The 48,563-nt window shown below is 62.3% G+C and carries 49 protein-coding genes and 3 pseudogenes; 26 read left to right on the plus strand and 26 right to left on the minus strand.

All coding sequences use genetic code 11. From position 1 onward, the window contains the following. Positions 1-357: 357 nt before the first annotated feature. The 5 genes from RWJ89_RS32080 to RWJ89_RS32100 all read left to right on the plus strand — a co-directional run bounded on the left by RWJ89_RS32080 (position 358) and on the right by RWJ89_RS32100 (position 6,394). Positions 358-1,608 carry an MFS transporter gene (locus RWJ89_RS32080; protein ID WP_316031977.1) on the plus strand — a complete coding sequence of 417 codons (1,251 nt, stop codon included), beginning with the start codon at positions 358-360 and terminating at the stop codon, positions 1,606-1,608. 216 nt (positions 1,609-1,824) lie between these two features. Then, complete coding sequence (locus RWJ89_RS32085; protein WP_168284365.1) at positions 1,825-3,012, plus strand: GGDEF domain-containing protein; 1,188 nt, start codon at positions 1,825-1,827, stop codon at positions 3,010-3,012. 119 nt (positions 3,013-3,131) lie between these two features. Next, on the plus strand, positions 3,132-3,479 hold the full coding sequence (locus tag RWJ89_RS32090) for a DMT family protein (protein WP_003560330.1): 348 nt from the start codon (positions 3,132-3,134) through the stop codon (positions 3,477-3,479). 219 nt (positions 3,480-3,698) lie between these two features. Then, the gene (locus RWJ89_RS32095) at positions 3,699-5,210 is read left to right on the plus strand and encodes a DUF1800 domain-containing protein (RefSeq protein ID WP_221997946.1); all 1,512 of its coding nucleotides are present in this window, start codon (positions 3,699-3,701) and stop codon (positions 5,208-5,210) included. Positions 5,211-5,221: 11 nt separating this feature from the next. After that, positions 5,222-6,394 (plus strand): DUF1501 domain-containing protein, encoded by a 1,173-nt coding sequence (locus tag RWJ89_RS32100; RefSeq protein WP_316031978.1) that lies wholly within the window; start codon positions 5,222-5,224, stop codon positions 6,392-6,394. 164 nt (positions 6,395-6,558) lie between these two features. On the opposite strand, the gene RWJ89_RS32105 is transcribed toward RWJ89_RS32100, so the two are convergent. Next, positions 6,559-7,146 (minus strand): hypothetical protein, encoded by a 588-nt coding sequence (locus RWJ89_RS32105; protein ID WP_077978505.1) that lies wholly within the window; start codon positions 7,144-7,146, stop codon positions 6,559-6,561. Positions 7,147-7,165: 19 nt separating this feature from the next. After that, on the minus strand, positions 7,166-7,552 hold the full coding sequence (locus tag RWJ89_RS32110) for an acyl-CoA thioesterase (protein WP_003540707.1): 387 nt from the start codon (positions 7,550-7,552) through the stop codon (positions 7,166-7,168). A gap of 290 nt (positions 7,553-7,842) precedes the next feature. Here RWJ89_RS32110 and RWJ89_RS32115 point away from each other — a divergent pair, with 290 nt between their 5' ends. From RWJ89_RS32115 to RWJ89_RS32130, 4 genes are all read left to right on the plus strand, one after another. After that, entirely contained in the window at positions 7,843-9,663 is a 1,821-nt protein-coding gene (locus RWJ89_RS32115) for a methyl-accepting chemotaxis protein (RefSeq protein WP_077978503.1), read from the plus strand. 151 nt (positions 9,664-9,814) lie between these two features. Beyond that, the gene (locus tag RWJ89_RS32120; RefSeq protein WP_316031979.1) at positions 9,815-11,125 is read left to right on the plus strand and encodes an extensin-like domain-containing protein; all 1,311 of its coding nucleotides are present in this window, start codon (positions 9,815-9,817) and stop codon (positions 11,123-11,125) included. A 135-nt stretch (positions 11,126-11,260) separates the two neighbouring features. Next, a complete protein-coding gene (locus RWJ89_RS32125; protein ID WP_025394998.1) occupies positions 11,261-11,608 on the plus strand; it encodes a hypothetical protein in 348 nt (115 codons plus the stop codon). Between the two features lie 143 nt (positions 11,609-11,751). Continuing rightward, complete coding sequence (locus RWJ89_RS32130) at positions 11,752-12,117, plus strand: FAD-dependent oxidoreductase (protein ID WP_316031980.1); 366 nt, start codon at positions 11,752-11,754, stop codon at positions 12,115-12,117. 14 nt (positions 12,118-12,131) lie between these two features. Here RWJ89_RS32130 and RWJ89_RS32135 read toward each other — a convergent pair whose 3' ends face one another. Then, positions 12,132-13,526 carry a M20 family metallopeptidase gene (locus RWJ89_RS32135; protein WP_316031981.1) on the minus strand — a complete coding sequence of 465 codons (1,395 nt, stop codon included), beginning with the start codon at positions 13,524-13,526 and terminating at the stop codon, positions 12,132-12,134. A gap of 216 nt (positions 13,527-13,742) precedes the next feature. Between RWJ89_RS32135 and RWJ89_RS32140 the strand changes: the two genes are divergently transcribed. Next, positions 13,743-14,138: an Ohr family peroxiredoxin gene (locus tag RWJ89_RS32140; protein WP_025394996.1), complete on the plus strand. Its 396-nt coding sequence runs from the start codon at positions 13,743-13,745 to the stop codon at positions 14,136-14,138. 118 nt (positions 14,139-14,256) lie between these two features. Beyond that, on the plus strand, positions 14,257-15,348 hold the full coding sequence (locus tag RWJ89_RS32145) for a DUF3095 family protein (protein ID WP_131642556.1): 1,092 nt from the start codon (positions 14,257-14,259) through the stop codon (positions 15,346-15,348). Here RWJ89_RS32145 and RWJ89_RS32150 read toward each other — a convergent pair. The 3 genes from RWJ89_RS32150 to RWJ89_RS32160 form a co-directional block, all read right to left on the minus strand. Then, positions 15,345-15,761 (minus strand): NUDIX hydrolase, encoded by a 417-nt coding sequence (locus tag RWJ89_RS32150; RefSeq protein WP_316031982.1) that lies wholly within the window; start codon positions 15,759-15,761, stop codon positions 15,345-15,347. The two genes, RWJ89_RS32145 and RWJ89_RS32150, sit on opposite strands and share 4 nt — an antisense overlap. 32 nt (positions 15,762-15,793) lie before the next feature. Beyond that, the gene (locus RWJ89_RS32155; RefSeq protein WP_131663603.1) at positions 15,794-16,294 is read right to left on the minus strand and encodes a MarR family winged helix-turn-helix transcriptional regulator; all 501 of its coding nucleotides are present in this window, start codon (positions 16,292-16,294) and stop codon (positions 15,794-15,796) included. Positions 16,295-16,410: 116 nt separating this feature from the next. After that, on the minus strand, positions 16,411-17,466 hold the full coding sequence (locus RWJ89_RS32160; RefSeq protein ID WP_131663778.1) for a GlxA family transcriptional regulator: 1,056 nt from the start codon (positions 17,464-17,466) through the stop codon (positions 16,411-16,413). Positions 17,467-17,628: 162 nt separating this feature from the next. Here RWJ89_RS32160 and RWJ89_RS32165 point away from each other — a divergent pair. The 6 genes and pseudogenes from RWJ89_RS32165 (at position 17,629) to RWJ89_RS32190 (ending at position 23,150) form a co-directional block, all read left to right on the plus strand. Then, positions 17,629-18,506: pseudogene (locus tag RWJ89_RS32165) on the plus strand (ABC transporter substrate-binding protein). Between the two features lie 69 nt (positions 18,507-18,575). Further along, positions 18,576-19,328 (plus strand): amino acid ABC transporter ATP-binding protein, encoded by a 753-nt coding sequence (locus RWJ89_RS32170; RefSeq protein ID WP_131663601.1) that lies wholly within the window; start codon positions 18,576-18,578, stop codon positions 19,326-19,328. Between the two features lie 7 nt (positions 19,329-19,335). After that, positions 19,336-19,995: an amino acid ABC transporter permease gene (locus RWJ89_RS32175; protein ID WP_131663600.1), complete on the plus strand. Its 660-nt coding sequence runs from the start codon at positions 19,336-19,338 to the stop codon at positions 19,993-19,995. Further along, positions 19,992-20,654 carry an amino acid ABC transporter permease gene (locus tag RWJ89_RS32180; protein WP_131663599.1) on the plus strand — a complete coding sequence of 221 codons (663 nt, stop codon included), beginning with the start codon at positions 19,992-19,994 and terminating at the stop codon, positions 20,652-20,654. Before RWJ89_RS32175 ends, RWJ89_RS32180 begins: the two co-directional genes overlap by 4 nt. Before the next feature lie 23 nt (positions 20,655-20,677). Beyond that, positions 20,678-21,907, plus strand: coding sequence for an Atu1372/SO_1960 family protein (locus RWJ89_RS32185; protein ID WP_221943960.1), 1,230 nt, complete (start codon positions 20,678-20,680; stop codon positions 21,905-21,907). Position 21,908: 1 nt separating this feature from the next. After that, positions 21,909-23,150, plus strand: coding sequence for an FAD-dependent oxidoreductase (locus RWJ89_RS32190; protein ID WP_221943951.1), 1,242 nt, complete (start codon positions 21,909-21,911; stop codon positions 23,148-23,150). Between the two features lie 152 nt (positions 23,151-23,302). Here the strand turns inward: RWJ89_RS32190 and RWJ89_RS32195 are convergent, their stop codons facing one another. Beyond that, positions 23,303-24,073 carry a siderophore-interacting protein gene (locus tag RWJ89_RS32195; RefSeq protein ID WP_168284357.1) on the minus strand — a complete coding sequence of 257 codons (771 nt, stop codon included), beginning with the start codon at positions 24,071-24,073 and terminating at the stop codon, positions 23,303-23,305. Between the two features lie 263 nt (positions 24,074-24,336). On the opposite strand from RWJ89_RS32195, the pseudogene RWJ89_RS32200 reads away from it, so the two are divergent. Both RWJ89_RS32200 and RWJ89_RS32205 read left to right on the plus strand, forming a co-directional pair. Next, positions 24,337-24,953: pseudogene (locus RWJ89_RS32200) on the plus strand (O-methyltransferase). A gap of 114 nt (positions 24,954-25,067) precedes the next feature. Next, positions 25,068-25,463, plus strand: a complete 396-nt coding sequence (locus RWJ89_RS32205) for a hypothetical protein (RefSeq protein ID WP_003540671.1) — start codon at positions 25,068-25,070, stop codon at positions 25,461-25,463. Positions 25,464-25,468: 5 nt separating this feature from the next. Here RWJ89_RS32205 and RWJ89_RS32210 read toward each other — a convergent pair whose 3' ends face one another. Further along, a complete protein-coding gene (locus RWJ89_RS32210; protein ID WP_168284355.1) occupies positions 25,469-26,161 on the minus strand; it encodes a GntR family transcriptional regulator in 693 nt (230 codons plus the stop codon). Between the two features lie 367 nt (positions 26,162-26,528). On the opposite strand from RWJ89_RS32210, the gene RWJ89_RS32215 reads away from it, so the two are divergent. Beyond that, the gene (locus tag RWJ89_RS32215; RefSeq protein WP_168284354.1) at positions 26,529-27,311 is read left to right on the plus strand and encodes an alpha/beta fold hydrolase; all 783 of its coding nucleotides are present in this window, start codon (positions 26,529-26,531) and stop codon (positions 27,309-27,311) included. Positions 27,312-27,439: 128 nt separating this feature from the next. Here the strand turns inward: RWJ89_RS32215 and RWJ89_RS32220 are convergent, their stop codons facing one another. Continuing rightward, positions 27,440-27,922 (minus strand): methyltransferase family protein, encoded by a 483-nt coding sequence (locus RWJ89_RS32220; protein WP_168284353.1) that lies wholly within the window; start codon positions 27,920-27,922, stop codon positions 27,440-27,442. Between the two features lie 219 nt (positions 27,923-28,141). On the opposite strand from RWJ89_RS32220, the gene RWJ89_RS32225 reads away from it, so the two are divergent. Next, a complete protein-coding gene (locus RWJ89_RS32225; RefSeq protein ID WP_316031983.1) occupies positions 28,142-28,534 on the plus strand; it encodes a VOC family protein in 393 nt (130 codons plus the stop codon). 91 nt (positions 28,535-28,625) lie between these two features. Here RWJ89_RS32225 and RWJ89_RS32230 read toward each other — a convergent pair whose 3' ends face one another. The 3 genes and pseudogenes from RWJ89_RS32230 to RWJ89_RS32240 all read right to left on the minus strand — a co-directional run bounded on the left by RWJ89_RS32230 (position 28,626) and on the right by RWJ89_RS32240 (position 30,859). Beyond that, positions 28,626-29,972 carry an epoxide hydrolase family protein gene (locus tag RWJ89_RS32230; protein WP_316031984.1) on the minus strand — a complete coding sequence of 449 codons (1,347 nt, stop codon included), beginning with the start codon at positions 29,970-29,972 and terminating at the stop codon, positions 28,626-28,628. Further along, positions 29,969-30,178, minus strand: a pseudogene (locus RWJ89_RS32235) (cysteine hydrolase); the annotation flags it as partial. The pseudogene RWJ89_RS32235 and the gene RWJ89_RS32230, both read right to left, overlap by 4 nt. Positions 30,179-30,187: 9 nt before the next feature. Next, a complete protein-coding gene (locus tag RWJ89_RS32240) occupies positions 30,188-30,859 on the minus strand; it encodes a TetR/AcrR family transcriptional regulator (RefSeq protein ID WP_316031985.1) in 672 nt (223 codons plus the stop codon). A gap of 93 nt (positions 30,860-30,952) precedes the next feature. Here RWJ89_RS32240 and RWJ89_RS32245 point away from each other — a divergent pair, with 93 nt between their 5' ends. The 3 genes from RWJ89_RS32245 (at position 30,953) to RWJ89_RS32255 (ending at position 33,341) form a co-directional block, all read left to right on the plus strand. Further along, positions 30,953-31,573, plus strand: coding sequence for an NAD(P)H-dependent oxidoreductase (locus tag RWJ89_RS32245; protein WP_077978489.1), 621 nt, complete (start codon positions 30,953-30,955; stop codon positions 31,571-31,573). Positions 31,574-31,656: 83 nt separating this feature from the next. Beyond that, the gene (locus RWJ89_RS32250) at positions 31,657-32,616 is read left to right on the plus strand and encodes an acetylxylan esterase (RefSeq protein WP_077978488.1); all 960 of its coding nucleotides are present in this window, start codon (positions 31,657-31,659) and stop codon (positions 32,614-32,616) included. Then, entirely contained in the window at positions 32,613-33,341 is a 729-nt protein-coding gene (locus RWJ89_RS32255; RefSeq protein WP_168284350.1) for an esterase family protein, read from the plus strand. The genes RWJ89_RS32250 and RWJ89_RS32255 overlap by 4 nt, the downstream gene beginning before the upstream one ends. Positions 33,342-33,360: 19 nt before the next feature. Here RWJ89_RS32255 and RWJ89_RS32260 read toward each other — a convergent pair whose 3' ends face one another. From RWJ89_RS32260 to RWJ89_RS32325, 14 genes are all read right to left on the minus strand, one after another. After that, positions 33,361-34,353 carry a dihydroxyacetone kinase subunit DhaK gene (locus tag RWJ89_RS32260; RefSeq protein WP_168284349.1) on the minus strand — a complete coding sequence of 331 codons (993 nt, stop codon included), beginning with the start codon at positions 34,351-34,353 and terminating at the stop codon, positions 33,361-33,363. A gap of 52 nt (positions 34,354-34,405) precedes the next feature. Further along, a complete protein-coding gene (locus tag RWJ89_RS32265) occupies positions 34,406-34,813 on the minus strand; it encodes a hypothetical protein (RefSeq protein WP_020050423.1) in 408 nt (135 codons plus the stop codon). A 1-nt stretch (position 34,814) separates the two neighbouring features. Continuing rightward, positions 34,815-36,422, minus strand: a complete 1,608-nt coding sequence (locus tag RWJ89_RS32270) for a putative PEP-binding protein (RefSeq protein ID WP_131642546.1) — start codon at positions 36,420-36,422, stop codon at positions 34,815-34,817. Beyond that, a complete protein-coding gene (locus tag RWJ89_RS32275; RefSeq protein WP_018480882.1) occupies positions 36,406-36,750 on the minus strand; it encodes an HPr family phosphocarrier protein in 345 nt (114 codons plus the stop codon). The genes RWJ89_RS32270 and RWJ89_RS32275 overlap by 17 nt, the downstream gene beginning before the upstream one ends. Beyond that, positions 36,750-37,148, minus strand: a complete 399-nt coding sequence (gene dhaM / locus RWJ89_RS32280) for a dihydroxyacetone kinase phosphoryl donor subunit DhaM (protein WP_131642545.1) — start codon at positions 37,146-37,148, stop codon at positions 36,750-36,752. The genes RWJ89_RS32275 and dhaM overlap by 1 nt, the downstream gene beginning before the upstream one ends. Further along, positions 37,145-37,765, minus strand: a complete 621-nt coding sequence (gene dhaL, locus RWJ89_RS32285) for a dihydroxyacetone kinase subunit DhaL (protein WP_222012650.1) — start codon at positions 37,763-37,765, stop codon at positions 37,145-37,147. The genes dhaM and dhaL overlap by 4 nt, the downstream gene beginning before the upstream one ends. A gap of 46 nt (positions 37,766-37,811) precedes the next feature. Then, a complete protein-coding gene (locus tag RWJ89_RS32290; RefSeq protein WP_316031986.1) occupies positions 37,812-39,455 on the minus strand; it encodes a dihydroxyacetone kinase subunit DhaK in 1,644 nt (547 codons plus the stop codon). A 53-nt stretch (positions 39,456-39,508) separates the two neighbouring features. After that, a complete protein-coding gene (locus RWJ89_RS32295; RefSeq protein ID WP_316031987.1) occupies positions 39,509-40,516 on the minus strand; it encodes an ABC transporter ATP-binding protein in 1,008 nt (335 codons plus the stop codon). Next, positions 40,509-41,606, minus strand: a complete 1,098-nt coding sequence (locus tag RWJ89_RS32300; protein WP_316031988.1) for an ABC transporter ATP-binding protein — start codon at positions 41,604-41,606, stop codon at positions 40,509-40,511. Before RWJ89_RS32300 ends, RWJ89_RS32295 begins: the two co-directional genes overlap by 8 nt. A 3-nt stretch (positions 41,607-41,609) precedes the next feature. After that, positions 41,610-41,822 carry a hypothetical protein gene (locus RWJ89_RS32305; protein WP_183907375.1) on the minus strand — a complete coding sequence of 71 codons (213 nt, stop codon included), beginning with the start codon at positions 41,820-41,822 and terminating at the stop codon, positions 41,610-41,612. Beyond that, positions 41,819-42,772: a carbohydrate ABC transporter permease gene (locus tag RWJ89_RS32310; RefSeq protein ID WP_168284341.1), complete on the minus strand. Its 954-nt coding sequence runs from the start codon at positions 42,770-42,772 to the stop codon at positions 41,819-41,821. The genes RWJ89_RS32305 and RWJ89_RS32310 overlap by 4 nt, the downstream gene beginning before the upstream one ends. Then, entirely contained in the window at positions 42,769-43,737 is a 969-nt protein-coding gene (locus RWJ89_RS32315) for a carbohydrate ABC transporter permease (protein ID WP_077978478.1), read from the minus strand. Before RWJ89_RS32315 ends, RWJ89_RS32310 begins: the two co-directional genes overlap by 4 nt. A 123-nt stretch (positions 43,738-43,860) precedes the next feature. Next, entirely contained in the window at positions 43,861-45,186 is a 1,326-nt protein-coding gene (locus tag RWJ89_RS32320; RefSeq protein WP_221943922.1) for an ABC transporter substrate-binding protein, read from the minus strand. Between the two features lie 121 nt (positions 45,187-45,307). Next, entirely contained in the window at positions 45,308-45,670 is a 363-nt protein-coding gene (locus RWJ89_RS32325) for a hypothetical protein (RefSeq protein ID WP_316031989.1), read from the minus strand. An 86-nt stretch (positions 45,671-45,756) separates the two neighbouring features. On the opposite strand from RWJ89_RS32325, the gene RWJ89_RS32330 reads away from it, so the two are divergent. Together RWJ89_RS32330 and RWJ89_RS32335 are read left to right on the plus strand one after the other, a co-directional pair. Then, complete coding sequence (locus RWJ89_RS32330) at positions 45,757-47,202, plus strand: MFS transporter (RefSeq protein WP_316031990.1); 1,446 nt, start codon at positions 45,757-45,759, stop codon at positions 47,200-47,202. Positions 47,203-47,481: 279 nt separating this feature from the next. Beyond that, the gene (locus RWJ89_RS32335; RefSeq protein ID WP_168305266.1) at positions 47,482-48,546 is read left to right on the plus strand and encodes a sensor histidine kinase; all 1,065 of its coding nucleotides are present in this window, start codon (positions 47,482-47,484) and stop codon (positions 48,544-48,546) included. Positions 48,547-48,563 lie beyond the last annotated feature (17 nt).

The following is a 48,563-nucleotide window of genomic DNA, read 5'->3' on the forward strand; positions in this document are numbered from 1 at the left end:
GCCCTTCATTGCCCTTCGCTCGCGCTCCGTGCATTCGCGGCTTTGCCGCTCACCCCCTCATCGCCTCGCTGTCGCTCCGGCACTTCTCCCCGCTGGGGAGAAGAGGCAGGCAGCGCCCGCATCCGCCAACGTAAAAGGCAGGGTGCTGGAAGGTGGGACGTCTTCAATAGTGGCGCTTTAGGTGCCGCCCGATCACGGCAATCGTGATGGAACACGGGCAGCATTGCTGACGTTATTGCCCGCTGTCTCCGACTGCAAACGCTGCCGCAACAGCATCACTCGCCCGTTTCGGGCACCCCTTCCGACGGCATCCGGAATTGCCCGCCTCGCCGCCGCTTTCGGACGGAGGAATATCAGATGTCCGCTTTGGAAAGCCTGCGCCGGCTGACGCCGCAGCAGCGCAACACTGTCATCGCCAGCTATCTCGGCTGGACGCTCGACGCTTTCGATTTCTTCATTCTCGTCTTCGTTCTCAAATATATCGCCGAGGAATTCCATACCGACGTTCCCGCCGTCTCGGTGGCGATCTTCCTGACGCTTGCCATGCGGGCGCTCGGCGCGCTGGTCTTCGGGCTGGCGGCCGACCGCTACGGGCGGCGCATCACGCTGATGGCCGATGTGCTGCTCTATTCGATATTCGAATTTCTGACCGGCTTTTCCACCGGGCTCACCATGTTCCTTGTGCTCAGGGCGCTCTACGGCATCGCCATGGGCGGCGAATGGGGCGTCGGCGCCTCGCTGGTCATGGAGACGGTGCCGGAGCAGAGCCGCGGCATCGTTTCCGGCATCCTGCAGGCCGGCTATCCCTCGGGCTATCTGATCGCCTCGATCGTGTTCTTCCTGCTTTTTCCCGTCATCGGCTGGCGCGGCATGTTCTTTGTCGGCGCCGTGCCGGCTCTGCTGGTGCTCTACATCAGGCGCAACGTCGAGGAAAGTCCGGCCTTCCTGAAGCGGCAGGCCGAGGGGCGCCGGCCGTTCCTGACGGTCTTGCGCGAAAACATTCCGCTGTTCATCTGGGCGGTCCTCCTGATGACGGCGTTCAACTTCTTCAGCCATGGCACGCAGGATATCTACCCGACCTTCCTCGAGACCCAGCGCAACTATTCGAGCTATACGGTCGGCGCGATCGCCGTCGTCTACAATATCGGGGCGATCTGCGGCGGGCTGTTCTTCGGCGCACTGTCGCAGCGGATCGGCCGGAAGAAGGCAATCGTCATCGCCGCGCTGATCGCCGTGCCCGTCGCGCCGCTCTGGGCCTATGCGCCGGGGCCGGTGCTGCTCGCCATCGGCGCCTTCCTGATGCAGTTCTTCGTCCAGGGTGCCTGGGGCATCGTGCCGGTGCATCTGAACGAGCTGTCGCCGGACGAGGTGCGCGGCACATTCCCAGGTTTCGCCTACCAGCTCGGCAACCTGCTGGCGTCGGGCAATGCGACGCTGCAGGCAGGGCTCGCCGCCCGCTGGGACGGCGACTATGCCTATCCGCTCCTGATCGTTGCGGCAGTCGTGGCGCTCGTCGTCGCGGCCCTTGCCGGCTTCGGCTACGAGAAGAAGGATGTCCGCTTCGGTACGGAGGAGGCCGAGGAACCGCATGGCGCGATGCGAATCTAGCGCTGCCTGCGGCTATGAAGGCCGGCGGCTGACGTCGTCGGCCTTTCCTTCTGCCTGCCGCGCCATCTGCCCTTGAATGCTAAATTCCGGTGCAATTTCTGTACCCCGCCGGTTTCTTTTTTTTAAGGTCGTTGTCTTAAGTGTTTAGTCACGGGGACTAAACACTTGGCCTATTCCTCGCGTGGGTCATGTCTTGCGTCTCGCAGCGAGGAGCGTATGGGTTCGACGGATAATTTCGCCTTCCTCTTGCCAGCAATCATGCTGATTTTCGGCTGCACCTTTTTGGTGGTCAGGCGGCAGGGTTTGCGCGACGCCGGTTATTGGGCGGCGGCCTATTTCCTCGGCGTGGCGGCCTTCTCGATGCCGCTGCTTTCAGACCTCGTTTCGGATTCCATCCTGTCGCCGATCGCCGACGCGCTGTTCGTTTCAGCCTTCTACTTCTATAGCGGCGCGCTGCTCTTCCGCTTCGGGCGGCCGGGTTTCGTGCGGGGACGGCTGGTCTTCTGCGGTCTCTCCGTCGCGGCGACCAGCTATGCGGCCCTTGTCGCGGGGAACCTGCCGGCCGAGCTCGTCATCAACGATCTCTGCTGTTCCGTGCTGCTCGCCTTCGCCGTTGCCCTGAGCATCAGGCACGCCCGTCATCTTGCCGACAGGCTACTGCTTGTCATCGCCGGGCTGATCGTGCTCGATACGGTCGGTCGCAATATCATGCTGGTCTTCGTGATGCCCTCCTATGGCGGCACGGCCGAAGGGTTCCTCTCGTCGAATTATGATTTCATGATGCAGGCGACCGCGTCGATCCTGTCGCTGCTCTTCGGGCTTTCGGCGCTCGGCGCGGTCGCGCTCGACCTCATCGCGCGTTATCGCGACGCCGCCGATCACGATCCGCTGACGGGCCTTCTCAACAGGCGCGGCTTCGACCGGGTGGTTGCCGATCGGGCGACCGGAGCGAAGGCTGCGACCGGCGCCGTCATCATCTGCGACATCGACGATTTCAAGCGGGTGAACGACAGGTTCGGCCATGCTTGCGGTGACCTGGTCATCCGCGGCCTTGCCGAGCAGCTTTCGGCGCGGCTGCCCAAGGGTGCTTTTGCGGCGCGCTTCGGCGGCGAGGAGTTCGTCGCCTTCCTGCCTGACGTGGGGATCGCGCAGGCGGCGGCCATCGCCAACGCCATCCGGCTGGACTTTGCAGCCACCGACCGCAGCGCGCTCGGCGCCGACCAGGCGATCACGACAAGCTTCGGCGTTGCGGAGCACCGCCAGGGCGACCGGTCCTTGCACGAACAGATCGGCCGCGCCGATATCGCGCTCTATGCGGCAAAGGAGGCCGGCCGCAACAGGGTGATGCTGGAAGGCGAACCGCCGCGCGACCTGCCTGGTATCCGCATCGCCTCGGCGGTGTGAGGCTATCGCGACCGATCTCGGGCGTCGCAGGGCTTGCCGCCGAATGGCGGCGTGCTAGGTAAGGGCTGCCGGTATCTCCCTGCCGGATCGGTTCCTCCCTTCACAGCCCGAGTTACCCCATGTCCTTTTCCCCTGCGGCCGTCTGGCCTGTCGTCATGCTGTTTGCCTCCAACATCTTCATGACCTTTGCCTGGTATGGGCATCTCAAGCACAAGAGCAGCGCGATTTTCCTCGCCATCATCGTCAGCTGGGGCATCGCCTTCTTCGAATATTGCTTGGCGGTGCCGGCGAACCGCATCGGGTCGGCGGTCTATACGACGGCGCAGCTGAAGACGATGCAGGAGGTGATCACGCTGATCGTCTTTTCCGGCTTCTCGATCTTCTGGCTCGGCGAGAACCTGACCTGGAACCATGCGATCGGTTTCGCGCTGATTGCAATCGGCGCATCATTCATCTTTCGCGCATAAACTTTAGCCTTTTCAATAGATTACAAATCGTCCATGTCTAGATATCGTCACATTTCCTACAGATTGGCGTCGCAATCGGCTGGCAGCCTGTCACCTCAAGCATTTTCGTTTTTTCCGAGTCACTGAAATGCTATGACTTTTTGTTTGCGCAATTCCGGACGCAAAACCGCAACGCACTTTTGCTGGAATTGCTTAGCAGTGATCAGGAGGTGATCTGCCATGAGCCTGTCTTTCCCGACGATGGCGGCGATCCGGTTCGGTTACGGTTTCCGGCCGGGCGAGGCGCCGCCGCAGAGCAAGGATGAGCTGATCGGCCAAATCGCCGAGGGCGTGGCGGCAACGCCGGATTTTCCCCTCGGCGGGCCCGACATGCGCCATCAGGCAATTCTCAGCCTGCAGGCGCAGTTGAAGCAGATCCGGCAGGACGCCAAGACGGTGACCGACGATACGACGCAGCGCGAGATGCGCAAAGGGGTCCAGCGCCAGGTGCAGCAGCAGTTTCAACATGATGCGAACCTGCGGCTGATGCAGGCGGTGCTATCGCCGTACGGCTTCTACGAGAGGCTTTCGACCTTCTGGACCAATCATTTTTCCACCAGCGCCAACAAGAGCCTGCCGATGCGCCTCATCGTGCCGCTCTACGAGGCCGAGGCGATCCGGCCGTTCATATCAGGCAGGTTCGGCGATCTCTTGCGCAATGCCACCGCCCATCCGGCCATGCTGATCTATCTCGACCAGGCGGATTCGCTTGGGCCGGATTCGGCCGGCGGCATGAAGCGCAACAAAGGGCTGAACGAAAATCTCGGTCGCGAACTGCTGGAGCTGCACACGCTCGGCGCCGGCAGCGGCTATAGCCAGGCGGATGTCACGGCGGCGGCCATGGTGCTGACGGGGCTCACCATCGACCGCAAGGAGATGGACATCGCGTTCCGGCCGAATATTTCGGAGCCCGGCGCACATGAGGTGCTCGGCGTCAGCTATGGCGGGCGCAGGCGTTCGCGCGACGATTATCTCGACATGCTCGACGATCTCGCCGTCCACCCAAAGACAGCGGCGCATATCAGCCGCAAGCTCGCGGTGCATTTCATCGCCGACCAGCCTGACGAGGGCATGGTGTCCGATATGGCCGAGGCCTGGAAGAAGACTGATGGCGATCTGACTGCCGTCTACACCGCCATGCTCGATCATCCCGCCGCCTGGCGCGACGAGGGCGCCAAGGCGCGCCAGCCTTTCGACTATGTCGTCGCCGGCCTGAGGGCGCTGAATGCGGGGCCGGTCAACGGCGTTGTCGGCAGCTTCCTGGCGGCCAACCAGCAGGGTACGGACGAGGGCGACATGGCGGCGAACACGCCTGGCATGGCAGGATCGCCAATGCCGACGGATCCCGCCGGCGAGGCGAGGGAGAAGCGCCTCAAAGCCTTCCGGACAGCGCGGGCGCTGGGGCAGGGAGCACTCAGGCGCATGGGGCAACCGACCTGGCTGCCGCCGAGCCCGGCCGGTTTCGAGGAAGGCTTCTCAGCCTGGATCACCGGCAGCCAGCTCGCCGAGCGGCTGGCCTGGGCAAGGCGGGCCGCGGCCCAGTTCGGCCGGGACGAGGATCCGCGCGAATTCCTGAAATCGACACTTGCCGATGCGGCGCGCGACGAGACGATCCGCGTGGTGTCGCAGGCGCCGAACAAGATCAGCGGGCTGACGCTGGTGCTGGCATCGCCCGAATTCAATCGCCGATAGGAGCCTCTGTCATGAACCAGATCTCGCTTTCCCGCCGCGGCTTCCTGACCTCTGCCTGCTGTCTTGCCGCTGCCCCCCTCTTCACGCCGGTCACCTTCGCGGCGATGCCGGGTGACAACCGTTTTGTCACCATCGTGCTGCGCGGCGCGATGGACGGGCTGGATCTGGTGCAGCCCTATGGCGATGCCGGCTTTGCGGCGCTCAGGCCGACACTGGCGCTGACGCCCGATACCGGACTTCTCGATCTCGACGGGCATTTCGGCCTCAATCCGGTGGCCGCCGAGCTGCTGCCGCTCTGGAAGAGCCGCGAGCTCGCCTTCGTGCACGCGGTGTCGACGCCCTATCGCGACCAGCGCAGCCATTTCGACGGGCAGGACATGCTGGAATCCGGCGGCGAACATGTCGCCGAGGAAAAGACCGGATGGCTGAACCGGGCGCTCGCCGTCATTCCGCGCTCGGATGCGCGCAAGGCAATCGACATCAACACCTCGACGGAGCTGATCCTCTCCGGACCGAACAATGTCGACGTCTGGGCGTCGGATTCAAATCTGGCGCCGGCGCGCGACGAGATGCAGTTCCTGGCGCGGCTCTATGCCGGCGATCCGCCGTTCGCAGAGGCGATGGCCGAGGCGACACGGGCCAATAGCGCCTCGATGATGGTCGAGCCGGAGGGCCAGCGCGGCGCAAAGATCGCCGATGTGGCAGCGCTCGCCGGCAACATGCTGAAGGGCGATTACCGCATCGCCAGCTTCTCGATATCAGGCTGGGACACGCATATTGGCCAGGCCGGCCAGTTCAAACGACCGGTGCAGGACCTTTCGCAGGCGATCAATATGTTGAAGACCACGCTCGGGCCCGAGATCTGGGCAAAGACGGTGGTGCTTGCCATGACCGAGTTCGGCCGCACCGTGCGCCAGAATGGCTCAGCCGGCACCGACCACGGCACCGGCGGCTGCGCGCTGCTATCAGGCGGCGCCATCAACGGCGGTCGCATCCTCGGCCGTTGGCCGGGCATCGGCGACGGTCAGCTGCTCGACGACCGCGACCTGATGCCGACCGCCGACGTGCGCGAGCTCGCTGCGGCGATGCTCTACCGGCAGTTCGATGTGTCTGCCGATGATTTGACGGGGAAGATCTTCCCGGGGCTGGGGTTCGACAAGGGATCGCAGTTTTTGAGGGGGTGAGCGGCGGAGCCGCGAATGCACGAAGCGTAAGCGAAGGGCAAGAATAAGGTCGTCTCTTGGCTAGCCAGGGAGCTTGCCGCTACCCGGCCCTTCGCCTGGCTCAGGGCGTTCGACGTTGCAATCGATTCACTGGATCGATTGCTCCCGCTTCGCGGAACCGCGTCTCACCCCAACACATCATAAAGCCGGAAGATGAAACTGATCTGATAGACCAGGTTGACGATGATGAAGGCGGTGTGGAAGCGGCGGTTGGGGGTCCAGGCGGCGATGGCGCAGAGGAGGATGTAGACGATGTTGCGGGCCGGGTATTCCCAGCCGAGCGAGAGGATGCGCTCATGGCCCTTGATTGTCGTGTCGAGAATATCGACGGCGTAGGTGAGGCCGAGGATGCCGAAGAACCATTTGCGTCGGGAAACGAAATATTCCTCGTAGCCGCCATATTCGTCGAGCGAGGCAGGAAAGAGCAGGGCGCAGAGCAGGAAGAACAGGCTACAGAAGCAGACGAGGAAGAGATAGATGCCGAAGCCGATCGAAGGCACGGCCTGCAAGCGATATTCCCACCACCAGATATGGATGATGAACAGGAACATCGACAGCGCCCAGCCGAGATGGATGGGATAGACCTTGGCCTTGGCGGGATGCTGGACGATGCCGGCAAGGCCGGTGAGCACTCTCGCAAGTGAAAGGCTGATGACCATGCCCATCACCACCTTGATGTGAAGGAAGACCTCCGGCGAGCTGACCGTTTCCATGCTGTCGATCCTCAGGCTGTCACTCCTCGGGGACCTGCTTCGGTTTGCCCTCTTCGTCCAGCGCCACCATGATGAAGGTGCCAGCCGTGACCTTTTCCATCTTGGCGTAACGTGCGCGGTGCGCCCAGGCTTCGACGCAGAGCGTGATCGAGGTACGGCCGACACGGTCGATATCGGTATAGACAGACAACGTGTCGCCGATCTTGACCGGCAGCTCGAAGGCCATCTCCTTGACCGCGGCAGTAACAACGCGGCCCTTGGCGCGCTCGGCCGCACGGATGCCGGAGGCGAGGTCCATCTGCGCCATAACCCAGCCGCCGAAGATATCGCCAGCCGGATTGGCGTCGCCGGGCATGGCAAGCGTCCTGAGCGTCAGTTCGCCTCTTGGCTTCGCGGCATCGGTCATAAGTCTTCTCCAATCTCGTGCGGCGTCGGGCCGGCGATTCACTGCGAAGCACCCTAGTGCAAAGGCCGTGGGCTGTAAAAGACGCCTAGGTCAAAGCGCTGCAGGCGGCCGACGGGAAAAATGTTGCTGCCGTTGCCGATTGAAATGTCGATTGGTTTCAATGTGTTGAGTTTCGCAACCGCTGTCTTACCTTACGTTATTTAATTATTTTCTAATTAAGCTTTACGCTCCAGTAATTCCGGCAATTCAGAATGCGATTGATTTCACCTATAAGAATCGCTGGGAACCTCATGCGCAACGTCAAGATTTCCACCCGTCTTTATTGTCTCGTTGGCTTCACGCTTGCCGTGCTCGCGGCGACGATGGTCTTCTTTCTGAACTATTCTTACTCCGAGCTGGAAGACGAGCGGAAGGCAGGGCTGGCGCAGTTGGATGCGACGGCGCTCGGCATCTTCGAAAAATATTATAAGATGGAGCAGGCGGGCACGATGACCCGCGAGCAGGCGCAGGCGGCCGCCAAGGACGTGATCGGCGCGATGCGCTACGGCGCCGACGGCTATTTCTGGATCAACGACATGCATCCCAAAATGGTGATGCACCCGATCAAGCCGGCGCTTGATGGTACCGATATCTCGCAGATGAAGGACCCGACCGGCAAATTCCTGTTCATCGAGTTCGTCAACAAGGTGAAGAAGGACGGCAAGGGTTTCGTCGACTATCTCTGGCCGAAGCCGGGCGCCGATGAGCCAGTGCTGAAATACTCCTATGTCGCCGGTTTCGAGCCCTGGGGCTGGATCGTCGGCACCGGGGTCTATGCCGACGACCTTGCCGCGCTTTATCGCCAGAATTTGCTCTGGGCCACGATGGCCTGCCTGATCGGCGCTGCGGCGACGATCGCGATCGCCTTTGCCATCGTGCGCAGCGTGACGGCGCCGATCGCGCGGCTGAAGGCGGCGATGAACGCGATTGCGGCCGAAGAAGCATCGGTGGAGATATCAGGCAGCGACCGTCGCGACGAGATTGGCCAGATGGCCAAGGCGCTGCTGGTGCTGCGCGATTCCGTCGACGAGCGTAGCGCGCTGCGCGGGCGGGAAGACGAAAGACAGCAGCAGATCGAGGAAGAGCGCCGCGGCAACGAGGCAAGCCTGCGTTCCGCCTCCGAACGGCAGAACCGCGCGATGCAGGCGCTTGGCGTCGGCCTGGAGAAGCTTGCGGGCGGTGACCTGACGGTTGCGATCGGCGATATCGGCGAGGATTACGCAAAGCTGAGGGGCGATTTCAACGCCGCCGTCGACGCGCTGAACGGCGTCATCCATGCGATCGCCGAATCGAGCCGCGTCGTCAACGACAGCGCTTCCGACATCAGCGAGGCGACCGGCAATCTGTCGAAGCGGACTGAGCAGCAGGCAGCTGCACTCGAAGAAACGGCGGCAGCGCTCGACGAGATCACCGCGACGGTCAAGACGGCATCCGAGCGGGCGAACGAGGCACGCGAGATGGTGGCCGAGACCAAGGCGAGTGCCGGAAAATCCGGCGAGATCGTCCGCAATGCGGTGACGGCGATGGGCCGGATTGAGGATTCGTCCAACCGCATCGGTCAGATCATCTCGGTCATCGACGAAATCGCCTTCCAGACGAACCTGCTCGCGCTGAATGCCGGCGTCGAGGCTGCGCGGGCGGGCGAGGCGGGCCGCGGCTTTGCCGTCGTCGCCCAGGAAGTGCGTGAACTTGCCCAGCGCTCCGCCAACGCGGCCAAGGAGATCAAGGAACTGATCAGCCGGTCAGCGACTGAGGTCCAGGGCGGGGTGGCGCTGGTGCGCTCGACGGGCGAGGCGCTGCTGGAAATCGAGGCACTGGTCAACCAGGTCAACGATCACGTCGCATCGATCGCGACGGCGGCGCGCGAGCAGTCGACCGGGTTGAACGAGATCAACGGTTCCGTCAATCACATGGACCAGATGACGCAGCAGAATGCCGCGATGGTGGAGGAGACGACGGCGGCAAGCCGCACGCTCGCCGACGAGAGCACCCAGCTGAAGACGCTGCTTTCGAATTTTCGCCTGCGCGGGGCGGAGCAAAGAGCCGGGGCCAGATACACACGGGCAGCGTGAGTTAAGCCACTGAACAAAGGCCGGGAAACCGGCCTTTTTCATTTCCGTCGCGTGCAGATTGTGCCGGTAAGTTTTCATTCACCGTTTTTAATTAAAATTGGAGTGAGTTTTTTCGGTCACTGCCCAGCCAGCCTGCGGAAGCGATAAGAGTATGGCGTTTGTTTCCTTTCCACGGCGATCCCTTTTGCCCTTGCTGCTTTCGGCGGCGCTGACGACCTGTTCGATCAGCGACGGGCTGGTGCCGCCAGCCAATGTCGACAACGGCACCAGGGTCAGCTCGATCTCGCCGTCGCGGGGGGCAGCGCGCTTGGCCCCTGCCGTGCGCATGGCGCCGGTGGAGAGCCAGGCCTCCTATCCGGTTTCCAGTGCGCCCGTCGGCACTAGCCAGGGCTCGGTCGATTATCTCGATACGCCAAATCTTGCCGGCACCGGTCAGGCGGCGCCGGCCGCACCGGCGCAGGGGGGTAGGTTGCCGATGATCGACAGCGACGAGGCGCTGGCGGCAGGCCAACCGAGCGGCAACTGGGGCGGCACGCAGGTGCTTGCGATCCCGTCGGGCGGCGTCAACATGGATGACGATCTCGGGGCGGAGCCAGTCGTCGGACTGGCGCAGGAACAACAGCAACAGATCGCCGAGGGCAACGCCACCGAGCCGGTTGTCGACGGCATCGGCACCGATAACCCGACGCAGCTCAACCAGCCCATGCGCCAGCCCCCGCAGCAGCCAATGCCGCAGCCGGCGGCCGAGGCACAGATGAGCCGGGCGCCCGCCTGGAACGACGGCAGCCCTGTGGTGGCGCCGACCCGTGTTCCCGAAGAGGACGAGAGCGAAGAGGTCGCGATGCTGCGGCCGAACAATCCGATGATGAGCGAACCGGCAGCACCCGTCGATCCCAGCGTCATGCCGTCCTCCGAGCTTGCCTGCCGGCGTGAGCTGAAACGCATGGGCGTACTCTTCGACAACAAGCCGCCGATCTCGAACGGGCCGGCCTGCCAGGTACCCTATCCGGTGTCGCTGAAGGGACTTTCCGGCAATATCGGCGTCCGCCCCGCCGTGACGCTGAACTGCCAGGTGACGCTTGCCTTCGCCAAATGGGTGAAGAACGAACTGGCGCCGTCCGCCCGCTATCGTTACTGGTCCGGCATCAAGACGATCCAGCCGCTCGGCGGCTATTCCTGCCGGCGCATGAACAACAGCCGGCAGAAATACAATCCGATGTCGGAACACGCCCGCGGCAACGCCATCGACGTCGGCAAGTTCGTGCTGAAGAACGGCCATGAGATCGACGTGCGCAAGAAGGGCCTGTTCTCGCTGCGCGAAGGGCGGCTTTTGAAGGCGGTGCGCACCGACAGCTGCCGCTATTTCAACACCGTGCTCGGCCCCGGCAGCAACCCGGAGCACTGGAACCACTTCCACTTCGATCTTCGCTCCCGCAAGAGCGGCAAGGCCTATTGCGACTGATGCATATCGCCTAAGCCATGCGGCGCGGGTGCGGCTGATGTCGCAGCATCGGGCTCGGCTGCTAAAAAACGGTTCATCCCTGCCGCAGGGCGCGCTATAGGTCGGCGAGCCGATTGCGTTTCGAGAGTTTGATCCATGAGCTATGATTTCCATGTCGGCCAGAAGGTCGTCTGCATCGACGATAAATTCAAGCATGTCAGCATCGACCAGCTGATCCGCAAGGGCGAGATCTATACGATCCGCTGGGTGGGTGAATATACCCATTATATCGACGGCACCTTCATCGGGGTGAAGCTCGCGGAGATCAACCGCGGCAATGACGACGGGCCGGAAGGTTACGGTGCGGCCGACATGCCCTATCGTGCGACGCGGTTCCGGCCACTGGTGAAGGACAAGATCTCGTCACTGCGCAAGCTGTTGGCGCCGACGCCCGATGCACCGGTAGAACCGAAGGAAAAAATCAGGAAGAAAGAGAAGGTCTGAGCGCTGGCGCGCCGGGATCTCCTGGTGATCCGCCATTGCTGACCGATACATCCGTAGCAGCGGCTGCACGGCGGATTCGGCACAATCCATCTTGGCCTGCGCGAGGACGTACTGAGCGTTTCAGCGATTGGCATCCCTCGCGCGTGGACCTCATCGCCAGAAGCGAGGCGCCGTTGATCGCAAGGCCGCTTTATGCCTTGCCAGTCGGCCACCGCTGGGGGCGCCGGCCAGGCCTCACGCTGATCGGCGATGCCACGCATCTGATATCGCCCTTTGCCGGCGAAGGAGCCAATCTGGCGATGCTCGACGGCGCGGAACTGGCGCAGGCGATCGTCGCTGACGGGGACGATATCGAGGCAGCACTCGCCTCCTACGAAGCAGCGATGCTTCCCCGCAGCGAACGTGCCGCCTCGTACACGGGGGCGGGCCTCGACATGCGTTTCAACGACCAGGCGTTGCGGCCGCTTGCCGACTTCTTCCAGAGCGTGCGTTCGGGCGTGGAGGCATGAATGGATGGTGGCGTCTAGATTGTCTGCCGGCCGACTGGCACGCCGGGCTCGCCGAGATCCCAATAGAGGCCTGCCATCAATGCCAGGCCCTCGCGGGCGATGGAGAGGGGAAGATGCTCGTTCGGCGCATGCTGGGAGCATCCCGGATAAGAATGCGGGACCCAGATCGTCGGCAGGTCCAGGGTCTCGGAGAAGGTGTCGTTCGGCAGCGATGCGCCGAGGTTCGGCAGGATGGCCGGCGTCTTGCCGGTGGTGCGGCTGATCGAGCCGACCGCCCAACCGACCCAGGGATGCTTGGGATCGAGACGCGTCGCGTAGAAAATCTCGTCGCCTGCCTGGGCAATTTGCACCTGCGGAAAACCATGACTGTCGAAGTGCCGTCGCAGCGCCGGCAGTATATCCTTCACATCGACTCCGACGACGAAGCGTAGCTGGCAACGCGCCCAGGCGCGCGGCGGGATCGCGCCGACGGGTGTCTTGGGGTTGCCGGCTTCGAAAGCCAGGATCGCGAAGGAGCTCCAGGCAAACAGTTTTTCGGCTGGCGTCAGCCCGGGTTCGCCCCAGTTCGGATCGATTTTCGCATCGCCGTCGCCATCCTCTGGGACGCAGTCGGCAAGCACATGCCGGACATTGTCGGGGATCTCTTTCGGACACCATTCCGGGATGCGAATTTCGCCCGACGGGCCGGTGATGCTGGCAAGCGCATGGGCGAGTTGGATTGCGGGATCGGAGAGTAGGCCGCCCCAGTTCCCGGAGTGGTGCCCGCCCTTGCGCGCGTCGATCAATACATCGAAGCTGACGGCGCCGCGGGAACCCAAGAAGATAGTCGGCCGTTCGGCAGTGAGCCGCGGGCCGTCTGAGGCGATCAGCACGTCGGCGCGGAACAATTCCCTGTGCGTGACGGCGAGTTCACGCAGGCCGGGCGATATCCGCTCCTCACCCATCTCAATCAGATATTTGGCGTTGAACCCGAGCTTGCCGCGCGTTTCCAGCACGGCCTGGATGGCGCCGATGTTGACGGTATGCTGCCCCTTGTTGTCGGCGACTCCGCGCCCGTACCATCTGCCGTCACGTTCGGTCATCCGCCAGGGCGACAGGCCGTCGTCCCAGGCATCGTCAAGTCCGCGGATCACGTCGCCATGGCCATAACCAAGGACAGTCGGCCGTTCGCGATCCTCGATGCGCTCGGCAAAGAGAAAGGGCCAGCCGGTCTCCGTCAATGTGCGGCAGGTGAAACCGAGAGCCTCGAAGGTCGGCCTGATTTCGGTTTCGATATAGTCGAGCAACACCTGCCTGCGATCGGGGTTCTGGCTCTCCGTCGGCATGCCGACACGGCGCGTAAGATCGGTTCGGAACGATCCGGAATCGAAATAGGCCTCTGCTCTTGCTATGGCCGCGTCACGTGTCATGAGCCGGAGCATAACATCAGGACAGGCGCATCGAAATGCCCAACCGAATTTCGCCGCTGCCGCTCAGGCGTGCCCGGATATGGCGTGTTTCCGCCTATAGAAACAAATCGCATCCGATTAAATCGGAATGGTGTTGACATCGGTTTTGGTCGAGCGTATTAGAGCGCATCCGATTTAATCGGATGCGAATAAAACTTAAACCGAAAGGATATCACTATGACCGAGAAGCTTCTCTTTACCGGCAAAACCCACATCTCCGGCGGCCGCGACGGCTCTGCGCGCAGCAGCGACGGCACGATCGACATCAAACTGCCGCAGCCGCATCCGGCCGCCGAAAACCTGTTCGGCATCGCCTGGTCGGCTTGCTACATCGGCGCGATCGAACTTGCCGCTGCCCAGAGAAAGATCACGCTGCCTGATGGTCCCGAGGTCGATGCGGAAATTACTCTCAACGCCGACAACGGCTCCTTCTTCCTGAGGGCGCGGCTCAATGTCAGCCTGTCCGGCATTGATCGCGACATCGCGCAGGAACTGATCGAGGCAGCCCATGGCATCTGCCCTTATTCCAAGGCGACACACGGCAATATCGACGTCGAGACCAAGCTTGTCTGAGCGGGCGAGGGCAGACCTCATCGCCGGAGGATTTGATGCGGAGGGCCTGCCGGTCGGCCGGCAGACCTCTTTCTGAGGTAGCAGGCACGGGAAACCTTGCCGATCTGGAGAGCAAGCGATGATCAATAGCCACGGCCAGTCGCACCAGGCCTTTGACGAGTTTTCACATGTGCTCGACCCTGATGTCTATGAGCCGTTGCCCGATGACTGGCTGGTCGGCATCACTGATGTCGTCAACTCGACCACGGCGATCCGGTCGGGGCGCTATGAAGACGTCAACTATGCCGGCGCATCTGTTATCGCCGCCCTCGGCAATGCCTGGGGATCGTTCGATTTCCCCTTCGTGTTTCGCGGAGACGGGGCAGCATTCGCCTTGCCGCCGCAGGGCATCATGGCGGCGACATCGGCATTGCGGCAGGTCGCAGGCTTTGCAAGAGCCGATCTCGATCTAACCCTTCGTATCGGGCTGCTGACCGTACGCGAAATCCGCACCAGTGGGCGCGACGTCAGAATTGCGCGTTATGCCGCCTCCGAGAACGCGACCTATGCGATGTTTACAGGGGGCGGGCTCAAATGGGCGGAGCAGCAGATCAAGAACGGCCGGTATCTGGTCAAGCCGGGCCGCTACGCGACGAAGCCCGACCTGACCGGTCTCAGCTGTGACTGGACCCCGTTCCCAAGCCAGCGGGGCGAGATACTGTCGCTGCTGGTCGAGCCTCGCGATCATCTCAGTCCCGAGGTCTTTGCCGCCATGGCAAAACGCGTTCTTGCGGTTTTCGATGCCGCGCCGCGCCAATCTCATCCGCTTCCCGGTGGCATTCCCACCGATGGAGACAGCGGGAAGCAGGTCGATGCGAAAGGCTGGTCGGAGGTCGCCGCCAATTCGGATTTCCGCAAGTTCGATGATGGTTTGCGTTTGACGCTGGACTGTACGCGCGAACAGATCGACAAGGTCGAAGCGATCCTCGTTCCGGCGAGGGCGCGCGGTGAGATCAACTTCGGACTGCACCGCCAGTCGCATGCGCTGATGACCTGTCTTGTGCCATCGGACAGGCCGGATTCGCACCTGCATTTCCTCGATGGAATGGGCGGCGGCTATGCCAGCGCCGCCGAGAAGATGGAGGAAGGCGCGCTTGGCGATGTCGTCCGGCATCATGCGCCGTCGCTCAGGACCCAGCCGGCGCGGGATCATCGCCGCCAAGAGATCTAAGCGGGCTTCCCCGTTTCCCGGCTGACAAGGTTTGCGAGCATTTCGCCGAGCTGAGGCGGCGCCAGCTCGGCTTCACCTTCTATCGCGGCGAGGCTAAACCATCTAAGCTCGGTGTGTTCGTCATCGACCAGCTGCGGATAGCCATGCCACTGATCGATGCGATAGACATGGAAGGTGGCGGATGCCTCAGGCAGGCCCTCCGATGCGAACTTTCCCGCAAACTGCCAGCGCTGCGGCATCACGCCTATTTCTTCCATCAATTCCCGGCGCAATGCCGTCTCGGCGTCTTCGCCGTCTTCGATATGGCCGCCCGGCAGGCTCCAGCGATCCCGGTGCACCTTGCGCCTGGAACTGCGTCTGGCCAGGAGAATGGTCCCATTCTGAATCAAGGCGCCCATCGCGATCTCGGGCATCTCGTCTTCTCCGTTATGTCATGATGCCGGGATCACGATTTTTCCGGCTCGGGTTGCGTCGATCGCAGGAGGTTGTCGCGCAGCCGCGTCACCGATTTTTGCACGACGGGAAAGTCGTCGCCGAGCCCGGTGGCGGCAATCATGGGAGCGACGGGATCGCCGTCAAGAAGAGTGCGCCCTGCCGGCGTCAGGCTCACCCGCACCTGCCGCTCGTCTGCGGGATCGCGACGACGCGTGATGTAGCCAACCGATTCCAGCTTCTTGAGGATGGGCGTCAGCGTATTGGATTCGAGAAACATCTTTTCTCCCAACGCCCCGACCGTCTGATCGTCCTCTTCGGAAAGGGCGACGATGACGATATATTGGGTGTAGGTCAGGCCAAGCTGATCCAGGATCGGCTTATAGGCGCGGCCGAAGGCAAGATTGGCCGAATAGACCGCGAAGCAGAGGAAATTGGAAAGCTTGCGGCCGCCCTTGCCCGCCTGCGGAGAGGTGGGCATATTCGGCCCCTTAGCTGCTTTAGATGTCGGCATCGGTCCATCCTGTCCAAGCTTTCTGACAATAAGATCTATATAAATCGCATCCGATTAAATCGCAATAGTGTCGAAGTCGGTTTTCGATCCCGCCGTTTGTGGTGACTCGACAAAGATCAGCGGAAACTCCTAGGAGGCTTCCCATACTTCTTGCGAAAAGCGGTCGCGAAATGGGCGGAGTCGGAGAACCCGATTTCAAAGGCGATCGCCGTCATGGGCAGTGTGCTGTTTTCGACCAGAAACCGGCCATAGCGCAATCTCGTTTCAACGATAAAACGCTTCGGAGTCATGCCGATATTGTCCTGGAACAGACGCGCGAACTGACGTGGTGACAGGCCGACCAGAGAGGCCACCTGTTCCGGTGAGACATCGCGGCCTTTCCGACTCTCGATGAGAACGACGGCTCGCTGAATACGCGAATCTTCCGTGCGGCGAAATGTTGTGGCGCGGCCGTGATCGAAGGCGCTCATGTGCTTCTGCTCCGTGAGCGAAAGCTGGTGCACGGCTTTGGCCGCCCGATCCGGCCCGCAATGCGTGCGGATGAGCTCCGTCATCAGCGACAGGATCGATACGCCGCCAGGCACGGTAATGCGGCCGTTTTCGATCAGGAAGTCATCGCGCGTGGAGAAGGCAAGACGCGGGAAGGCAATGCGGAAATCCTCCGCGTGAAAGGGATGGACGCACGCCTTGCGCCCGGCAAGCAGGCCCTCCTGCGCCAAGACGAAGGCGCCCGTGCAAACGCCAATGACCGGGACACCCGCCGATGCCGCCACCCTGAGATAGTCGCGATGCTTGCTGGGTGCGGCGCGCAGATGTGGCAGGAGGCCACCGATAACCACGACGTAGTCGAAGTCGGTCGGGTTAATGTAGGGCGCATCGGCGTGAACCCGGATGCCGCAGCTGGCGACCGCCGCATGGCCCGGAGCCCCCATGATCGACCAGCGACAATGCAATGGACGGGAATTGTCGGCAAAGTCCGCCGCATGCCTGAGAGGCTCGACGATACCCGTCAGCGACATCATCGGGAATGTCGGCCAGAGGAGAATGCCGACGGAGAGATCGGCCTTTCGGTCGCGTGCGACCAGAAGCCGCTCGGCCCAAAGATCATCGAGCCAGCGCACATAGTCCGGCTCGTTGGCAGATATTTCGGACGGTTCCTCGGATGTGATCATGGTGTGTGGCGATGATAGAGTCATCATGTCCTTTTTTCAAAGAAAATGTCCGATTTATAAAATTCAGTAGCAGCCTTCAGTGTCAAGTTTCCTCTCGTCGAACGCGACATCCGGGGACAGAAACCACCGGACCGGGGAACCAACAAATCAAGGATCAGAACAATGGCACTTTCTCTTTCGAGAAGGATGGTGACGTGCGCTCTGCTGGCAGGCAGCTTCATGTCCCTTTCATCTATCGCCAATGCTTTCGAACTTGCCGAGCAGGGCAAGCTTACGGTTGCCTTCACCGGCGACATGCCCGGCTCCGGCTGGCAGGACGGGAAGCTGGTAGGCTATGACGGTGAAATCATGCAGCGCATTGCCGACAAGCTCGGCCTCAAGATTCAGCCTGCGCTCATGGAATGGTCGGGTACGATCGCCTCCGTTCAGTCAGGCGCGTCGACGTCATGCTCGGCACCATGGGCTGGACCGAAAAGCGCACGAAGATCATGACGCTGTCCGAGCCGATCCACTACTTCAAGAACGGCATCATGCAATCGACGAAGACGAGCTGGGACAAGCTTTCTGATCTGGAAGGCAAGAAGATCGGCACGATCACCGGCTTTTCGTTCGTCCCGGAATTGAAGAGCGTCAAGGATCTCCAACTCTCGCTCTACGACACGTCCGACGCGGCCGTGCGCGATCTTATCGCCGGGCGCATCGACGCTGTCATCGGCGATCCGCCGGTGATCTCCTACGCCATCAAGCAGAACCCCGATTGGAATATGCACTTCCTCGCCTTCACCGATAACAGTCCGGATTTTCCGCTGCTGACCGGTCTCGGCCAGGTCGTCTATGGCCTCAACCAGAAGAACGACGATCTGCGCCAGAAGATGGACGCCATCATCGCCGACATGTGGAAGACTTGCGAGATGAAGGAAATCGGCGCCCGCTACGGATTGTCCTCGGATGTCTGGTTCAAGCCTGTGGGTCAAAATTTCCGCGCCGGCGTCGATCGCCCCGCAGATTACAAGCTGCCGTCCTGCGCAGCTGGCGGCTGAACGAGCGTGCGGACGGAAGCTGCAATCGGCGGCTTTTCGTCCACCCTCTAATCGCATAAGGAAACGGCGATGAATGCGCTTCTGAGCGTTGCGGGCCTGCGCAAGAGCTATGGTCCTATCGAAGTTCTCAAAGGCATCGATTTCGATGTCGCGCCAGGTGAGAAGATTGCCCTGATCGGCCCATCCGGGTCTGGGAAATCCACCTGTCTGCGCTGCATGAATTTTCTCGAAAAGCCCAGTGCCGGCGAGATCCACCTCGATGGCGAGCGGATCGGTGCGCGCAACGGCCGTATCATGAGCGATCGGCAACTTGCACCGCAGCGCGCCGAGATGGGCATGGTCTTCCAGCTCTTCAATCTCTGGCCGCATCTGTCGGTGACGGAAAACGTCGCGATCGCGGCGCGCAAGGTGCGCGGTCTGCCTGCCGCCGAGGCACGCGAACTGGCTTTGGAAATGCTGGCCAAAGTCCATATGACGCACCGCGCCGACGCCTCACCGCTCGAGCTGTCCGGCGGCCAGCAGCAGCGTGTCGCGATTGCGCGAGCGCTTGCCCAGAAGCCAAAGCTCATGCTGTTCGACGAACCGACATCCGCACTCGATCCCGAACTGGTCCAGGAGGTTCTGAAAGTGATGGAGGAGTTGGCAGCCGAAGGGCGCACGATGCTGATCGTCACGCACGAGATCGCGTTTGCGCGCGACATTGCCGATCGCGTCCTGTTTCTTGACGGCGGCACGATCGTGGAATCCGGCCCGGCACGCCAGGTCATAGCCGCTCCCCGCGAGGCGCGCACGCAAGCGTTTCTCAACAAGATCCGGCACTAGGCGTGTGATGATTGGATTTTCCGTATTCTTCTCGGTCGTCCAAGGGCTCGTCGCCGGGCTTGGCGTAACCGTTTTCGTCACGATCGCCTCGCTCGTGTTCGCAGCCGCCTTCGGGTTCCTTCTCGCTCTGCTCAGACAATTTGTCGGGATCAAGTTCATCAATCTCGCGATCGATGCCTGCTGCGAGATTCTCTGCAATGTGCCGGCCTTGACGCATCTGTTCATCCTCTACTTCGGGCTTGCCAGCCTCGGCGTGAAATTGACGTCAATCACGGCGGCCATCCTGGGCCTCGGGCTCATCGGGGCGGCGATCACCTGTGCAATCTTTCGCGCCGGTTTCGCCGCGCTGCCGAGCGGGCAGGCGGAGGCGGCTCTTGCTGCAGGGCTGACCCCACTCCAGACCATCTTTGAGATTCTGACGCCGCAGGCCATGCGGATAGCGCTTCCGGGGCTCGGAAACTACGCGGTGCAACTTCTCAAGGACACGTCCGTCGTCTCGGCCATTGCGGCGCCTGAAATCATGTTCTTCGCCCGTTCAATGGTGACGTCGTCCTTCCAGACAACAATGATCTATGCGACGGCGGCGGCACTCTACCTGTTGCTGAGCCTGCCATTGATGCAGGCAACGCAGTTCCTCGAAAGACGTTACGGGAGATTGAAAGGATGAGTGCTTTCCTGGCGCCCTATGGCGATTATGGTGCCGAATGGCTGCCTCTGCTGCTGCGGGCGATGGTGAATACGGCGCTGCTTTCCGTTTGTGCCTTTGCCCTGGCATTCGTTTTCGGCCTGCTGCTTTCGCTCTGCCAGAAATCCGGTTTCGCAGCGCTGCGGTATTTTGCGGCTCTTTATGTGACGATGGTGCGGGGCGTGCCGCTATTGGCGGTTCTGTTTCTGCTTTATTTCGGCTTGCCGGGCATCGGGGTCGTCTTCGATGCTTTCGGTGCGGCGATCGCCGGCCTGGCTTTGTGTTTCGCGGCCCAGGTCGCCGAGCTTTTCCGCGCCGGTCTGAAGGCTATACCGGCGGGGCAGAGCGAGGCAGCGCTGGCCGCGGGCTTCACTCCGGCCCAGAGCTTCGTCTGGATCATCCTGCCGCAGGTCGCGCGTGTCATCCTGGCGCCGATGATCGTCACCTTCGTCTCGCTGCTCAAGGATTCTTCGCTCGCTTCGCTGATTACCGTCGACGAACTGGTCCTCACCGGGCGGTCCATGGCGACGGAGTATTTCCTGCCCTTGCAAATCTACATTGCCGTCGGCCTCTGCTATTTCGCGATAGCCTGGCCGTTCTCGGTCCTCTCGCGCCGGCTAGCCCTTCCGGCCGCCCGCTAACTCGTCATCACAAGGCCAAGACCATGACCACTGAAACGACCGTTGCCACGGGCAACGCACGTCGGCATGCAACGCAATCGCATGAACCTCGTTGGCCGGTGATCCTCATGACGCCCGACGTCAGCGAGGCGCCCGATGCGCCGACCGAGACGGAGTATGTGGTGCGCGCCAACTATGCGGATGCCATAGCCGAGGCAGGGGGAATTCCTTTGATCCTGCCTTACAACACCCGGAACCTGGCATCGGCGTTGGCACTCGCCGATGGGATCGTTCTCACCGGTGCGCGGCCGGGGACCGAGGTGACAGGCGCGCGCAGACAGTTCGAAATTCAGCTGGTCGAACAGGTCTTGAAAACGGGCAAGCCGCTTCTCGGCATATGCCACGGCATGCAACTGATCGGTGAATACCTTGGGGGCGAATTTCAAACCGAGCTGCCGGCCGCCGCCGTATCCCACATCCCGCAACATATCCCCGACGTTTTGGCGCACGAGATCACGATCGAGCAAGACAGCGTGCTGATCGATTGGGTGGGGAAGGGGCCGGCACGCGTCAACAGCCTGCACCGGCATGCTTTGGCCGGCCAAGGACGCTTCCGTGTCGCCGCGCGGGCGCCGGACGGAACCATCGAAGCATTCGAAGGGGACACGGACGGCTTTTGCCTCGGCATCCAGTGGCACCCCGAATACCGGCTGAGCGAACTCGACAGGAATATCATGAGGGCCTTCGTCGACCGCAGCGCAGAAGCAGCAGTCCGTAAGGCACGCAGTGCTTCATCGGCTGGAAGCAATCGTGTGCGCGAACGGCTGGCACAGCTTGAGCTTGCTCTGCCTGAAGCATCCTCGCCGCCAGGCGCATTTTCGGGTGCTGTGCGGACCGGCAGTATCATCACCGTTTCAGGTCAGGTGCCATTGCAGGACGGTGTGGTGCTGCGGACGGGACATCTCGGAGCATGCGTCTCCATCGAAGAGGGGCGAGAATGCGCGCGCTGGGCGCTTCTCAATGCGCTTGCACAGCTGGAAGGGGCTGCGGGCGGCTTTGACAACATCCTGGGCTTCGTCCGGCTCGCGGGCTATGTCGCGGCGGATGCTGCTTTCGAGCGCCACGGCGCCGTCATCGATGGAGCTTCCGAATTGCTCCGAGAGCTCTTCCCGGATCGATGGGCGCATGCCCGCATCGCAATCGGCGTAACATCCCTGCCGCGCGGGGTTCCTGTTGAAGTCGAGTTGACGGCCGTCGTCGGCGACGAGGCTTGAGATGGCACGCGTTGCGGTGATCGGCGCCGGCGTCATAGGGGTATCGTCGGCCTATCTTCTGGCCCGGGCGGGGCATGATGTGACACTTATCGATGCGGCAAGCGAGCCTGGCATGGGGGCGAGCGCCGGCAACGCCGCGCAGCTGTCCTGGGCCTACGGTGACGCAATGGCATCACCAGCCCTGCTGAAGCATCTGCCAGCGATTGCGATGGGCCGCGATCCAGCCTTCCGAATCCACTGGCAACTCGATCGGGACTTTCTCTGCTGGGGGCTGAAATTCCTTGCCAATACACCGTTCAGACGTTGGTGGAGCAATACGCAGGAGATCCTGCGCCTTGCCGAGCAATCCCGTCACGAGCTCGCAATCCTGCTTAAGGAAACCGACATCGAATTCGACTATCGTGTCGCCGGAAAACTGCACCTCTATGCCGACCGGCAAAGTTTTGCTGCCGCCGATTCCAGTGTCGCGCGCAAGAATGCTCTCGGCTTCGAACAGCGCCTGCTGACGCGGGTGGAGGCGGAAGACGTCGAGCCTGCGCTCGCCGCATATCAGGGAGAGATTGCCGGGGCCGTTTACACTCCCGGTGATGCCCTTGGCGATGCGGCCGGATTTTGCCGCCAGCTCACCGCCTGGATGATCGAGCGCCGGCAGGTCTCGGTGCTCTTCGGCAAGAGGGTCTCGAGCTTCGTCCAAATGGGAGGCGTGCTGACAGGATTGAGGTTTGAAGACCGCGATGAGCTTCGCATCGACGCGGCCATCGTTGCGGCAGGACCGCAGATCCGTTCCCTTATATCCGATTTGCCCGAGGCTCGCGACATACGCCCCATCAGAGGCTATTCGTTCACCGTTCCAAGAACTGGCCTTGCACCAAGTATCAGCCTGACAGACGTCAAACGAAAGCTTGCCTTTGCGGCAATTGGCGATCGTTTTCGTGTCGCCGGACTGGCAGATATCGAGCGTCCAGGGGCCGGTTTTGATGCCAGACGTTTCGACACGCTCAAGCTGGCCGCGTCTGCAGTGCTGCCCGACCTTTTCGAGCGATCGAACGAACTGATGAGATGGTCGGGCGAGAGGCCTATGACACCGACCTCCAGGCCCGTTATCGCCGGTTCCCGACACATCAAAGGTCTCTACATCAATGCCGGTCACGGCATGCTGGGTTGGACACTCGCATTAGGCTCTGCCCGCCGCGTGGTCGATCTCGTTCAACAAGTCGGTGGCTGGCGCCGCCCGGTGCTATAGTAGCGGACGCCATTCCGCCTGTCGCAGTGTGGATTGACCTTAGAACAGGATGATTTTAGGCCGGGTCGGCCTAAAATCTGAATCCTGTTCTAAATTAAAGAGTTAGAGCATGATGTCGCCCGAAAACCGCTCACACTTTTCGGCATCATGCACTAGCCGAATTTCTCCGTCGTATCGGCCTTGCCGAACACCCAGTAGCCGGAAGCCTTGATCCAGCCGAGCGGGCAACCTCGTTCCAGCAGGTAGGCGCGGATATCGCGTGTCACCGAGGCTTCCGCCGCGACCCAGATGAAGGTTTCCGGTTTGATATCGACCGCACTCAAGAGTTTCAGCAGCGCTGCGGCATCGGTTGCCTGAGAGAGAGGCCGGTGCGCCCAGTTGAGGTGCAGCTCGGCTGATGTCTCGAAGGTCTGCTCTTCCAACGGGCCGGTGACGGCTGCGATTGTGGTGATAACGGTTCCGGCGCCGCTTTCCTCTATCCGGCGGCCGATCGCCGGCAGTGCTGTTTCGTCGCCGATCAGCAGCCATCGTTTGACAGTCTTCGACACTACGGCGGAGCCTCTAGGTCCGCCGATCTCGAGTTCGTCGCCTGGGCCGGCGTCGATCGCCCATTGCGTCACCGGACCTGCCTCATGCAAGGCAAAGTCGATGGTCAATCTCCGCTCGGCATTGTCATAGCGGCGCGGCGTGTAGTCACGGCGCTCTTTTCCACCGCCGGCAGTGGGAATGAAGATCTTGATGTGGTCGTCAGCACCGAGACTGATGAAATCGGCGAGATCGTCACCTGCCAATACGACCCGGCGCATGCTCGGAGTGATATCGACGACGCTTTCGACTGTCAGCAAGCGCCGCCGCGTGTCGTGGCGAATCCGCTCTATGCCAGGGATCGATGAAGCTTGATCTTTGAATTGATTGTTATCCATGTGTCCTTCCGGGGCTTCTGAAGCTCGATCCGCAGGACACAGTCGCGTATGATCGAAGCCGCAAAGCCGTTCGATCATACGCGTTGAGTGACGTTAACGCTTACGTGGCCGGGTGACCCGACCATTGACGGCATGATGTAGCCGACGGCGGCGGCATGTGCAACCGCAAGGTGGTCAACAAGGGCGATGATTGCCAAAGTTTAACTTTCCGGTGCCGTTCCGGTTGGGCAATGATCGGCCGATCAGCGGTTATGGAGAAGACGATGGACAGCAGAATCCAGGACGTGCTCGACATCTATCACGCGATGATCGAGACGGAGCATAACAGCCCGCGCGAGCTGCCTCACGGGGGGCGCGATGGAGGACAGGATCAGCGGCTGCGCGCGGTCGGGCCCGCGACCGGGCAGTTCATCAATATTCTCGCCAAGAGCCTCAAGAGCCCGACCATTCTCGAACTCGGCACCTCCTTCGGCTATTCCGGGATTTGGCTGGCGGAAGCCGCGCGCGCCTCGGGCGGCCGGCTGATCACCATGGAAATGCACGGCTACAAGTCGGCCTACGCATGCGACATGGCCGTCAAGGCAGGGCTCGCAGAGCATGTGGAATTCAAGGTGGGGATGCGGTCCTGATGATCGGCGAGCTTTCCCAGGGCATCGACTTCGTTCTGGTGGATCTCGGGAAGGATCTCTACGTTCCCTGCCTCGAAGCCTTCTACCCCAAGCTCAATCCGGGCGCGATCATTGTCGCCGACAACATGCTGCGCCCGGGGGGCGATGATCTCAAACGCTACGGAGAGGCTGTCCGTGCCAAGCCAGGGATGTCAAGCGTGCTGCTGCCGGTCGGCAGCGGGCTTGAGGTCAGTCGGTTCGATGGAGGCTGAGGTGAGATCAGCGGCCATTTTGTTTTTAGTTGCAGCAAAAAAGATGACACGTTTGAAGCTAATTTCCGACACTTTCCCGATCAAAACTCCGCCATCGCGAGCTTTGGAGATGTGATGTCGGGCATTCTGATCGCCACCCTGTTGGCAACGGTTTCAGCAAAGATTCCTGCCGGATTTTCCAGCGGTGACCTGCTCTATTCTGACTGCGGCGGCTCCCGGCAGTTTGTCGTCGGATATGTCGCGGGTTGGTTGGACAAGTGGAACCGGGACGAGTATTTGGCCCGCCGTATTTTCACCGAAGTCGTTCCTGCGCCGAAAGCAATGGTGAACTCGGCGTATTTCGCCAACTCCGTTGGGGTAAACGTCTGTGTGCCGGTTGGAACGACCGCGGAAGCAATCGGCAATACGTTGTGTACATTCCTCGAAGAGAATCCCGGCATTCGCGAGGCCACCGGCGACGAGCTGATGACGACGTTGATTGCCTATAAATATCGCTGCCCCGTGCCGTAAGAACGTCAAACTCCCCCCGGCTTGTTGGTTTCGATGAAACGGCTGAGCGAGGTGGCGGCGTTCAGCATGTGGGCGCGCATGCGCCGGGATGCCATCTCACCGTCGCCTTCGGCGATCGCCTGCATGATTGCCTCGTGTTCGTCCCGGGATCGGCGGAGCCGTTCGCCCTGGCGCAACTGCGTGCGCCGGAAGGCATTCAGGCGGTTACGCACGGCGATTGCCTGTTCGGCAAGGAAGCTATTGTGGGTGGCGTGATAGATGGCTTCATGGAATTGGCGGTTGAGGCTGTCATAGGCATCGAAATTTCCGGCTTCGACGATCGGCTCTGAGAGGTCGTGCAGTTCGATCAGATGGCTGCGCTCCAGCGGCGTCATGCGGTAGGCGGCGAGCCTGACGCATACGGCCTCGATCTCGGCCACCGTCTCGAACATTTCCATGATGCGTTCCGGCGTCATACGGGCGACGACGCCGCCGCGCCGGGCGCGAAGCTCGACGAGGCCGCCCGCCGCCAGCTGACGCAGCGCTTCACGAACCGGCGTGCGGGAGGCGCCAAAACGATCGGCAAGCTGCTGTTCGTCCAACGCTGCGCCCGCCGCCAGCGTGCCGGTGGCGATCTCGTCGGTCAGGGCGTTGCGAATGCGGTCGGAGAGCAACCCGCGATCATCGCCGTCATCCTCGGTTTCGAAACCATTCGCCATTCCGTTATCTCCGATCTGTTTCAACATCGACGGCTCGATCGATCGTGTATGCAAGTGCGATTGATGCCCGCTCAGCGTATACACTTATGGCATCACGGAGGTGTTACGTATTCAATAATTGACTTTGTATCGGATGGGAATACATAAATCTCCAGCAAGCAGGCTTCTGCATACACGAAGCCGCTTCAAATACCGATTTGAATACGACGGGAGCCGCAACGCGGCGAAGGCCAACACCTCGCGCCGGGCAAAGCAAACCGTGCCGACATGGCATCACAGACCAACCGATTTTGACTTGGCTTCGGGTCTTCGGTCCCGAGCACATGCTTTCGATCCTTCAATTCCTGGACGCACAAGGAACCAGATCATGATGATGAACAGACGGACTTTCTCGGCTGCCCTTGTTGCCGGCGCCGCCGCTTCTCTGCTTGCTACCCGCGGCATGGCCGCGACATCGGTGCCGGTGAAGGCACGTAACATCGTGCTGGCACACGGGCTCTTCGCCGACGGCTCGTGCTGGACCGAGGTGATCGCGCGCCTGCAGGCGGCCGGGCTCAATGCCACGGCGGTGCAGAACCCGCTGACGACGCTGCCCGAGGCGGTCGCTGCCGTGAAGCGGGTGCTCGACCGGCAGGATGGCCCGACGGTTCTGGTCGGGCATTCGTTTTCCGGCATGATGGTCACCGAGGCCGGCGTGCACCCTGATGTTTCGGCACTCGTCTATGTCGCCGCGCGCGCCCCGGATGCGGGCGAGGATTACACCGCACTCGCCAAGACCTTCCCAACGCCACCGGCATCTGCCGGCATCGTCTTCGACGGCGATGAGGGACGCCTCAGCGAGGCCGCCTTCCTGCGGGACTTTGCCGGCGACCTGCCGGAAGCCAAGGCAAAGGTGCTCTATGCCGTGCAGGAACCGTTCCAGAAGGCGTTGCTGACGGGCAAGACGACGCAGGCGGCCTGGCGTTCGAAGCCGAGCTGGTATGCCGTTTCCACCGAGGACAGGACGATCAACCCGGATCTCGAACGCTTCATGGCCAAGCGCATGGGGGCGAAGACGATAGAGGTGAAGGCCAGCCATTTGTCGCTGATCTCCCACCCTGACGAGATCGCCCGGCTGATCATCGAGGCGGCGGGCCAGAACACGAACTGATCTCAACGGCCGACGGAGCGGTATGCCGTTCGCCGGCTTGCTTTGGCGATGACCATGATGCCGCGAGGGTCGTGTCTCGACCCGTTTCCGTCATTCGTGTTTCAGCAGGTCGACGCTTCTTCGTTTCGCTACAGCCACCGCCTGATGCGGGCCTTGTAAGCGAGATAGACGTCACCGAATTTCCGCTCGAGATAGGCCTCCTCGCGGGCGACCACGCCGTAGCGGATGACGAGGTAGAACGGCACCAACAGGAAGATGAGCCATAGGCTGTCGAAAGCGATTGCGAGGCCGATGAGGCCGAGGAACATGCCGATATAGATCGGGTTGCGCGTGAAGCGATAGGGGCCTTCGTCGACGATCGTTGTCGTCGGCCGGCTGAGCTGGACATGCGTTCCCGCCCGGCGGAAGGTTGCTGCCGCCCAGATCAGCAGCGCCAGGCCGGCGAGAAACACGATGCCACCGAGCCCACCGGCAGGCATGGCCGCCGGCAGGAACGGCAGCGCATAAAGCCAGTCGAGCGCAAGCCCTGCGATGACCGTCAGCGCCCAGGCGATCGGCGGCCGCACCGCCGCGCCTGAACTGTCGCGCAAATTGCCGTTCGCGTTGTTCATGCCACCCCCTCCGGTCTCCCGGTCCCTGGAATTCCAGCGCATGGGGAGCGTGTTTCGTACCATTTGTCGCGGCCCCTCCACCGGTGGAGTCTACCTCGTTTCGAGAGAGATTTGAAGGCGGAGAGGCACGGTCGAAGTTCGGAACAAGAGGCGTCCGCGAGGGTTAACCGGCAAAGCTTCCATCGAGTTTGCAACTCCCTTCGTTTGCGAGAAACCACTATGGCCATCCACTTCAATCATACCATCCTGTCGGCTCACGACAGCAAGGCCTCGGCAGATTTCCTGGCCGATATGTTAGGGTTGCCGGCGCCGCGGCGCTGGGGGCCGTTCCACATGGTCACGACCGACAACGACGCCAATCTCGACTATATGGAAACGGAAGGTCAGATCGTCCGCCAACACTACGCCTTCCTGGTCGGGGACGCCGAATTCGAGACGATATTCAATCGAATTCGCGAGCGGAACCTGCGCTACTGGGCCGACCCCGGCCAGCGGAAGCCTGATGAGACCAATGACCACGACGGTGGGCGCGGCGTCTATTTCGAAGATCCGAACGGCCATCTACTCGAAATCATCACGCGTCCCTATGGCAGCGGCGGCTGGAATCCGTGACCTTGGCGCCAAGGGAGGCGACCCCGGTGCCGATCATGGACAATGATACCAGACGGCAGCATCCCTGAGTGGCGAGGGGCCGCCGCTCCTCTCATATCGGTCGGCGCAGCGGCCTGAACGCTGCTCGAAGCTCGGCGGAGAAGAGCTCCGGCTGCTCCCAGGCGGCGAAGTGGCCGCCCTTGTCGACCTTGTGGAAATAGATAAGGTTGCGATAGGCGCGGCGGGCCCATGTCTCCGGGGCCTGATAGCTCTCCCCAGGAAAGACGGTGATGGCGACCGGAAGCGCGATCTTGGAGGTCTTCTCCCCGGCTGCAAGGACGGGACTGCGCCCGCCGCCATATTCCCAGTAGATCCGGGCCGAGGAAGCGGCGCTGTTGGTCAACCAGTAAAGCGTGATGTCGTCGAGCACCTCGTCGGGAGACTTTTCGGGATCGCTGCTGTCGTAGGTCCAGTGCGTGAAGCCTGGATGACCGAGCGTCCATGCCGCAAGGCCGGCCGGGGAATCCGATATGGCGTAGCCGATCGTCTGCGGCCTCGTGCCCATCATCGTGGCATAGGACCTGTTCCCCATCTTGGCTGCGGCGCTGAGGGCATCGAACGCCGCGCGTTCCTCGGTGGAGAGTCGCTGCGGCGCCGGCCCGCCCGCGGCGAGCACCGCGGCAACTTCGGGCGGCACGACAGCCGGCAGGTTGATGTGGATGCCGAGCAGACCTTGTGGCGCGAGCCGTGCCATCGCGCCGGAGACCGGCGAGCCCCAGTCGCCGCCCTGGGCGACGTAGCTGCTGTAAGCGAGGCGCTTCATCAGTTCCGCCCAGGCCCGCGCGATGCGGTCCGGCCCCCAGCCGGTGCCGGTAGGCTTGCCGGAGAAGCCATAGCCCGGCATCGACGGAATGACCACGTCGAACGCATCTTCGGCGCGTCCGCCATGAGCGGTCGGATCTGTGAGCGGGCCGATGATCTTGAGGTTTTCGAATACCGATCCCGGCCAGCCATGGGTGATGATAACGGGCAGGGCATTCGGATGTTTCGATTGGACGTGAATGAAGTGGATGTCTATGCCGTCGATCTCGGTGATGAATTGCGGCAGCGCGTTCAGCTTCGCTTCCGCCTTTCGCCAGTCGTAGCCGGTGCCCCAATAATCGACGAGCGGCTTGATCTTTTCGAGCTGTATGCCCTGCGACTGGTCGTCGACCGTCTCGCGTTCGGGCCAGCGTGTTGCCAGCACGCGCCGGCGAAGGTCGAGGAGGTCCGCCTCGGGAGTGTCGACGCGAAACGGGCGGATCGCATCTCCCGTGGCAGCCGATGCCGGATAGGACGTAAACAGGCTGGTCGCGCCCGCGGTGGCGATCCCGATCGCCGCGGTGGTCAGGAACCTGCGCCGGTCGCGGTTCAGGGATTCCGAGCCGGCACTTGTGAGCATTTTGAAGAGCATGGTCATGGCATTGTCTCCTTTGAAGCAGACGCCTTGGGCAAGACTTCGATGAGTTCGGCCGTCGTCAGAATAGCATGGGCGTAGGTCGGGCCGTTCAGCTTGTGCGCAGCATGCATCATTAGGTGCGAGAAGACGGCCGTCGCGTCGCTCGCCAGGGTCGGGAAATAACCGAGTTCCATGGCGAAGCCGGCGGTGGATTCGATACAGGTATTCCCGCCGGATCATCTTGATGCGAGGCCGGCCGTATTGCGCAGGTGATCGGGATGCGTGCCGCCGCCCATACTTCTCGCCACCATCGCGACGATGGTTTCGAAGAGTTCGTTCTTTGCCTCGACGGCGGTGATGTCGCCCGACGCGGCGGCATAGGAGAGGGCTTCGGCGGCGCCGAGCATGGCCCAGAGGCCGGCTGCGGCGATCGTGCCGGCACCGGCAAAGGGCGAAAGCGCGATGCGGCATTTCTCGATGAAGGCCGCTTCGTATTCGCGCTTGATCCTTTCGAGTTCCGGCGAGCCGGCAAGTGCTGCGATCACACCGGGGATTTCGCGGCCTTGAAGAAGCACGCAGTCGACATAGGAGGTGGCGATGACTGTGGCCCGGTTGGCGAGCGACGGCTGGCTTGCCGCAAGGGCTGCGTCCATCACAGCCGTCTGGCGGGCGTCGAATTCACGGTAGAGCGCTGCGAGCAGGCCGGGGCGGGTTTCGAAATGATCATAGACCACGGGTTTCGTTACGCCCGCCAGCTCGGAAAGCCGGCCGAGGGTCAGCGCTTCCGTTCCCTCGTCACGGGCGATCTGCCAAGCGACGTCGAGCAACTGGCGATGCCGATCCTGCCGCGACAGGCGGCGGCGCCGCTGCGGATCGGTCGGCTGATCTGTTGTTTCGGCGCTTGACATCACTATATACCAAAAGTAACTTACTGAAAGTAGCTTACCAAAGGTATACAGCCCGCGACTTCCGTCCGCAATCATTCAGCAGGAGTTTTTGCCATGCACGCGCTCATCGTCGTCGCGCATCCCGATCCCCGGTCGCTCACCCACGGCGTCGCCGCGCATCTTGCCGAGGGTATCACGCTCTCCGACGCCGGCCATTCCGTCGAGATCGCCGATCTCGCGGCCGAGGGCTTCGATCCCCGGTTCACCGCGGCCGATATCGCCCTGCATCTGAGGGAAGGGGCGCTGCCCGCCGACGTTGCCGCCGAGCAGGCAAGGATCGACCGCGCCGATGCGCTGGTGCTTGTCTATCCCGTCTACTGGTGGTCGATGCCGGGGCTGCTCAAGGGGTGGATCGACCGGGTGTTCACCAATGGCTGGGCTTATGACGATCGCGCGGATGCCGGGCTGGTGAAGCTGCTTGGCCGTCTGCCGGTGCATCTGGTCGGCATCGGCGGCGCCGATGCCGGGACCTATATGCGGCACGGCTATTTCGGCGCGATGAAGACGCAGATCGATCACGGGATCTTCGACTATTGCGGCGCCCGCGTCGTGACATCCGAGTTCATGCTCGAAGCCGGACCGGACCATGCGACCGCCCATCTCGATGCGGCGCGCGCCATCGGCCGCAGGCTCTTCGACATATCCGGGCAATGCGAGGCGACTGACGCCGCGTAAAGGTTTCCGGCATTCAAGCAAGGTTTATCGGCTGGCGCGGGCGAAGCCTTGCGCCGCCAGCTTTTTCACGAGACAAGCCTTGGATGAGCATTCCCAAGACACATCCCTTCGATTTCGACCCGACCTATGGCATGCAGCTCGATGAGCTTCTTGCGGTCAAGCCGCCCGAGGCGCCTGAAGGTTTCGACGATTTCTGGAGGGCGCGGTATCTCAAGGCGTTGGCGGTCGATCCGCAGCCAGTACTGCGTCGAAGCAAGATCGCCCATCCCGATTGGCATGTGCTCGATCTCGTTTATATCTCGACCGGTTCATACAGGATCGGCGGCTGGCTCATCCTGCCGCGTCAGGGGGAGGTGCGGCGCGGCCTCGTCGTCGGGCATGGTTATGGCGGGCGGGATCGGCCTGAATTCGATCTGCCGGTCGAGGAGACGGCGGTGCTCTTTCCCTGCTGCCGCGGTTTGTCGCTCAGTGCCCGTCCACCGATTTCTGAGAACCCCTCCTTTCATGTGCTCCACGATATCGACAAGCCTGATAGCTACATCATCGGCGGCTGCGTCGATGATATCTGGCTTGCCGTCTCGACGCTCACGGGTCTCTATCCTTGGCTCTCGGGGCATATCGGCTATAGCGGCATCAGCTTTGGCGGCGGCATCGGGGCGATGGCGATCGCTTACGACCAGCGCATCGATCGCGGCCATCTGGCGCTGCCGACCTTTGGGGATCAGCCGCTGCGACTGACGCTGCCGAGCGTCGGCAGCGCACAATCGGTGCAGGAATATCATAAGAAACACCCGGATGTGCTTGGGACGCTTCGCCTTTACGATGCGGCAAGTGCTGCTTCCCGGATCAAGGTGCCGATGCTGACGGCGGTTGCGCTGTTCGATCCTTCGGTCGCACCACCCGGCCAGTTCGCTGTCGCAAATGCGATACCGAAATTTAATGAAATCTTCATCCTGGATGCCGGGCATTTCGATTACCCTGGAAGTGTTGAGCAAGAAGCGGTTCTCCGCGAAAAGATCGGACAGTTTTTCAGGGTGCCATGAACCGCGAATATCTGCGCTGGTACAGTCAGCGCCTGCATCGAGTCATGGAGATGCTGGTGTTCGGCCATGCCGGCGCCAAGGTGCTGGTTTTTCCGACGCGGGACGGGCGTTTCTTCGAATATGAACAACTCGGCCTAGTCGCCAGCCTCGCCGACAAGATCGAGGCCGGCCAGCTTCAACTCTATTGCATCGAGGGGCTGGCAACCGAAACTTTCTATGCCTTCCACCACCATCCGGCAGAGCGCATCCGCCGCCATAGCGCCCTGGAGGAATATATCCTCAACGAAGTGCTGCCGCTGATGGCGGCGAAGAATTCGCATGACTGCACCATCGTGCACGGCTGCAGCCTCGGCGCCTTCCAGGCGGCGAGCCTGTTCTTTCGTCATCCGCATCTCTTCCGCAAGCTCGTCGCTTTTTCCGGCCGCTACGACCTGACGATGAAGGTGGAATCCTTCGGCGACCTGTTCGACGGCTATTACGATGACAGCGTCTATTTCCACACGCCGGCGCATTTTCTCCCAGGGCTCGGCAGCGACTGGCGGCTCGACAGGCTGCGCGAGAGCGATATCGTCCTCACCATCGGCGACGCCGACCCTTTCCTCGACAGCAACCGCTATCTGAGCCGCCTGCTCGGCGAGAAGAATATCGGCCATCAGTTGCATGTCTGGGATGGACGCGCCCACCGCGCCGGCGCCTGGCGGAAGATGGCAGCGCTTTACATCTGACTGACTTGTTGGGACGCGGTCACAGCCAATGCAGTGCTGCGGTCGCCACTGGCGCGTCCCAGAGGGCGATCTCCTCGTCGCTCAGCAAAGCAAGGGTGACCGACAGTCCCTGCATGTCGAGCGAGGTGACGTAGGTTCCCACAAGCGAGCGCTCGATCGGAATGCCGCTTTCCTCGATGAAGCGGCGGGCGCCGTTGTAGGCTAGGTAGAGTTCGGCCGGCGGCGTACCGCCGAGGCCGTTGACGAAGAGCAGTGCTTTTGCGTCCGGCGTCACTGCGATGTCGCCGGCGATGGTCTCGCAGAGATGGCCGATGATCGCATCGGCGGCGGCGAAGGGCTGCCTGGCATGGCCGGGCTCGCCATGGATGCCGACGCCCATTTCCATCTCGCCGGGTCCGAGCGCAAACGTCGTGCGCTCGGTCTGCGGCACCGTCACGCCGTTCAGCGCGACACCCATCGAGCGGATGCGGGTGTTCAATCCCTTGCCGAGCTGCTTCAATTCGGCAAGCGACATGCCGCGTTCGGCTGCAGCACCCAGGAGTTTTTCGACGATCAGCGTTCCGGCAACACCCCGCCGGCCATTGCCTTCGCCGGACCTTGACGTCTCGATATCGTCGCTGACGACGACCATGTCGAGGCTGTGGCGGTCGCCGGCCATCTCGATCGCCATTTCGAAATTCATCAGGTCGCCGTCGTAGTTCTTGACCACAAGCAGGCAGCCGGCGCCGGTATCGGCCTCTTCGATCGCGGCAATGATCTGGCTCGGTGTCGGCGAGGTGAAGATATGGCCGACGCAGGCGGCATCCAGCATGCCGTGGCCGACGAAGCCGATATGCATCGGCTCATGGCCGGCGCCGCCGCCTGATATAAGCGCCACCTTGCCAGGAGTGAGATGGCGGCGGCGGATGCATCTGCGCTCAGGCCCGAACACCACCAAGGCCTCATGGGCGCGCACGAAGCCTTCGACGCTTTCGGCGACCATGGTTTCCGCAGTGTTCATGAACTTCTTCATCAAGCCCCTCCCCAAGGCCAAAAGCGTTACGTTACGTTAAGCGGCCTGCTTGTCATTCCGCACCCGATATCGCGACGATCTTCTGCACCAGATCGGAGATCGCCTCTTCCAGCAGGCGATTTTTCCTGTCGTCGCCGAAGTCGGGCACCATCAGCGACAGGTGACGCAATCTCTCGGAATGGCCGAGGTCCGGCAGCTTGCCGGGATGGGCGGCCTGATAGGCTTCGAGAAAGCGCTCCTGTTCGGCGGCGCTAAAATGGCAGACGCGGACGATCGTCGCGAGATGGCGCGCCGGCAGCGGCGTTGCATAGGTCGGGCTGGTGATCTGGGTGACGAAGCTGCGATGTTTTCCAAGCGCCGTCGCCAGGCGCTGGCGCGTGCCCGATGGTCTGTTGTCGATGATCTGCGCCAGAATGGACTTGTAGGCGATAATGGCGTCTTCGGTGTCTTCGCGCGCCATTCTACTCTCCGGCTGCCTTCGTGCCATCGGCGTTGAGGCCGATGATCGCCGATCTTATCGCGGGACGCCGGGCCGGCGCCACGGAAAAATGCCGGAGGCCGGCGGCGAGCAGCCCGGGCAGATAGTGCGGATTGCCGGCCATGTCGCCGCAGATGCTGACTGGCTTGCCGGCGGTCAGCTTCACCGCCTGGGCAAGCAGCCGGAGCACGGCGGGTGCAGCCTTGCCGGCATCGGCGTCGATATCGTCGCGGGCGGAGGCGGCAAGATATTGGGTGAGGTCGTTGGTTCCGAACGAGAAGAACGCCGCCGCCCCGAAAGTGTCGAGCGTCAAGGCGGCGGCCGGCACTTCCACCATCATGCCGATCGGCGGCATTCGATGGGGTATGGCACGGCGGCCGAGCTTTTCGGCTTCGTCCCGGAAGATGTCGCGCATCCTGTCGATTTCGTCGGGAAAGGTCACCATCGGCAGCATTACCGACAGCCTGCCGAAGACGGCGGCGCGCAGCAGGGCGCCGGCTTGGACGCGGGCGATTTCCGGCCGGGCAAGCAGCAGCCGGATGCCGCGCAGGCCAGAAGTGGAGAGAGCCGGCAGGTCTTGGAGGCCGGCGAGCGGCTTGTCGCCGCCGATATCGAGCATTCTTATGATCACTGGCCTGTCGCCCGCCTGCTCCAGCACGCGGCGATAGATCGCCAGCTGCCGTTCCTCATTGGCGGCATCGGCGACCGAAGCGACTGAAAATTCCGAGCGCATCAGGCCGACGCCTGCCGTTGCCGGATCGAGCGCATCGATCTCGGCGGGATCGTTGATGTTGATCGAGAGCAAGATCGGCACGCCGTCCGCAGTGCGCAGCTCGCCGCCGGTGGTTTGCGTGTCGCCGGCGGGTTCTTGTGCAGGCACCAGGGGCGGGATCAGCATGCTGCCCGCCTGCAGGATGACCGCACCGGCGTTGCCATCCACGCTGACAGGATCTCCGTCTGCGACTGAAAAGCGGCCTGTGCCGACCACCATCGGCACCGATTTCGCCCGGGCGAGCAGGGCGACATGACCGGCAGTGCTGCCTGCGAACAGTGCGATACCGCCGCCTTTTGACCAGTCATGGGCGAGAAAGCGGCTCGGCTCCATATCCTTGCCGACGAAGACCGAACCGGGCGGGAAATCGGCGATCGGGGTGCCGGCGAGCGCGCCGAGCACACGGTTCTTGATGTCGAGAATATCGACGGCGCGTGCCCGCATCTGCTCTTCATCGGCCGCTTCGAGTTCGCCGATATAGGCGTCGAGGGTAGCGACCCAGGCAAAGACGACGTTCTCGTCGGCTTCGATGCGCGCGCCGGTCGCTTCCGCGATCGACGGATCGCGCAGCACCTCGATCTGAAAATCGATGATATCCCGGCTTTCGGCATCGGCTCCCTCGGCAAGGTGCTCGAGTTCACCGATCGAGATGTCGATCGCCTTCTCCAGCGCGCCGTATCCACCAACGGCTCGGGACGCAGGGGCAGCGTCCTGCCACTCGGCAGCGGAAGGAGCCTTCGGCTCCTCCGCGAGAAAGGCCGGGCCGGATGCGATGCCCGGGGATGCGCTCTTTGCTTTCAGTCTAAGCGGTTCGGCCATGTTTCTTTTCCTCATCGAAGTTGCGCTCGATGAGTTCCTTCAGCGCGCGGATCGCCTCTTCGGCGAGGATGCCGTCGGCGCGGATCCGGAGGATCGACCCTTTTCGGATTTTCGCGCCCATGATCTTGATGATGCTCTTGCCGTTCAGCCAGACGTCGCTGCCGTTGACGGCGATCTCGATCGAACAGGGGAAGGACTTGGCAAGCCGCGTGAAGGTGACGGAGGGGCGAGCGTGCAGCCCGACGCCGTGCTTGACTTCCACCTCCGTCTGGCAATTCACGTGCAATGGATGGGGCTCCTGTTTTTCACTACGCAATCCGCTCGTCATCAGGGGGACAGTTCCTCGGCCGTGGCGACGACCTTGGCCAGCGACGCGCCCCCCGACGCCTCGGCGGCAGCGATGACGGCGCCTTCGACGAGCGGCGCATTGCAGATGGAGACGAGCGCCGACCGGGGAAGCCCCAGCATTTCGATCGCCATTTCGCTGTTGGTTTCGGCGCCGCCGAGATCGACGAAGACGGCGACGCCGGCATCGGACCAAGCGGCCTCGATTGCCCTCAGGATGCCGCCGGCATCGGTGCCGAGTTCGCCATGGGCATTGCCGCCCGACCAGGCGAGCGGTACGCTGTCGCCCACCATTTGCCGCACCATGTCGGCGATCCCCCGTGCCACCAGCGGCGAGTGGGAGACGATCACGATACCCACATTTGCGGTCTTTCCATTCATTGCGCACGATGCTCCCCGAGATAGCGGCAGATCGCCGTGGTCAGCAGCGCGCAGCTCGACGCGCCGGGATCGACATGACCGATGGAGCGGTCGCCGAGATAGGCGGCGCGCCCGCGCATCGCCTTCATGTCAGCGGTGCGGTTGGCAGAACGCTCGGCCCTGCGGGCGATTGCGCCGAGCGGAGAGCGGCTGGCGAGTGCTGCATGCACGGGATAGAGCACGTCAAGCAGGGTTTTGTCGCCGGCATGCGCCCGACCGCGTCTCGCGACGGCATCGATCGCCTGTTTCAGCACCTGCGAAAAATCGGGCTTTTCGTTGCTCTTGCGAAGCTCGCGGCCGATCTCCATCAGCAGCGTGCCGTAGAGCGGCCCGGCCGCACCGCCGACATTCATCACCAGCGTCAGGCCGATCTTTTCCATGGCGTCGGGGAAGGGCAGGCTGGACAGGCTCTCGCCTTCGGCGCTCACCGCCTCGCAGCCGCGCCGCATATTGGTTCCGTGATCGCCATCGCCGATGGCGCGATCGAGCGCACAGAGGTGATCGCTGTTTTCCGCGATCGTCGCGCGGCACACCTCGATCAATCCTGCCACAAGCACCGGTTCCGCCTGCACTGCCATCCTCCCTGTCGCCGCGCCTCCCGCGGGCTTTTGAATTTCACGCCAGTCAGGCGAGGCTTGCCACCACGCCGAACGCGCCGGCAACCGCGACGGCGCCGGGATCGGCAACGCCCGCCAGATCCCTTTCGCTGACATAGGAGGCGCGTCCGGCTCTCGCCTTCATCATCGTCTTCGTCGACTCGGCACCCGCTGCCGCTGCCTTTGCCGCAGCGACGACATCGCCGGATGCGAGCGCCTGCAGGGCAGGCGACAGCGCATCGACCATCGTCCGATCGCCGACTGCGGCTCCACCATAGAACGTCATCCTGTCGAGCCCGGCAAGAAGGGCTGCTGATATATCGGCTTTGTCAGCCATCGCCTTTGCTGCGGCGGTGAAGAAGATCGACAGCAGCACGCCGCTCGATCCGCCCATGCTGGTGCCGAGGATATCGCCGAGCGAGGCAAGCGTTGCCGCCGGCCGGTCGAGCGGCAGCGTGTCGAGGCGGGCCAGCACGCTGCGGGCGCCTGAGGCCACCGTCGAGCCGGTATCGCCATCGCCGACGCGGCCGTCCAGCCGGTTGAGCTCGCTTTCCTGCGAGATCAGATGCTCGCAGAGTGCCGTGATCAGGCGCCGGTTATGGTCATTCTCCCCGGCCGTGCCATCGGCGCCGTTCAAGCCGGCTGATGTTCTCGGTGCGGCGATGATCCTGATCTCGTGGCGTTCGACGGCCGGCATCCAGGCATGTGGCTCGACCGCTGCCGTCAGCGCTGCCTCACGCACGGCGTCCAGCCGGATCAGCGACAGCGAGAAGCCGTTCATGTTGAGCGCGGTCATCATCGGCGAAGGCCCGATGATCAGCCGGATGCGATCGGCAAGTGCGGAGGACAGAACGGCCTTGGCAATGACGGCCATTTCGAGCGGCGGCACTGCGCCGAGATTGTTGATGAGGAGTGCATAATTTGCCCCTTTGCGCAGTGCAGGCGACAGGCGTGCCACCATGGTGGCGACGATATTGGCGACCGGCTGCAGCGCGATGCGCTCGACGCCGGGCTCGCCATGGATGCCGAGGCCGAGTTCGCCTTCGTTCTCGCCGAGACGGTCCTCATGGGCTTGGCCGGGCACACTGCAGGTGGAAAGCGACATGCCGAGCGAGACGATATCGCCGGCCGCAGCCGCGGCATGGGCTGCGACCGTCTTCAGGTCCTCGCCCCTTTCGGCGTGATAGCTTGCGATCTTATGGACGAACAGCGTGCCGGCGACGCCGCGCGGCTGGTTGATATCGGGGATGGCGATATCGTCGGCGACGATGACCATCTCGACGTCGAAGCCCTCGGCGCGCGCCTTCTCGGCGGCGAGGCCGAAATTCAGCCGGTCGCCAGTATAGTTCTTGACGATCAGCAGGGCGCCCTTTTCGCCGGCGACGGCGCGGATCGCCGTCAGCACGGCATCGACGCTCGGCGAGGCGAAAATCTCGCCGGATACGGCAGCCGTCAGCATGCCCTTACCGACGAAGCCGGCATGGGAGGGCTCATGGCCGGCGCCGCCGCCGGAAATGATCGCCACCTTCGACTTGTCCCAGTCCGCGCGCAGGATCACCTTGATGTCGGGAAAGCTGTCGAGGCGGGCAAGACGACCCTTGCTGCTCGTCAGAAGCAGACCGTCCAAGGCTTCGGTGACGATGTTTTCCCTGCGGTTGAAGAAGTGTTTCATCGATTGAGACCCGTCCGTTTGTTTTTCATGCCATCGTCACGTCTGTTTGCCGGTCAGGAAAGGCGCTGTCCAGACGCATCGAAATAAAGCGGATCGCGCAGCGTCAGGCTGATCCGGTCGCCCGGCGCGATTGCCAGATATGGATCCGCAAGTGTGACGAGCTTGTGATTGCCGACCTTGATGTGCAGATGGTTCTGGTCGCCGAGGTGCTCGATCCAGTCGATTTCTGCATTGGCATCCTTGCCGACCAAGATATCGAGATGTTCGGTGCGCGCGCCGACGGTTTTCGTGCCGGGCGGCGGCCCGCCGCCCGGCAGGAGATCCGCCGGCAGAAGATTGATGTGCGGCTGGCCGAGACGGGCGGCGACATGCAGGTTGGCGGGATTGCCGTAGATCTCGCGCGGTGTTCCCACTTGCATCAGCCGTCCCTCGGCAACGATGCCGATGCGGTCGGCCATGGTCATGGCTTCCACCTGGTCGTGAGTGACATAGAGCAGCGTCGAGCCCAGTTCCTTCTGGATGCGCTTCAGCTCCAGGCGCAGTTCGGCGCGCAACTTGGCATCGAGCGAGGAGAGCGGTTCATCCATCAAATAGATCGCCGGCCGGCGCACCAGCGCCCGGCCGATCGCGACACGCTGCATCTCGCCGCCGGAAAGCCTGGTCGAGCGGTTCTCCAGCTTATGGTCGATCCGGACCATGCGCGCGACTTCGCGCACGCGCCGGTCGATCTCCTCGGGGCTCAGCTTGCGGACCGGCGCCTTCAGCGGGAAGGCGAGGTTCTCGTAAACCGTCATATGAGGATAGAGCGAATATTGCTGGAAGACGAAGGCGACGTCGCGTTCGGCCGGCGCTTCGGCCGCGACATTGCGGCCGCCGATCTCGATGCCGCCGCTATCGGGCTTTTCGAGGCCGGCGATCAGCCGCAGCGTCGTCGTCTTGCCGGCGCCGGTCGGCCCGAGCAGCACGACGAACTCGCCGTCGCGGATCGAAAGGTTGAGGTCGGCCAAAGCCTGGGTGTCGCCGAAGCGCTTGGCGAGGTTCCTGAGGACGACATCAGCCATGCCGGGTCTCCTGATAGAGCGAGGATGGCACCGCGCGGCCCGATGTGCAGTCGAAGAGTGCGAGTTTCGCCGGGTTGAATTCGAGGCCGACCCTTTCGCCGATCTGGAAGCTGCGATTGGCGGGAACGCGGGCCTTGATCAGGCCTCCCTGGGTTTCCACAGCCACGACCTGGTTGGTGCCAAGATATTCGCTGCCATAGACGGCGCCGCGAAGCGCCGAGGCGTCGCTGAAGCGGATATGCTCCGGCCGCACGCCGAGTGCCAGTTCGCTTTCGGCCATGTCCTGGTGGATCTCGGGAACGGCAACATCGACGCCGTCGAGCAGGATGGAACGGTCGCCGCTTTTGAGACCCGAGGTGAAGCGCATGAAGTTCATCGGCGGCGAGCCGATGAAATCGGCCACATACATGGTCGCAGGCTTGGCATAGATCTCCTGCGGCGTGCCGAACTGCTCGATGACGCCATGGTTCATGACGGCGATCTTGTCGGCCATCGCCATTGCCTCGTGCTGGTCATGGGTGACGTAGACGGTGGTCGCGTGGATACGGTTGTGCAGTTCGCGCAGCTCGTGGACCATGATCTCTCGGAATTCGGCGTCGAGCGTGCCGAGCGGCTCGTCCATCAGAAAGCATTTCGGGCGCCGGACAATGGCGCGGCCGAGCGCCACGCGCTGCCGGTCGCCGCCGGCAAGGCCGGAGACCGAGCGGTTAAGGATATGGTCGATCTGCAGCAGACGCGCGGTCTCCTCGACACGCTGACGGATTTCAGCCTTGGGCATGCCCTGCGACAGCAGCGGGAAGCCGATATTCCTACGCACGTTCATATGCGGGTAGAGCGCGAAGAGCTGAAAGACGAAGGCGATGTCGCGGGCGCTGGCGCGGTTGAAAGTGACGTCTTCGCCGTCGAGATAGATCTTGCCGCTCGACGGCAGCTCGAGGCCGGCGATCATGCGCAGCGTCGTCGTCTTGCCGCAGCCGGAGGGGCCCAGAAGCGCCAGGAACTCGCCGTCATGGACGGTGAAGCTCGAATCCTCGACGGCGACGAAGCTGCCGAATTCCTTGCGGAGATTTTCAATCCGGATGTCCGCCATGGTTCACTCCGGGAATTTCGAGACGATGATGAACATGACGGTGCCCATGAGCAGGGTGACCAGCGAATAGGTGTAGAGCACCAGCAGGAAGGGCTGGAACAGCATCAGGAAGCCGAGCCCGATCAGCACGGTGGCGATGGTCTCCATCGGGCCGCGGCGCAGGAAGAACGGCCGTTTCGGGCGGGCAGGGGTGCGTGTTTCGATCAGATGGCTCATTTGCGGACGGCTCCGAAGGTGATGCCGCGCAGCAGCTGCTTGCGCAGGAGAATGGTGAAGACGAGGATCGGGATCAGGAAGATCGTCGTGCCGGCGGCGACCGCCGGCCAATCCTGTCCGCCTTCGCCGATGATCGTCGGGATAAAGGGCGGCGCGGTCTGGGCCTCGCCCGAGGTCAGAAGCGCGGCGAAGGCATATTCGTTCCAGGCAAAGATCAGGCAGAAGATCGCAGTGGCGGCGATGCCCGTCGTTGCCTGCGGCAGCACGACCTTGCGGAAGGCCTGCAGTCTCGTATAGCCGTCGATCATCGCCGCTTCCTCGTATTCGCGCGGGATTTCGTCGATGAAACCCTTGAGCAGCCAGACGGCGAGCGAGACGTTGACGGCGGTGTAGAGCAGGATCATGCCCAAGGCCGTGTCCGACAGGCCGAGCTCGCGGTACATCAGGTAGATCGGAATGGCGACGGCGATCGGCGGCATCATGCGCGTCGACAGAATGAAGAACATCAGGTCGTCGGCGAGCGGTATCTTGAAGCGGGAGAAGCCATAGGCCGCGAGCGTGCCGAGGAAGACCGCGAGGAAGGTGGAGCCGAAGGCGATCACCAGCGAATTGATGAAGCGCGGCAGGAAGTTCGACGGGCCGGCGATCACCATGTTGCGTTTGCGCGTCACCTCATCGCAGGTACCGACCGGGGCCGGCAGCGAGGCGATATAATCAGGCGTCTGCCGCGTGCGCGTCGTGAACAGGTTGCAATAGCCTTCGAGCGACGGCGAAAAGACGATCTTCGGGGGATAGCTGATCGAATCCGGCGGCGACTTGATGCTGGTCAGGAAGATCCAGACGAGCGGAATGAGGGTGATCAGCGCATAGAGGACGACGATGGTGCCGGCGATGCGCTTGCTGGACAGGCTCGGTTCGACGACCGAATGGGCTGAGTTGGCGGCGCTCATCGTTGCTTCACCTTGTTCAATGCCTTGACGTAGATGTTGGCGAGGCCGAACACCGCGACGAAGAGGATGATGGCGAAGGCCGAGGCCCGGCCGGTCGCCCAGCTTTCGAAGGCGGCGCGTTTCAGGGTGATCGAGGCGACCTCGGTGACCGAACCCGGCCCGCCGCCGGTGAGCAGCGTCACCATGTCGAACATCTTGAAATTCTCGATGCCGCGGAAAAGCACGGCGAGCATGATGAAGGGCAGGGCCATCGGCACGGTGATCGACCAGAACTGCCGCCACGGCGAAGCGCGGTCGACCTCGGCTGCCTCATAGATATAGTCGGGGATCGAGCGTAGCCCGGCGAGGCAGATCAGCATCACATAGGGCGTCCACATCCAGGTATCGACGATGATGATCGCCCAGGGCGCCAGCGTAACGTTGCCGAGCATCTGGATATCCGATGTCGGAATGCCTGTGACCAGCGACACGGCATAGGCGAAGAGGCCGATCTGCGGCTCGTAGAGAAAGCGCCAGAAATTGCCGACCACGGCGGGCGACAGCATCATCGGGATCAGGATGATCGTCGTCCAGAAGGCATGGCCGCGAAACTTGCGGTCGATCAGATAGGCGAGCGTGAAGCCGATCACCGTCTGCAGCACGATTGTCCAGAAAACGAAATGCGCGGTGGTTTGCATTGCCTGCCAGATGTCGGGGTCGTTCAGAACGCGCTGGTAGTTTCCAAAGCCGACGCCCAGGACCGGCGCATTCGGCCGGTTGGCGCGGTAATTTGTGAAGGAGAGATAGACCGCCCAAAGCAGTGGGAAGATATTGATCGCCAAGAGCAGGGTGATGGCAGGCGCAATAAACAGCCAGGCGATCGCCCTGTCGGAGAGGCCGCGGACGCGTCGGGCGACCGAGGAGGGCGTTGCCCTTGCAGTCACATCGGCTGCCTTCTCGACGATGGAGGATTGGGAAATAGTCAAGTTTTCACCTGGTATTTTTGGGGTACGGGGTCTTTTGGGGTATGAGAGATCTGGCGGCCCGGCTCGACTGCCGATCCGGGCCGCCATCCTGTCGAGGATGGCGCGCATCAGGGATGCCACGCGTCAGATCTTGCCGTCGTCCTTGAAGACGTCGCTCCAGTCCTTCACCAGGCCGTCGAGCGCTTCCTTGGCGGTGCCGTTGCCGGCGACCACGTAGTTATGGACGCGCTTTTGCATGGCCTGCAGCAGCGAAGCGTAGCTCGGCTCTGCCCAGAAGTCCTTGACGATCGCCATGGAGTCCAGGAAGGCCTGGGCATAGGGCTGGCTCTTGGCAAATCCCGGCGCGTTGACGACGGACTTCAGGCAGGAAAAACCGCCGAGTTCCCACCACTTGGCCTGCACGTCGGGCTGTGCGAACCACTTGATGTATTGCAGGGCGGCATCGCGCTTGTCGGAGTAGGAAACCACCGAGATGCCCTGGCCGCCGAGCTGGGCGAAGTGGGCCTTTTCAGCCGGATTGGGGAAGAAGCCGATCCTGTCGCCGCCGACCTTCTCGTCCTTGTAGAGGCCGGGCCAGGTGAAGGCGAAGTTCATCTGCATGGCGACCTGGCCGGATTTGAAGGCGTCGGCGGATTCGACCATGTAGACGTTGGAGCTGCCGGGCGGGGTGCAGCAATCATAGAGGGACTTGTAGAATTCGAGGCCCTTGACCGCGTCGTCGGAGTTGACGAAGCCTTCCATGTCATAGGGCTTCTTCGGGTTTTCGTACTGGAAGCCCCAGTCATAGAGGACGTTGGTCACGCCCATGGTGATGCCTTCGGAGCCGCGCTCGGTATAGATCGAGGCGCCGTAGACGGTCTTGCCGTCGATCTCACGCTTCTGGAAGAATTCGGCGATCTGCTTCAGCTCGTCGTAGGTCTTCGGCGCCGCGAGGTCGTGGCCGTATTTCTCCTTGAATTCCTTCTGCAGTTCCGGCTTCTCGAACCAGTCCTTGCGGTAGGTCCAGCCGACGACGTCGCCCATGGCGGGCAGCGCCCAGTAGTTCGGGGTGTTCTTCGGCCATTCCGAGTAACCGACGACCGTCGCCGGCACGAAGTCATCCATCTTGATGCCTTCCTTGTCGAAGAAGTCGTTGAGCTTGACGTAGTGGCCATTCTCGGCCGAGCCGCCGATCCATTGGCTGTCGCCGATGATGAGGTCGCAGAGCTTGCCATGGGAATTCAGCTCGTTGAGGAAGCGGTCGGCATAACTCGTCCAGGGAACGAATTCGAACTTCATCTGCGTGCCGGTCTTGGCGGTGAAATCCTTCGACAGCTCGACCAGCGCATTGGCGGGGTCCCATGCGGCCCAGCACAGCGTCAGTTCATCGGCTTTGGCGAGATTGGGCAATGCCGACGACATGACGAATGCCGTGGCCAGCCCGAAAAGGGCTTTCGATGTTTTCTGCATAAGTTCCTCCCAGAACCAAAGGCCGGCTCCCCGCCGGCGTCGCATGTTCACCCACTTCAGAGAATGCTCACATGAACTCCTCAATCATCATGTTTAGCAATATGTTTAGTGATATCTATTTTTATAAACATTGCAAGCGCCAATCGTTGTTGCTATGCGACAGGTGTCGCGCCAAATGGGCAGATAGTTTTGAGGGCCGATCTTTTTTCGGCACGATCGCGAAAATTCTTTGGCGAGCGTACCGATGCAGCGACATCTGGCCTCGCTGCGACATCGATCGCACGGTATGGACTGCACGCCGCTCCTGTTTTTCCCCGGAGCGGTTCAAGCTTGGCCTCGCTTCGGTGGGGCCTTTTTCTTGAATCCTTTCTTGGGTCGATGCCGCCAGGTATCGAGCCGCATCGGGAATATTCCTGCGCAGTGCGAGATTTAGCCTTTCCGGCCGGCTGCAACGCGCGTATTCAGCCAGTGCGTGGCTTTCCATGTCCGCGCTCCCCCGCGCGGCAGATCTCCGATCGGCTTCCTTCCCGTTTGCCTGCCGCGTCATCCAGAATTTTCATTGGCAGATCGATGACCACGGCAGAGACGAGTGAGAATGGGCAAGAGGCGGCAAGTGGCCGCCAGGCGAAGATCGTCGCGCTGGTCGTTGCCGTTTCCTTCTTCATGCAGATCCTCGACGGCACGATCGTCACCACCTCGCTGCCGCAGATGGCGGCGAGCTTCGGCGTGCAGCCGGTGTCGATGAGCATCGGCATCACCGTTTACATGCTGACGATGGCCGCCTTCATTCCGCTGTCGGGCTGGCTCGGCGACCGGTTCGGTGCGCGCCGCATTTTCCTGATGTCGATCGCCGTTTTCACCGGCGCCTCGCTGTTCTGCGGGCTGTCCGGCAGCCTTGCGGAATTCGTGGTGTGGCGCGCCGTCCAGGGCGCAGGCAGCGCGCTGATGACGCCGGTCGGGCGTATCATCGTGCTGAAGAACGCCCGCAAGTCGGAACTCGTCCAGGCGATTGCGCTGATCACCTGGCCGGCGCTGACGGCGCCGGTGATCGGCCCGGTGCTTGGCGGCTTCATTACCACCTATGCCAGCTGGCACTGGAACTTCCTCATCAATATCCCGATCGGCATTCTCGGCATCGCGCTGGTACTGCGTTTCGTGCCGGAGCAGCGCGAGACCAATCCCGGCCGGCTGGATCTCGTGGGCTTTGTGCTGAGCGCCGCCGCGCTGACCTTCCTGCTCGCCGCCCTCGAACTCTCGGTCAAATGGGACGGCGGGCTTTTGCCCATCATATCAATGCTGGCGGCGGGCATCGTGCTGTCAGTCATGGCGACGCGGCATTTCCTCGCCGTCGACAATCCGCTGCTCGATCTGTCAGCCTTCCGCATCCAGACCTTCTCGATGTCGACTCTGTCGGCGGGCACGGCCTGCCGGATGGCGATCAATGCGACGCCGTTCCTGCTGCCTCTGCTGTTCCAGCTCGGCTTCGGCCTGAGCTCGATTGCCGCCGGCACCTATCTGCTCGTCTATTTCCTCGGCAATTTCAGCATGAAGGCGGTGACGACGCCGCTGCTGCGCTTCTTCGGCTTTCGCACAGTGCTTGGGATCAACGGGCTGATCGCCGCTCTTTCGATCGTCGGCTGCGGTTTCCTCTCGCCGCAGACGCCGCCGTTTCTCATCCATGCGCTGCTTTTCCTCGCCGGCCTGTCGCGGTCGATGGAATTCACCGCTTTGAACACACTCGCCTTCGCCGATATCGGCCCGGCGCAGCGAAGCTCGGCCTCGACGCTGTCGAGCATGCTGCAGCAGATGTCGATGCTGCTCGGCGTGGCAGTGGCGGCGGCCGTGCTCAACATCGCCTCGGCTCTCAAGGGCGCCGACAATCCCGTCCTTGCCGATTTCCGCTGGGCTTTCGTCGTGGTCGGCGTGATCGGTATCGTCTCGTCGCTGCGCTTTCTGCAATTGCCGGCAGAGGCAGGGGCCGAAGTATCCGGCCATCGGAAATTCCAGAAAAATTAACTTGTCCGCGGAACCAATCGGGCCGCTCGGCGTTCATGCATCTCATTTCAGGTTTTTCGTTTCCCCATCTCCTTCAACGACTTCCACAGGGATCCTCCCCAGGCCAGGGTCATGTTCTGAAAATGCCGGCTTCCCGACATCCTCCTTCCGCGCCGCCTGCGACAAGAGCGAGGGATAACCGCTGTTTACCCCAGGCGGCCAATGCAATACGACATTGCCATGCGGACGACTCGGACGCTTGCGGGCGGTCGTCGCTGCGAGAGAACGCCGGGAGACCGAATGAGCAATGCTAGCGGCGATGCGGATGCCCTGATCCACATCCTCTATATCGACGACGACGAGGGTCTCGCCCTTCTGATGCAGAAAAACCTGCGTCGGCGTGGCTTTTCGGTCGAGTGGGCCGAGAGCGGCGCCGCCGGCCTTGCGAGACTGGGCGAGGGCGGTATCGACGCCGTCGTGCTCGATCATGTCCTGGCGGGCGAAACCGGCCTCGACATTCTGCCCAGCATCACCGCGATACCGGATCATCCGCCGGTCATCTATGCGACAGGTTCGGACGATACCAGCATCGCGGTCGCCGCGCTGAAGGCCGGCGCCGACGATTACGTGCTGAAGGGGATCTCAGCCGATTATTTCGACCTGCTCGCCGCCGCCCTCGAGCAGGCGCTGGAGCGGGCGCGTTTTCGCCACGAGACGGCGCAGGCGCAGGAGGTGATCCGCCAGCAGCGCGACCTTGCCGAAATGCTGCTTGCCGAAGTCAATCACCGCATCGCCAACAGCCTCGGCCTCGTCGGGGCGCTGATCCGCATGCAATCCTCGATGACCACGGACCAGGTTGCGATCGACGCGCTGCACGAAACGCAGATGCGGATCAACGCCATCGCCAGCGTGCACCGCCGGCTCTATACCAACCGGCAGGTCGGCTCGGTGCAGGTCGACGAATATCTGAACAGCCTGCTCACCGAACTCGAAACCTCGATGCGCGACGACAAGCGGCCGCACCGGATCGTCCTCACCGCGCAGCCGGTCAATCTGGCGACCGACAAGGTGATCACACTCGGGCTGATCGTCAGCGAGCTCGTCACCAATGCCTTCAAATATGCCTATCCGGACAACGTGCCGGGTGAGATCCGCGTCATCGTCGACCAGACGGACGGGGCATTGCGCGTCATCGTCGAGGATGACGGCGCCGGTTTCGACCCGTCGAGCCCGGCCAGGGGAACCGGCCTCGGCACACGCATTCTGACGGCCATGGCCGCCAGCCTGAAATCGGATTTCGCCTATGACCCCGGCCACGACGGAACCAAGGCGACGCTGGTGTTTTCGTTGCATGAGGGGAAGTAGAAAGTGCAGCCTAGGGT

This window comes from Rhizobium sp. 10PS4, assembly GCF_032464805.1.
Lineage (GTDB): Bacteria > Pseudomonadota > Alphaproteobacteria > Rhizobiales > Rhizobiaceae > Rhizobium > Rhizobium laguerreae.

Bases quoted from the DNA above. Each gene is read 5' to 3' on its own strand.
- RWJ89_RS32085 (WP_168284365.1), top strand. From the start codon at position 1,825: ATGGGTTCGACGGATAATTTCGCCTTCCTCTTGCCAGCAATCATGCTG.
- RWJ89_RS32230 (WP_316031984.1), bottom strand. From the start codon at position 29,972: ATGACCATGCTCTTCAAAATGCTCACAAGTGCCGGCTCGGAATCCCTG.
- RWJ89_RS32310 (WP_168284341.1), bottom strand. From the start codon at position 42,772: ATGAGCGCCGCCAACTCAGCCCATTCGGTCGTCGAACCGAGCCTGTCC.
- RWJ89_RS32160 (WP_131663778.1), bottom strand. From the start codon at position 17,466: ATGATCACATCCGAGGAACCGTCCGAAATATCTGCCAACGAGCCGGAC.
- RWJ89_RS32145 (WP_131642556.1), top strand. From the start codon at position 14,257: ATGATCAATAGCCACGGCCAGTCGCACCAGGCCTTTGACGAGTTTTCA.
- RWJ89_RS32305 (WP_183907375.1), bottom strand. From the start codon at position 41,822: ATGAGCCATCTGATCGAAACACGCACCCCTGCCCGCCCGAAACGGCCG.
- RWJ89_RS32140 (WP_025394996.1), top strand. From the start codon at position 13,743: ATGACCGAGAAGCTTCTCTTTACCGGCAAAACCCACATCTCCGGCGGC.
- RWJ89_RS32245 (WP_077978489.1), top strand. From the start codon at position 30,953: ATGCACGCGCTCATCGTCGTCGCGCATCCCGATCCCCGGTCGCTCACC.
- RWJ89_RS32195 (WP_168284357.1), bottom strand. From the start codon at position 24,073: ATGGATAACAATCAATTCAAAGATCAAGCTTCATCGATCCCTGGCATA.
- RWJ89_RS32270 (WP_131642546.1), bottom strand. From the start codon at position 36,422: ATGGCCGAACCGCTTAGACTGAAAGCAAAGAGCGCATCCCCGGGCATC.
- RWJ89_RS32300 (WP_316031988.1), bottom strand. From the start codon at position 41,606: ATGGCGGACATCCGGATTGAAAATCTCCGCAAGGAATTCGGCAGCTTC.
- RWJ89_RS32240 (WP_316031985.1), bottom strand. From the start codon at position 30,859: ATGTCAAGCGCCGAAACAACAGATCAGCCGACCGATCCGCAGCGGCGC.
- RWJ89_RS32215 (WP_168284354.1), top strand. From the start codon at position 26,529: ATGATGATGAACAGACGGACTTTCTCGGCTGCCCTTGTTGCCGGCGCC.
- RWJ89_RS32170 (WP_131663601.1), top strand. From the start codon at position 18,576: ATGAATGCGCTTCTGAGCGTTGCGGGCCTGCGCAAGAGCTATGGTCCT.
- RWJ89_RS32150 (WP_316031982.1), bottom strand. From the start codon at position 15,761: ATGCCCGAGATCGCGATGGGCGCCTTGATTCAGAATGGGACCATTCTC.
- RWJ89_RS32325 (WP_316031989.1), bottom strand. From the start codon at position 45,670: ATGGAAAGCCACGCACTGGCTGAATACGCGCGTTGCAGCCGGCCGGAA.
- dhaM (WP_131642545.1), bottom strand. From the start codon at position 37,148: ATGAATGGAAAGACCGCAAATGTGGGTATCGTGATCGTCTCCCACTCG.
- RWJ89_RS32335 (WP_168305266.1), top strand. From the start codon at position 47,482: ATGAGCAATGCTAGCGGCGATGCGGATGCCCTGATCCACATCCTCTAT.
- RWJ89_RS32175 (WP_131663600.1), top strand. From the start codon at position 19,336: ATGATTGGATTTTCCGTATTCTTCTCGGTCGTCCAAGGGCTCGTCGCC.
- RWJ89_RS32260 (WP_168284349.1), bottom strand. From the start codon at position 34,353: ATGAAGAAGTTCATGAACACTGCGGAAACCATGGTCGCCGAAAGCGTC.
- RWJ89_RS32095 (WP_221997946.1), top strand. From the start codon at position 3,699: ATGAGCCTGTCTTTCCCGACGATGGCGGCGATCCGGTTCGGTTACGGT.
- RWJ89_RS32220 (WP_168284353.1), bottom strand. From the start codon at position 27,922: ATGAACAACGCGAACGGCAATTTGCGCGACAGTTCAGGCGCGGCGGTG.
- RWJ89_RS32105 (WP_077978505.1), bottom strand. From the start codon at position 7,146: ATGGAAACGGTCAGCTCGCCGGAGGTCTTCCTTCACATCAAGGTGGTG.
- RWJ89_RS32205 (WP_003540671.1), top strand. From the start codon at position 25,068: ATGTCGGGCATTCTGATCGCCACCCTGTTGGCAACGGTTTCAGCAAAG.
- RWJ89_RS32125 (WP_025394998.1), top strand. From the start codon at position 11,261: ATGAGCTATGATTTCCATGTCGGCCAGAAGGTCGTCTGCATCGACGAT.
- RWJ89_RS32080 (WP_316031977.1), top strand. From the start codon at position 358: ATGTCCGCTTTGGAAAGCCTGCGCCGGCTGACGCCGCAGCAGCGCAAC.
- RWJ89_RS32290 (WP_316031986.1), bottom strand. From the start codon at position 39,455: ATGAAACACTTCTTCAACCGCAGGGAAAACATCGTCACCGAAGCCTTG.
- RWJ89_RS32265 (WP_020050423.1), bottom strand. From the start codon at position 34,813: ATGGCGCGCGAAGACACCGAAGACGCCATTATCGCCTACAAGTCCATT.
- RWJ89_RS32255 (WP_168284350.1), top strand. From the start codon at position 32,613: ATGAACCGCGAATATCTGCGCTGGTACAGTCAGCGCCTGCATCGAGTC.
- RWJ89_RS32330 (WP_316031990.1), top strand. From the start codon at position 45,757: ATGACCACGGCAGAGACGAGTGAGAATGGGCAAGAGGCGGCAAGTGGC.
- RWJ89_RS32275 (WP_018480882.1), bottom strand. From the start codon at position 36,750: ATGACGAGCGGATTGCGTAGTGAAAAACAGGAGCCCCATCCATTGCAC.
- RWJ89_RS32110 (WP_003540707.1), bottom strand. From the start codon at position 7,552: ATGACCGATGCCGCGAAGCCAAGAGGCGAACTGACGCTCAGGACGCTT.
- RWJ89_RS32250 (WP_077978488.1), top strand. From the start codon at position 31,657: ATGAGCATTCCCAAGACACATCCCTTCGATTTCGACCCGACCTATGGC.
- RWJ89_RS32100 (WP_316031978.1), top strand. From the start codon at position 5,222: ATGAACCAGATCTCGCTTTCCCGCCGCGGCTTCCTGACCTCTGCCTGC.
- RWJ89_RS32180 (WP_131663599.1), top strand. From the start codon at position 19,992: ATGAGTGCTTTCCTGGCGCCCTATGGCGATTATGGTGCCGAATGGCTG.
- dhaL (WP_222012650.1), bottom strand. From the start codon at position 37,765: ATGGCAGTGCAGGCGGAACCGGTGCTTGTGGCAGGATTGATCGAGGTG.
- RWJ89_RS32185 (WP_221943960.1), top strand. From the start codon at position 20,678: ATGACCACTGAAACGACCGTTGCCACGGGCAACGCACGTCGGCATGCA.
- RWJ89_RS32155 (WP_131663603.1), bottom strand. From the start codon at position 16,294: ATGCCGACATCTAAAGCAGCTAAGGGGCCGAATATGCCCACCTCTCCG.
- RWJ89_RS32190 (WP_221943951.1), top strand. From the start codon at position 21,909: ATGGCACGCGTTGCGGTGATCGGCGCCGGCGTCATAGGGGTATCGTCG.
- RWJ89_RS32120 (WP_316031979.1), top strand. From the start codon at position 9,815: ATGGCGTTTGTTTCCTTTCCACGGCGATCCCTTTTGCCCTTGCTGCTT.
- RWJ89_RS32115 (WP_077978503.1), top strand. From the start codon at position 7,843: ATGCGCAACGTCAAGATTTCCACCCGTCTTTATTGTCTCGTTGGCTTC.
- RWJ89_RS32225 (WP_316031983.1), top strand. From the start codon at position 28,142: ATGGCCATCCACTTCAATCATACCATCCTGTCGGCTCACGACAGCAAG.
- RWJ89_RS32090 (WP_003560330.1), top strand. From the start codon at position 3,132: ATGTCCTTTTCCCCTGCGGCCGTCTGGCCTGTCGTCATGCTGTTTGCC.
- RWJ89_RS32210 (WP_168284355.1), bottom strand. From the start codon at position 26,161: ATGGCGAATGGTTTCGAAACCGAGGATGACGGCGATGATCGCGGGTTG.
- RWJ89_RS32135 (WP_316031981.1), bottom strand. From the start codon at position 13,526: ATGACACGTGACGCGGCCATAGCAAGAGCAGAGGCCTATTTCGATTCC.
- RWJ89_RS32295 (WP_316031987.1), bottom strand. From the start codon at position 40,516: ATGGCTGATGTCGTCCTCAGGAACCTCGCCAAGCGCTTCGGCGACACC.
- RWJ89_RS32320 (WP_221943922.1), bottom strand. From the start codon at position 45,186: ATGCAGAAAACATCGAAAGCCCTTTTCGGGCTGGCCACGGCATTCGTC.